Consider the following 57,671-nt stretch of genomic DNA (forward strand, 5'->3'; position numbering starts at 1 on the left):
AGCTACCGTTTCCGGTAGTTGTCCCAAGCTTGAGGGCAGGTTGCCTACGTGTTACTCACCCGTCCGCCGCTAACCATCAGAGAAGCAAGCTTCTCTTCAAGTCCGCTCGACTTGCATGTATTAGGCATGCCGCCAGCGTTCGTCCTGAGCCAGGATCAAACTCTCCAATAAAGATGAATTTCGCAGCGTCGTTAAACGCTTCGGAACTCATCGGTATATCGAAAAGAGCGATAAGCTCATTTTGAATCTGACGAGATTGTTAATCTCATTGTTGTTCCAGTTTTCATACAGCCAGATGGCTTGTATCAAAAACCTTCACGTTCATTCTGCAAGCAGAATGATTACTCACTCGTTGTTCAGTTTTCAAAGATCAAACTTCGTTTTGTCACCATCGCTTGTTCGCTTCAGCAACTTTTATATCATAACATTTCCGAACCAACTTTGCAAGCTCTTTTTTTCAAGCTTCTTTTGAAGCTTTCATATTAAGAGTTGCTTGCCGCACCGTGTAAACCGTGTTTTCTTGGCCGGAATTAGAATATACCATGTTGATATTTATAATGCAAGTCTTTTTTTCAAAAAATTATCACACGATGCGCATCCTAACAATAGGAGCTTACTGATCTAGACATACGGATATCATTGATACCATATACGACATTAGGCATATGCCTATATCACAATATAAATATATATTCACGAACATGTCATCCTGCTTTATCAGCCGCTGCCTTTTTCGGCCATAGGGTATAGGTAAAGCTAATTAGGAAATCAATCCCCAATATCATTGTCCAAACTCGGATTAAGCCTGAAAATACTTCTGTCCGGCCCGCATCACCAATCCACCATATCATTACAAACAAAATAGCACTGCCTATTCCCCATGCCACTAGATGTCTAACCCAGCCGATTCGCTCGTTTCTCGCATGCTGTACTCCGTACAATTTGTTCTTTCTTGGATTATCCCCGCTTCTAAACCAGTATTGAAAGTAACGATCCGCCCAAGCAATCATCTGATGACCAAAGGCAATGCTAACACCGATATAGATCGCAGCTATGCCATGAGCCATACTTGCCACAGCTCCGCGTTGTAGATCCATTACCGTCGCAACCAGCAACATTACATCTACAACCGGTGTAGCTGCCAATAAGGCGAGTCCTAATCTTGGTTTGCCCAGCATATAACGCACACTGAGACCAGCAGCGACGAATACCCAGAAGGCAATCTCACACGCTACGATGAAATACGCAATCATATAACTCCCCCCCTTTTTAAATAATACAACTGTATTGCAATTAATTTAACACATTTGTACCACAATAATCAACAGTGATATAATAGAGCTATGCCTAAAATTGTAGACCATGACAAACAGCGCGTACTCGTAGCTGAAGCTGCTTGGCGTGTCATCCGCAGAAATGGTATGGAGCAGGCTTCTGTTCGAAATATCGCTGAGGAAGCTGGCATCTCTGTCGGCTCGATGCGCCACTATTTTTCCACACAATCGGAGTTGCTCTTATATGCAATGAATCTTGTATCCGAACGGGTGACTTCCCGGATTCAGCGCATGACCTTCGACGGTCCTCCTATGGAAGATATGAAACGGCTATTGCTTGAATTAATGCCGAACACGGATGAGAAAATGGCTGAAATGGAGGTGTGGTACGCTTTTACTGCCAAATCCAAAACTGATCCCGCACTCAAAAAGCTGGCTGATACCGTTTATAACGATATCAGACGAGCTGTTGAAATCGTCATCACTTCGCTAACCAAGCTCGAGCTTTTCAGACCTGATCTGAATCAGGCACTGGAGATTGAAAGGCTATACGCGCTTGTTGACGGCTTGGCGATCCATGCTGTGCTTAGACCCGATCAGGTGACTAGCGAGCTTATGGACAAAGCTCTCACGTTACATCTAAACTCTCTGTGCGTGAGACAATAGAAGAAGAATTTCAAATAACAACTTGCTTAGATCACTACTCCGACATCTGCCAAACAAAAAACGCAGCCTATTCAATGACACCCCCTTTTAAATTCGGGACGTTCGCATTGAATGTCTGCGTTTTTGTTTTGCATTATTACCTTTTTCTATTTACCCAATAATGATTCGACCCTCTGGATGGCGATACAGCTTTTTCTCCTTGCGCGGACGAAGTGCGTATGCAATCGTTAATGGCCCGATTCGGCCCACAAACATGGTGAAGGTTATAATCATTTTTCCCCAGTTCGTCATCTCATGGGTTACACCAACAGACAAACCTACCGTACCAATTGCCGATGCCGCTTCAAACATCAGTGAGAGAAAGGGTGCATCCTCTGTCGTAAGCAGCAGCATGACCACAATCATGAATATACTGAGAGAAACCATAATGATAGTCAACGCTCGCATGAGCAGATCTTTCGGAACACGCTGACGGAAAAAGACGATATCCTTGTTCCCGCGAATCATCGCGTAGACTGCACCAATCATAATCAGGAACGTGGTTGTCTTGATACCCCCCCCCGTTGAGCCTGGAGAAGCCCCGATGAACATGAGCAAAATGAAGAAGAATTGAGTGGCCTGCCTCATCTCTGTAATATCAATTGTACTTGTTCCAGATGATCGTGTAGAGACTGATTGGAAGAACGATGCGTAAATTTTCTCACTCCAGGTAAGCGGGGCAAGAGTATGACCGTTCGTGAATTCAAACACAAACAATACAATTGCACCAATACCAATCAACGCACCTGATACAGATAGCACCAGCTTGGACTGTAACGACAAACGGCGGCGTTTGCGATATTCAAACAGATCATTCAGTACAACAAAGCCAAGCCCGCCCGATATGACAAGAATTGATGCGGTGATGTTAAAAATCCAGTCCCCTGTGTAGTGTTGAAAGCTATTGCCAAATAAATCAAAGCCACCGTTGTTAAACAAGGAAACTGAATGAAATATGCCATAGTACACAGCCTGCATGAACGGCATCTCCGTAGCCCACAGCAGTGCCAGAATAACCGCAGCAACTCCCTCAATGGTAAAAGAGAAAATCAACACCTTGCGGATAATTCGAACAATCCCCTCCATGCTATCCGCATTAATCGCTTCCTTCAACAATAGCCTGTCCTTGAGGGATATGCGTTTGCCCAGCACAAGCGCAAACAGCGTGGCCATCGTCATAAAGCCTAACCCGCCCAGCTGCATGAGGATCATAATCACAATCTGACCGAACAGGTTAAAGGTTGTTCCGATATCCACTACAACCAGCCCGGTTACACAAGCCGCAGATGTAGCTGTAAATAAAGCATCAATAAAATCCAGACGAGTGCCACTCTGATTGGAGATCGGTAGCATCAGCAGCAACGTACCTACGGATATGATCAACAGAAAGCCACCAACCAGAATCAACGGAGGGGATAAGAATCGGGCTATGTACAGCCTAAACTTCATGGAGGGCACCTCTTTTAACATACTTTGTAAACCCAAAGAGGAACTTGCCCTTCATTACACGAGCGGGCAGGTTCCTCTTCTATTATGAACGAAGACTACGTTCCTTATTTACTCTTGTGTGCGTGGACGCATATGCGGGAAAAGCAGCACATCACGGATGGACGGCGAATTGGTCAGCAACATGATCAGACGGTCAATACCGATGCCAAGACCACCTGTTGGCGGCATACCATATTCAAGTGCACGGATGAAATCATCATCCATCTCATGAGCCTCGTCATTACCGTGCTCTTTCTCAAGCATCTGTGCTTCAAAGCGCTGACGCTGATCAATTGGATCATTCAGCTCAGTGAAGGCATTCGCATGCTCACGTCCAACAATAAACAGCTCGAAGCGGTCCGTAAAGCGTGGGTCCGCATCACTTTTCTTCGCCAGTGGCGAAATTTCAAGTGGATGTCCCATAATGAAGGTTGGCTGAATCAATGTTTCTTCAACAAACTCTTCAAAGAATGCATTGAGGATATGACCAAATGTCATATGTGGTTCAACTTTTACATTATGCTTTTTGGCCAGATCATGAGCTTCCTCATCCGTCATATGTACGGAGAAGTCTACACCCACAACTTCCTTAACGGCATCCACCATGGTAACACGGCGCCATTGCGGCGTCAGATCCACTTCATGATCTCCATACTGAATGACCTGTGTGCCGAGCACTTCCTGTGCGATATGGGCTACCAGGTTTTCGGTCAAAGCCATGATATCCTTGTAATCCGCATAAGCCTCATACAGCTCGATCATTGTAAATTCCGGATTGTGTCGTGTAGACATCCCTTCATTCCGGTATACACGGCCAATCTCATACACTTTTTCCAAACCGCCGACAATCAGGCGTTTCAGATGAAGTTCAATCGCAATCCGCATGTACAGTTCCATATCCAGCGCATTGTGATGCGTAATGAACGGACGTGCCGCGGCACCACCGGCGATCGCATGCAGCGTTGGCGTCTCTACTTCCAGATAACCATGGGAGTCGAGGTAACGACGCATAGATTGAATGATTTTGGAACGCATAATGAAGGTTTGCTGCACATCCGGGTTCATAATCAGGTCTACATAACGCTGACGATAACGCAGCTCAACATCAGTCAGACCATGATATTTATCCGGGAGCGGGTAGAGTGATTTCGACAGCACTTCCAGGTCTTTTACTTTAACGGAGGTCTCGCCTGTTTTGGTTTTGAAAACAACGCCGGTTACCCCAACGATATCTCCAAGATCAAGCAGAGTGAACGCCGTAAATTTATCCTCTGGCACGCTATCCTGACGAACATAGATCTGGATTCGGCCGCTCAGGTCCTGAATATGTGCAAAGCTTGCTTTACCCATGCCCCGCTTCGCCATAATCCGTCCGGCAATACTGACTTCGATGTGCTTCTCTTCCAGCTCTTCCTTGGTCAGTTCTTCATACTTCTTCAGAATGGAGCCGGCCTCTTCGGTACGTACGTATTTTTGGCCAAATGGGTCGATTCCCAATTTGCGGAGCTCGTCCAATTTGTCGCGGCGAATCTGTAACAGCTCGCTAAGTTCGGTTTCCTGATTCAAGACTTCATCCGTCATGATCTGTATTCATCTCCTTATTTACATTGCAGCCTGTGCGTGGACGCTTGTCCATAATGCTGAAAAAAGCTTCCCTAAGGAAGCTTTTGTCTACTACACCTGACTGCTTCGTTACTACAGCTTTTTAATATCTACAATTTTATATTGAATTACGCCAGCAGGCACACTTACATCAACCACTGTACCTTTTTTCTTGCCCAAAATCGCTTTACCTACAGGACTTTCATTGGAAATCTTGTTCTGAAGCGGATTGGATTCCGCAGTACCTACAATCGTATATTCCGTGATGTCACCAAACTCCAAATCTTCAACAATCACGGTAGCACCCACGCTCACAGCATCGGTATCGATCTCGTCGCTGTTAATGATCCGTGCATTACGAAGCATTTTCTCCAGCGTAATGATACGTCCTTCAATGAAAGCTTGCTCGTTCTTCGCATCTTCATATTCGGAGTTCTCACTGATATCACCATAGCCGATAGCTACTTTGATCCGCTCAGCCACTTCACGGCGCTTCACTGATTTCAGTGTTTCCAGTTCTTCCTCCAGCTTCTTGAGTCCTTCTGGTGTAAGGATAACTTCCTTGTCGCTCATCTCAACCGATTCTCCTGTCATGGGAATAATTTGATTGTACGGCAACGGAATCAGTGCTGATGACAGAACTCCGCCCGCATACATCTTCAAAACTATATGAAGTTCTCCAGAGAAATAGAATATTCCTCCTGATGCACTAATACTTAGCAAACGCACATGGCGAATTTATACTGAGAAATTATAGGGGAACGGTCTCGAAAAGTCAATGTTACGTCCCCTATGGCTGTAAACGTTTTACATCGAGGCTGAGATAATCAAGAGGCGTTTTCGGCAATGACCGGTTCGGACTCCAGGTTACCTTCGATTTTCAGCTGAGCTACAAAGTTCTCCAGAATGCCCACCATCTCATCCCGCTTGGTGCCTTCCATAATAACGTCTTTGATGCGTGCTGATCCCTTTAATCCCTTCAGGTACCATGCCAGATGTTTACGCATCTCAAGAACTGCAACCGTTTCATTCTTAAGTGCGATCAATCGATCCATATGCAGAACAGCTACACGGATTTTCTCTTCGGCATTCGGGTCTGGAAGTAGCTGGCCGGAGCTCAGGTACTGGATTGTCCGATACAGCATCCACGGATTGCCCAGTGCTGCACGCCCGATCATCACCCCGTCACAGCCTGTCTCGTCCAACATGCGACGAGCATCCTCAGGGGAAGATACGTCGCCATTACCGATTACAGGAATTGAGACAGCTTCTTTAACATTTTTGATATGCGACCAATCCGCTGTGCCCGTATACAGTTGCTCCCTGGTCCGGCCGTGTACGCTGACAGCACTTCCACCAGCACGCTCCACCGCAAGAGCATTTTCCACCACATAGATATGCTCGTTATCCCAGCCGATCCGCATTTTCACCGTAACCGGCTTCTCGACAGCTTCCACAACGGCAGATACCATCTCGTAGATTTTGTTCGGGTCCAGCAGCCAGCGCGCACCTGCATCACATTTGGTTACCTTGGGTACAGGGCATCCCATATTTATGTCAATAATATCCGCATTCGTTTCCTTATCCACGATTCTGGCTGCCTCGACAAGTGATTCGCGGTCGCCTCCCCAAATCTGCAGACTAAGCGGTTTCTCGCGTTCATCAACAAACAGCATCTCGCGTGTCCGCTGGTTCCCATGCACAATCGCCTTACCGCTAACCATCTCTGCGCAGACAAGACCTGTGCCGAACTCTTTGGCGATCAGACGAAAAGCCGGGTTACACACCCCCGCCATCGGTGCCAGAACGACCTGATTCTTCATTTCAATATTGCCAATCTTCAGCATGCTCGCTGTTTCACCCCTTTATCCATTCTTGAAGCCGAAACTGTACCATAGCAGATAAAGCTCCAGAGTTAACCTGATTTATTTCACGTTGTTCGTTACCGTTTCGTATAGCTTTGGCACACCAGACTCTTCGTTCTCATTACACCATATCCTTGTTATCGGGATTGACCCTGTAACTCCTCCACACTGATCGCCAGCACATCAGCAATCTTGCTGAGCTCCTGCTGCGTCACCCTGCGATTTCCACGTTCAATCGTTCCTAGAATGGCCAGGGATATGCCCGTCTCTGCTGCAAGCTCATGCTGCGTTAACCCTTTCAGCTTCCGGAATGCCCGTATTCGATTGGCCAATTGCATGTTTTCCAACGCTGTATTCCATCCTTTCCATCCAGTACAGACAACGATGCGTGTACAAAGGTATACAAGCCTGATGCCTCATCCTGCGGCACAATGTCCGACAGCGGCACCAGCACAAATGCCCGCTCTCCCATCCGGGGATGCGGCAGCTGAAGCAATTCGGTTTCTCGCGTCTCACCGTACATCCAGAGCAAGTCCAGATCCACGGTACGCGGACCCCAGCGAATATCCCGAACACGTCCAAGACGATTCTCCACATCCAGCAGCTCCGTGAGCAAAAGCTCGGGCGCCAGACTTGTACGAACTGCAATAGCCATATTCAAAAACGCAGGCTGATCTACATACCCTACCGGCTCCGTCTCATACAGCGCAGAGCAACGCAGTACAGATATGCTGGGACGGGCATCGAGAAGCGTAAGCGCCTCTAGCAGCGTCTGCTCCCGATCACCCAAATTAGCCCCCAAAGCAATATAAGCCTCTGAGGATTCAGAGGTCGAATGTGCAATCATGATTGGTTCTCACTTTCTTGAGCGGCGAAGCTCTACCGTTACGCCACCAAAATGAATATCAAACGGCGGATGCGGCTTCGTCACCTTGACTGTCAATGCATTGATAATAGTATAAGTGTCTAGTAAAGAAGATGCAATATGTTCGCCCAAAGCTTCAATTAACTGGAATGATGTATTTTCAACCATCTGTTTCACCAGCTCGTGAATCTCTGCATAATTAATCGTTTTGGTCAGATCATCATTGCGCCCAGCCTCACCAAGGTCCATATCAATCTCCAAATCAATGTAGTAGCGCTGCCCCAGCTTCCGCTCTTCCGCAAATACGCCATGATACCCGTAATACTCCATACGATGCAGCACCATTCTGTCCATCCGTTTCGCCCGCCCTCTATCTGAATTATTAACATGTAATGTAAAAAACGCTTCGCTCCCCATGGAAGGGCAACATCCGCCCTCCATCAGGATCTTCTCCGCAAGCCCGGAGAGCGATATAACATCGCATCACACATGTCCGCCGTTCTTCGAATCGGCTTCACATCATGGACACGTACCAGTTGGCAGCCTTGGGCAATGCCAAACGCGACTGTCGCCGCTGTACCTTCCAGCGCATCGTCCGCACCGACATCCAGGGTATGCTGGATAAACCGTTTGCGGGAAGTGGCGAGCAGCACAGGATATCCCAGCTCATTAAGCAGACCAAGAGAAGACATCAGCTGCAAGTTCTCGGAAATATCCTTCACAAAGCCGATGCCCGGGTCCAGTATAATCTGATGCTCCTGAACACCCGCCGCAAGTGCAAGCCGAATGCTGGCCTGCACATCACGCACAACGTCGTGCAGATAGTCGGTATAATGATGTTCCTGCCGATTATGCATCAGAATAATGGGACATCCCAGCTCAGCTGCTGTCCGGGCCATCGCCGGGTCTGCCTTGGCTCCCCATACATCGTTAATGATATGAGCGCCCGCCTGAATGGCCTGACGCGCAACATCCGCTTTGTATGTGTCCACCGAGATCGGTATGTGCGGCGCTTGGGCGTGCAAGGCTTCAATCACTGGAATAATCCGGCCAAGCTCCTCGTCTGCGCTGACCACCTTCGACCCAGGGCGGGTGGACTCCCCGCCGATATCAATCAGATCGGCTCCGTCTGCCACCATCTGCTTCGCATGAGCGACAGCTCGTTCCACACTATTGTAACGTCCACCATCCGAGAATGAATCAGGTGTCACGTTTAAAATGCCCATAATCTGTGTTCGGGCCCCCAGCGTAAGTGAAGCTGGCCCCCATTCATATTTTCGTTCATAGATGACTGGTGTAAGTGTCATGAAGTATACCCCGCTTTCTTCCGGTACATACGCAGCAGCACAGCAGTAACCGGGCCAATCTGTCCATTGCTGATCGTTGTCTCTTGTCCGTTCAAATCCCGCAGCGTTGTCACTGGAACAAGCTCGGCCACCGATCCGGTCACAAATATTTCATCCGCCTGCCGCAGTTCCTCCCACGGCGACTCTGTTTCCTTGCAAGCAATGCCCTGCTCGGCGGCGATTTCCATGACCACCGCTCTGGTGATGCCCGGCAGAATGCCGGTGGATAGCGAAGGGGTATAGAGCACCTGCTCACGCACCCAAAACACATTGCTAACCATGCCCTCTGCAACATTCCCCTCACGGGTAAGCTGTAGCCCCTCTGCGCCCTGCACTCGCTGATCCTGCTGGGCAAGCCGGTTTAGTTCACGCTTGGCTAATATGCTGTTCATGTAGTGCAGCGACTTGAACCTGACCTCGCCTTCCGGCGTATTGCGCGGTGTAGAGAGACGTTGAAGCATTTTACCATTCTCATACAGGATGGGAGAGGGTTCGGGCAGTGCTTTTGCCAATACGATGTGGGTCGGAGCGGTGTAATCTCCTGAAGGTAAACCGAGCGGCGCTTCGCCAGCAGATACGGTATAACGCACGTAAGCATCCTCAAGCTGGTTAACCTCCATCAGCCGAGATATCCAATCAGCTACTTCATCCTCAGTCACCTCAAAAGGGATACCCAATTCCGCACAGCCTGAAGCCATTCGCTCCAGATGTCGTTCCAGAAGGTAGGGCTCACCCCGGTATGTCCGAAATGTCTCAAACAGCCCGAGCCCGTACAAAAAGCCGTGATCCATTACAGGAACCACGGCGGATGCCAGTTGAACCAGCTTTCCGTTCAGCGCGGCATATTGCATGTTATACAGTTGCCTTCTGCTGTGACAGGAAGTTGCGAAGCATCTGATGACCATGGTCTGTAATAATGGATTCCGGGTGGAACTGCACCCCTTCGATAGCATACTCTTTGTGACGCAGACCCATAATTTCACCTTCTGCCGTCTCCGCCGTAATCTCCAGGCAATCCGGCAAACTGCTGCGCTCCACAATCAAGGAATGGTAACGTGTTGCTGTAAAGGGGGAAGGAAGCCCGGTAAATACCGACGTTCCCTGATGATGCATCTCGGACGTTTTGCCATGCATCATACGATCTGCACGAATGACATTGCCGCCGAACGCCTGTCCAATCGCCTGATGTCCAAGGCATACGCCAAAGATTGGAATGCTGCCTTTAAAATGATCAATAACCGCCAGACTGATCCCCGCCTCATTCGGCGTGCACGGCCCTGGAGAGATCAGAATATGATCCGGTGCCAGCGCTTCAATACCTGCCAGATCAATTTCGTCATTGCGGCGAACTTCCACCGTCTCCCCCAGTTCACCCAGATATTGAACCAGATTGTACGTAAAGGAATCATAATTGTCGATAACCAGAATCATATGCTCGCTCCTCCTCATCTTCCAGCCGCAGCATGCGGCTGGAACCTGATTTATTTTAGTTTGACCGCTTCATTCCGTTCAGATTGCTTCTCCGCTTCAGCTCGTTCACTGTAACTCACAGCTCTCATCATCGCTCTGGCCTTATTCCGACACTCTCTGTATTCACGGTAGGGATCAGAATCAATGACAATGCCTGCACCAGCCTGCACATACCCTGTCCCATCCTTGATCGCAAGGGTGCGAATGATAATATTCAGCTCCATATTGCCACTGTAATCAATCCACCCGATGGAACCTGTATAGGGACCTCTACGCACCGGTTCAAGCTCCTCGATAATTTCCATCGTACGCACTTTGGGAGCCCCCGTTATCGTGCCGCCCGGAAACGTTGCGGCAATGACATCATATACCGACAATCCCTCCGCCAGTCTGCCTTCTACCTGTGATACAAGGTGCATAACATGCGAATATTTCTCGATTGTCATTAACTCGGGCACATGGACCGAGCCATATGCGGCAATTCGTCCGATATCATTACGCTCCAGATCAACCAGCATAATATGCTCGGCTCGCTCCTTCTCACTACCCAGCAGCTCCTCCGCCATAGCCTGATCTTCTGCCGCATCACGCCCTCTTCTTCGCGTTCCGGCAATGGGACGTGCACTGACCTTGCCATTCTCAACTTTAACCAATAATTCAGGGGAGCCACTGACCAGCTGGAAGTCTGAACTGCGAAGCATCCCCATATACGGAGAAGGGTTCACGATTCGTAGCCATTCATAGATGTGCTCACCACTGGATTGAAGCAGCTTCTCATGCCTGAGCGACAAATTAACCTGAAACACATCACCTTGACGGATATACTCCTGTACCTTGTGCACCGCCTGTTCAAAGTCCTCCTGCGGGAAGGTCGTATGCCAGCCTTCTGTTTCCTGCTCCGATTCTTCCCGCCGCAATGCAAGATGCACCTGTCTATGACGCAGCTCCAGAGACTGCTGCTGCTCTTCTGCCTGAGCAAAGCCCAAAATATGAAGCCAGCGCTGCTGCATGGCTAATGCACGCCCCTTCGCTTCCACAAAGCGGCTGTGCAGATCCTGCTGCCCTGGATTCCATTCCATATGCACCATACAGAAGAGCACCTGCTGCTCATGGTCGTAAGCCCATATTTCCTCAAAACGCATCCACCAGTAATCCGGCAAAGCAGGATTGTCCTCGGCCAGCGTTGGCAGCTTCTCCAGTGACCTTGCCACATCGTAGCTCAGGTAACCGGCACAACCGCCTGCGAAATCCGGTGCTCCGTCTACCTTTGGTGCGCGGTAAGGCGCCATCCATCTTTTCAATACATCGAGCGGCTTGCCCTGTTCTGTCCGTGTAACCCCTTGAGATACGTCGTGAATGGTGGCCTCCTGCCCTTTGCCAGAAACGATGGATACGGGATTTAAGCCAAGAAAAGTGTACCTTCCTCCCTTACCATTCTCCAGCACAATAGCATCAGGGGATGCATAATGCCATGCCGCTTCCCATGTCAGCGGTAAACCGCCATGATACGGTCCCTCATCCGACCTCGTAATATAAGGCAGCATCGTCCAGCCTTGTGCAGCCCACGCTTCCCAGTCGGCGTAAGTAGTCATCTGGTGTGTCATTGCGGCCCGCCGCCCTTTCCTCTGTAGCCATATAACGTTGACTAGTACTTTACGCAGGCTCTTGTGACGGCATAAGCTAAGCTTCCATTGCAGCTTTCTTTGAGAAAGCATTTAGGCAAACAGCTTGCTTTTCACATTTTCTGTCTTCTCCGCATTGTGTACGTCTGTTCAACTTATATAGTTCTTATTGTTTGATAGTATACTAAAGCGTCGTTGCTTTTAAAAGCATTACGCAAAAAATCCTCCCCACCCGTCAGGGCAGGAAGGATTAATTTATTTTACGAAGGATACGGCAACAACAGCTTAACAGAATATAAAGTGTATGCCGGATCGTTGTACTTAGGCTTACCCCTCAAAATTGTACAGCGGCGTGCTCAGGTAACGTTCACCATTACTTGGTACGATCACAACTACACGTTTACCTGCTCCAAGCTGTTTCGCCACCTGGAGACCTGCGCGAATCGCTGCACCGGAAGAAATGCCGGACAGAATGCCCTCTTCTTTTGCAACCGTGCGAGCTGTTTCAAATGCATCATCATTCTCGATGTGGATAATTTCGTCGTAAATTTCCTGATCCAGAATCTCAGGGATAAAGTTTGCACCAATACCCTGGATTTTGTGAGGGCCTGGTTTGCCTCCAGCAAGGATTGGCGATGCTGCCGGCTCTACCGCTACAATTTTGATGCCAGGAAATGCTTCTTTAAGCACTTCACCCGTGCCCGTAATCGTTCCGCCAGTACCAATACCTGCAACGAATGCATCCACTGTTCCACCTACGGACTGAATTGCTTCAACAATTTCAGGACCTGTCGTTTCACGGTGAATTTTCACATTTGCTTTGTTCTTGAACTGCTCAGCCATGAAATATGTTGGATTCTCTTTGAGCAGTTCCTCGGCTTTCTTAACTGCGCCGTTCATTCCTTCTGCCCCAGGGGTAAGTACCAGCTCGGCACCATAAGCACGAAGCAGGTTACGACGCTCCAAGCTCATCGTTTCGGGCATTACAATAACAGCCTTGTAGCCTTTAGCCGCAGCGACCATCGCGAGACCGATTCCTGTGTTACCGCTTGTTGCTTCAATGATGGTACCGCCTGGTTTCAGCTTGCCTTCTTTTTCCGCTTCTTCAACAATGCTTACCGCGATACGATCTTTAACACTTGATCCCGGGTTCTGATACTCCAGCTTCACCAATACTTCAGCGCTGCCTTCAGGTACGATACGGTTCAGACGGACAAGCGGTGTACCTCCGATGAGTTCAGTTACGTTATTGACTACTTTAGCCATATGAATGCCCTCCTTAGTGGGATAAATATATTATTAATTCATGTATGTCATGTCTCGATGTATTTATATCCGAGTAAACGAGTAGGTATTTGATTATTTTCATCTTATCAACGTTACACGACATTGTCAATATGAGTACTCAAAAAAATACTTTGCCTTAGGCCCGGGGGCCGTAGACAAAGTATTTTTATCCAGATGCAATATCTATAAGACAGGACAATAGTCACTCATGATTATGATCTCAGGATGCCGGAATCTCAGAGATAATCACGGCTTTGTATTTATCTCGCAACATCTGCTCCACCTGTGGCAACGGATCAGCCTGACTTAGCGCAAGCTGCAAGCGAATCTCTTCATGTACTTCCTCAGGTGATTGCTCCTGTCGCTCGGCTTTATCATTCAGCTTGATAACAGCATAGCCGTCTTCCACTTCAACCGGACCACCAAGTTCACCGACTTGCAGCTGAGCAGCAAGCTTTAGAATCGACTTAGGCTGAAACGGATCATTCTGTTCAATCCAGCCCAGCTTGCCGCCAGAGTCACGGGAATAGCTGTCCACCGATTGTGTGAGGGCCGCCTCTTCAAAATCCTCCCCGTTCCTCAATGCAGTCAGCAAAGCCTCCGCTTCAGATTTCTCTTTGACAACAATCATGGACAGGTCATACTTCTCGGGTGTGATGTAGTCTTCACGATGCTCTGCCCAATACTGTTTAATATCATCATCCTTGATCTGTATGCCCGAGGTAGCGATCTTCTCCAGAAGTAAACGATAACCCGCCTCCAGCTCCAGATCCTGCTTTGAAAGACCAAGCTGCGATTTCATCGCATCATAATAAGACTTCTCGGAGTCATACCCATCCATGGCCTCAGCCATTTCTTTGGCAATCTCTTTTGGAGTCACAACCAGATTTCGCTGAACAGCCTCGGCATATACCGCTTTCCGATTCAGCATCTGAAGCAGGATTTCACTTCCGTAACGCCGTTTTAATTCATTAATCCAGGCTTGATCTGTAATGACTTCCCCATTAATGGTTGCAACAGTGCTGCCCTCTTCCTGATTCGTATCCTGAGGTTTCTCCGCTTCGTCTTTGCCTTGGTTGAGCACCTGCATAGCCATTACTGTACCCATAACCACTACACCCAGTGTCAAAATAACAACTGCTGTCCACAGTCCTTTTTCTTGTCTGTTCATACCTCATCCCGTCCCTGCATTGATCAGCTCTTCGCTTGTTCTAGGATGGTTTCTAGCTGCTCTTTATTAAAATCATAGGATTCGTTACAGAATTGGCAAACCACTTCAGCCTGCCCTTCCTCCTCAATTAACTGCTCCAGTTCGACCTGGCCCAGACTAATTAACGTTGTCTCCAACCGCTCACGTGAACAACTACAATTAAAACGAATATCCAGCTCCCCCATGACCTGCACATCTGGCAGAAGACGGCGCAGCAGCTCTTCCAGCTCAAGCCCCTCGTTCAGCAGGGTTGTTACGGGCGGCAGAGCGCCAATAGCATTCTCAATCTCCGTGATCTCCGGGTCTGTTAACCCTGGCAGCAGCTGAATAATAAAGCCACCCGCGACGATAACCGAGTTATCTGTATCTACCAAGACACCCACCCCGACTGCGGAAGGCGTCTGTTCTGATTGTGCAAAATAATACGTAAAGTCTTCACCCAGCTCACCCGAAATAATAGGGATGCTGCCACGGTACGGCTCCTTTAATCCCAGATCCTTGGTGATGTTGATGAAGCCTTCTGTACCTACAGCTCCGGCTACGTCCAGCTTACCAAAACGGTTGCTTGGCAGGTGTACATGCGGATGAGTAACGTAACCCCGTACTTCACCCTTGGCATTGGCGTCAGCTACAATCTGACCAATCGGGCCATCTCCATTCACTTGGATGGTGAGTTTCTCATTCCCCTTCAGCATCGCTCCCATAATAGCCGCTGTTGTTACTGTACGCCCCATGGCTGCTGTAGCCGTGGGAAACGTATCATGTCTTCTTCGCAATTCTTCCACCAGCTCCGTTGTCTGAACGGCAAAAGCCCTTACCTTTCCGTTCATTGCTGTACCACGGATCAACCGGTCAAGCTTGTTGTTGTTTTCCAAGTCATTCAGCCTCCTTTGGCGTAAAATTTTGTATCCATTCCTTTAACAGAAAAAAACGGCTCAACATTAGAGCTGATCCTCCAGCCTGCTGTATGCCGCCCTTTGTATGTCTACCTTTCCGTGTTCCGCTCATAGATGACTCGCAGCCCCTCAAGCGTAAGCAGTGGGTCAACCTTCTGGATACTTCGGGTCTCTTCAGCAATCAATGAAGCAAGGCCACCCGTTGCAACCACCATAGGGTCAGCATTCATCTCTTGACGAATCCGCTCCACGATGCCGTCCACCTGTCCGGCATATCCATAGATGATACCAGACTGCATTGCATGCACCGTATTACGTCCAATCACTTTCTTGGGCTTCTCCAGCTCTATACGCGGCAGCTTGGCTGCCCGCTCATAAAGCGCCTCGGTAGCGATGTGAATGCCGGGCACGATGGCTCCTCCTAAATAATGACCCTTTTCATCAATGCAGTCAAACGTTGTGGCTGTTCCAAAATCAACGACCACAAGCGGGCCGCCATACTTCTCTACGGCCGCCACAGCGTTTACGATCCGGTCCGCTCCAACCTCGCGCGGATTCTCGTATCGCAGGTTCAGGCCGGTTTTGATGCCCGGCCCCACAAGCAGTGGTTTTCTGCCCACGTATTTCTCACACATCGTCTCAATTACATTCACCAGCGGTGGAACCACCGATGAAATAATGACACCCTCAATGTCGCGAGCCGAGATACGGGACATATGAAATAAATTATAAATCAATACGCCGTATTCATCTACTGTCGACTGACGAGATGTGCTGAGACGAAAATGGTGCAGCAGTTCACGGCCCTGATATACCCCGAGCACAATGTTACTGTTGCCCACATCGACAACTAGAATCAAAGAGGTTCACCCCTCTTTCTTTTCGTTTAAATCCAGGCTGATGTCCAGGCTCTCAAAAGAATAGGTTAACCTGCCAACCGAAATTACATCCACACCCGTCTCGGCAATTCCACGAATCGTCTGCAGAGAAACGTTCCCCGATGCCTCCACCTTCACATGCGATGCCTGTTCACGAATCAGTGCAACTGCCTCGCGCATCCGATCAGGCTGCATGTTATCCAGCATAATGATATCCGCTCCGGCATGCAAGGCTTCCTGTACCTGCGCCAGATTTTCCGTTTCTACCTCAATCGTCATCGTATGCGGAATGACAGTACGTGCACGATGCACCGCTTCGGTGATTCCGCCTGCACCCTTGATATGATTATCCTTGATCATAACAGCATCATATAACCCGAATCGGTGATTAGCGCCGCCGCCAACACGCACAGCATATTTTTCCAGCAGGCGATGACCTGGTGTTGTTTTGCGTGTATCCACCAGTCTCGTCTTCAGGCCTTCAAGTGCATCCACGTAGGAACGTGTGCGCGTAGCAATGCCCGACATCCGCTGCAGCAGGTTGAGCGCGAGCCGTTCACCGGTCAGGAGCGAATGTGTGCTGCCTTCGACAACAGCCAGTATCGTGCCTGGATTAACAGCATCACCATCACTCACTTTTGCAGTAAACCGAAGTGCTGGGTCAACGACTTGAAATACAAGCTCAGCAATGGGCATGCCTGCGATGATTCCCTGATCCTTGGCATGAATCACGGCTTTGGATTCACTGCCTGTGGGGATGGTCACACTGGTTGTGACATCTCCCGCACCTACATCCTCGCGCAGCCAGCCTTTAATCGTCTCGATCAATTCTTGATTGTATCCATTCAGTATCATGACATCCATTCCTCCACAATCGCTTGTTCTCGCTGCTGCAGACTATGCTTCTGCCACATGGCATCGTCTCGGGCCGGGAAATCCTCACGATAATGAGCCCCGCGACTCTCCTCACGATGAAGTGCTCCGCTCGTCACCAGCCATGCGCAGGTAAGAAGGTTTGCATATTCCAGTTCTTCTCTGTAATTGAGGCTTTGATCCAAAAACGCAAGCTCCTGCTGCAACGTATCCAGGGCCTGCTGCAGATTTTTACCGTTTCTTCGCAAACCCACTTTACGAACCATCATCTTCTGCAGACTTAGCCGTTTTTCTGATGTCGGCTTGGATTGCTGCTGCATAGCACCCCCGTTATTCATGCTCCGAAATTTCACATCTCTGCCAAGCGAGGGTGCGAGAGAAGGCAGCAATTCAATGCGTTCCACGATTCTGCGACCAAATACAATCGCTTCAGACAAGGAGTTGCTTGCCAGGCGGTTTGCTCCATGTACGCCGGTAGACGACACTTCGCCGCAGGCAAATAACCGTGGAATGCTGCTTTCGCCGCTCAGATCGGTTTTGACACCGCCCATCATGTAATGCGCTGCAGGTGCAACCGGTATCCAATCTGTTGTCATATCAAGACCATATCGCATACAGGTTTCATAGATCGTAGGAAATCTATACTTCACCATCTCTGGCGGCTCATGTGTGATATCGAGGTAAACAAACGTGCTGTTCGTCAGCTCCATCTCGCTGACAATCGCTCTGGCTACAATATCCCGTGGTGCAAGCTCCAGCTGGGGATGGTATTTCTCCATAAATCGCTCACCCTTTACGTTACGCAGATATGCTCCTTCCCCGCGTACCGCCTCGGATACCAGGAAGCGCGGAGCACCGGGGTAACATAAAGAGGTAGGGTGGAACTGAATAAATTCCATATCACGCACAACAGCACCTGCACGATATGCCATAGCGACTCCATCCGCCGTGGCTACATCGGGATTGGTTGTATATCTATAGAGCTGTCCAGCCCCCCCAGAGCACAGTACCGTAGCTTTGGCTCTGACAAACACTTTGGAACCATCTTCTTTCAGAACCAATGCGCCGATACATTCGCCCTGATCCGTAATCAAGTCGATGACAAAATGCTCATCCCAGACGTCTATTACCGGATGCTCATGTACCTCAACGGCAAGCGCACGAACAATCTCATATCCTGTAGCGTCTCCATTGGCATGCAAAATACGGCGGTGGCTATGCGCACCTTCCTGCGTCAACGCCAGCTCGCCGTTCTCCAGGTCAAACAATGTGCCCAGACGGATCAGTTCCCTGACACCTTCCGGGCCTTCATTCACCAATACTTCAACTGCCTCGGAGCGGCATAAACCCGCTCCGGCAACAAGGGTATCCTGCTGATGGTATGCAGGCGAATCATCCTCAGCAATAACAGCCGCAATGCCTCCCTGCGCATATCGGGTGTTACTTTCGAGTAAAGACTTTTTCGTAATCATCAGCACGCGATGCTGCTCACTGGCCTTGATCGCCGTAAACAGCCCGGCGATGCCTGAACCGATCACGAGCACATCGGTCTCCACCATGGGCAGCGCAGAGAGATCAAAATCATGTATATATTGCGGTATCTGCGGTTTCATCTCATTCACCTGTCTCGGAGCAAGAGTAACGCATATTACTTCACCAGTAACATGCGCTCTAGTGATTCTCTGGCTTTATCAGCAACAGCCGGTGGAACATAAATCTGTGGTTTCATCGTTTCCAGACATTTAACCAGCTTCTTCAGATTGTTGACCTTCATATTCGGACATACCAGGAACTTTGTCGCGAAGTGGAACTGCTTATCCGGGCTGTCGAGACGAAGCTGATATCCCGTTCCATCCTCAGTACCTACGATGAATTCCTTCGCCGTTGATTTTTTGCAATATTCCAGAATAGCTGTTGTGCTGCCTACAAAATCACCCATCGCCACAACTTCAGGACGACACTCCGGGTGAACTACGAATTCAGCATTAGGGTATTTAGCCTTCATCTCCACCACATCTTTGACCGTCAGCATATCATGTGTGTTGCAGTAACCTTCCCAGATAATCATCTTTTTGTCTGTGTGCTGCTGCACATAATGTCCCAGATTTTTATCCGGTACCCATATAATTTCGTCGGAATCTACGGACTGGATGACACGAACAGCATTCGCTGATGTACAGCAAATATCCGTTTCTGCTTTGATCTCAGCCGAGGAGTTAATATATGTGACAACTTTCGCGTTCGGATGCTGTGCCTTCAGCTTGCGCAATCCATCTACGTTCACCATGTCAGCCATCGGACAACCGGCACGTTCATCTGGAATCAGCACCGTTTTGTTTGGAGCCAGAATTTTAGCGCTTTCACCCATAAAATGAACACCGCAGAAAACAATCACATCCGCATCCGTCTGTGCAGCCTTCTGGGCTAGCAGGAATGAGTCTCCACGGAAGTCTGCGACTTCCTGTACCTCGTCACGTTGATAGTAATGAGCCAGAATAATAGCATTACGTTCCTTCTTGAGTTCCATCAGCCGCTCACGCAGCTCACGATTCATCTCAGCCTTGCGCTCTAAAGCCAGAGCTTCCACCTGTGATCCTCTCCTTATCGGGACAGCGCCAAGCGCTGTTTCATAGGGCTAACCTAAGTCGTTATGTTCGCTTGAGAAACGAATCACAAGCGGTTTAACAACTAATGTACACAACGTTCACGACTCTGTCAATAAATGAAAAAGGGCAGGATATCCCCTCATATCCCCCTCATCCTATCCGGTTCGCCATCTAGCTCTCGATTATCCGTTTCTTCTTTCAATGAATAATTGTTACAAAAAAAGAGAGCCACAAAGGCTCTCTTTCTTATTCCGGCAAATAGCCGGTTATATTACATGTTAAGATGTTGGCTTGGTGCCGCCATCATTCGGATCACTGCTGCCCTTGTCTGCGTCCGGAGCTTCATTAGGAATATCTCCAGCCGGCGGCTCAGATGTTTCATCTTTGCCTTGAATACGGACACGAACATCACCGATGTTATCTACGATGGGCTCGCCGCCTTCACTTGGCGTGCCTTCTCCTGAGTTGTCGCCTTCCGGTTTCGGTGTCAAGGAACCCGTTTCGATCAATTGCTTGATCTGATCCATTTCCAGTGTCTCCACCTCAAGCAACGTTTCAGCGATCAGATGCATCTCTTTTGTATGTTTGATCAACAAGGCTTTACACTTTTCATAACATTCGTTAATAAAGCGTTGCATCTCCTGATCAATCTCATAAGCGATGGAATCCGAGTAATTCTGTTCATGACCGATATCCCGTCCAAGGAATACCTGACCTTGTGAACTTCCGAATTGCATTGGACCCAGCTTTTCGCTCATACCGTATTCCATAACCATGCTGCGCACGATACCTGTCGCTTGCTGGAAGTCACTGTATGCACCGGTACCAATCTCACCGATAAACAATTCCTCCGCAACGCGGCCCCCAAGGAGTCCTGTTACTTTATCCAGCAACTCTTGTTTGGTAACGAGCATACGATCTTCTTTTGGCAACATGATTACATATCCACCCGCACGTCCGCGCGGAATGATGGTCACTTTATGTACCATATCAGCATGTTCCAGGAAGTATCCTACAATGGTATGGCCTGCTTCGTGATAAGCGACAATGCGTTTCTCGCGGTCACTGATGACACGGCTTTTCTTCTCCGTACCTACAATGACACGGTCAATCGCTTCATCCACTTCACGCATGGAAATATCTCTTCTGTTGCGACGCGCTGCAAGGAGTGCCGCTTCATTCAGCAAGTTCTCCAGATCTGCACCGGAAAAACCTGTTGTACGCTTCGCAATAATGTCCAATCTCACGTCTTTAGTGAGAGGTTTGTTGCGGGAATGTACTTTCAGAACAGCTTCACGGCCTCTAACATCAGGACGATCAACTGTAATCTGACGGTCAAAACGACCTGGACGTAACAACGCAGGGTCCAGAATATCTGCACGGTTCGTAGCAGCGACGATGATAATACCTTCGTTCGCTCCAAATCCGTCCATCTCAACGAGCAACTGGTTGAGCGTTTGTTCACGTTCATCGTGACCGCCGCCAAGACCAGCACCACGCTGACGTCCTACCGCATCAATCTCATCAATAAAGATAATACATGGCGCGTTTTTCTTCGCATTTTCGAACAAGTCACGTACACGTGATGCACCGACACCGACAAACATTTCAACGAAGTCGGAACCGGAAATGCTGAAGAATGGTACGCCCGCTTCACCGGCTACGGCACGCGCGAGCAATGTTTTACCTGTACCCGGAGGTCCGACAAGCAATACGCCTTTTGGAATCCGTGCACCAACTGCTGCGAATTTACGAGGGTCCTTGAGGAAGTCTACGACTTCAACAAGCTCCTGCTTCTCTTCATCAGCACCGGCCACATCTTCAAATGTAACCCGCTTCTTCTCTTCGTTGTAGAGTCGAGCACGGCTTTTGCCAAAGTTCATTACTTTACCGCCGCCGCCTTGTGCCTGATTAAACAGGAAGAAGAACAGCAGGAACATAATGATCAAAGGAATAAAGGAGGTCAGCAGTGTTAACCAGATGCTGTCACCTTTCATTGGTTCCTGGTGATATTCAAATTTGTTTGTTTCACTTGCAGCTACAAGCTCGTTGATTGCCTCATCCGTAGGAGGAATATACGTTGAGAAATTTTCTGATTTGGCTCCATCTGGTATCTTTTTGTACTGACCAGTTACGAGATACGTCTGACCGTTGAACTGAACCGTCACTGCGGAGATATTATTAGCTTTAACCTCAGCACGAAATTGATCATATCTAGGGTTTTCTATAACATCGTTTCCATCTGTGATAAATCTAACTATCCCCACCACAACCAAAAAAAGAATCAAATAAAAAGCAGAATTCCGGATGAACCGATTCATCCCCTACCTCCTCTCGAGACACTTTAATTATTTTAACATAGCCCGACATAGCTTCTCAATAGAAGCCATAAACAGCTTCGGGCTTGGGCCCTAGCACAATATCAGCTAGTATAAACTTCTGGTTTCAGAATCCCGATATAAGGCAGGTTCCGATACTGCTCAGCATAATCTAAACCATATCCAACGATGAATGCATCCGGGATGTCAAACCCTGTGTAATGGGCTTCCAATTCCACTTTGCGACCTGATGGCTTATCAAACAGTGTAACCACACGTACCGTTTCGGCACCGCGGTTCTCCAGCAATTCAATCAAGTAGCTGAGTGTAAGTCCACTGTCGATAATATCTTCGACAATCAGAACTTCACGTCCTTCAACAGATACGTCCAGATCCTTGATAATTTTAACAACACCGGAGGACTTGGTAGATGCACCATAGCTGGATACAGCCATAAAATCCATCTCAACCGGTACCGTTATGTTTTTAACCAAATCAGCCATAAATATAAACGCACCTTTGAGCACGCAAATGACCAAAGGGTTCCGATTAGCATAATCGGCACTTAGTGTTGCACCTAATTCCTTAACCTTACTCTGAATTTCTTCTTCACTGATCAATACTTCCTGAATGTCGTTCTGCAACTGTGCGAACCTCCTAAGTTATACTATGAAAGCCTTACCTGAACCATAACCACTACCCCTGAATCGCTGAATCGCCTACAGTCATGTACAGGATTGCGGAAGTACTCTCCCTGACAGGGGCCACATCGGACCGGCGAACTCCCGGTAACCAGATGATGTTGCCTGCTCCGTCACATACCACAGGAATACGCGGTCTGACAGATGGGGGAATTTTATCATCGATGAAAATATTTTTCACCTTTTTGCTTCCGTTTAATCCCAGCACTTTCATCGTATCTCCAGGTAACCGTGAACGTACAACCAGCGGCATCAGAAGATGATCCGCATCAAAAGCGGCTTGATCCGCCGATTCCGGTACATGATAGTTCTCGGGACTCATCGGCATCAACCGAATATACCGATTAATCTCCATGAGTGAAAGCTCATAAGTTCCGCTCCATTGTGCAAGACGATACTCGTAAGATCGATCCTGTACGTCCGTCCTTATGCCAAAAGAAATCAGATCATACTCCCGCGTACAAGCGAGTGTCTGTCCTATATCCAGGCTCCAGGTCGTCACATCAGTATCCATGACCTTGCGCCGAATAGTTTCAATACGGGTAAAGTCGACAAAATCACTGTCCAAAGGCAGATAATTCAATATTAGTTTAATCAACCTTCGTTGTAAAGCGACATGTAACTTCAAGAAGGAAGGCGCCTCAAAGGTCTGCCTTCCACCGTTCACCTGCACTAGACACCTGTATGTGTCATGAGCACTCTGCTCCATGAAATCGTCTTCTTCACTCACAATTTCGGCAAGTCGATTCAGTGACGGTGTGAGTTGTCCATTATATTGCCCCAAAAATGGCAGCACATCCAAGCGAATCGCATTACGCCGATATTTTCGTTGATCATTGCTCTCATCATGAAAGTAAGTAAAACCCTGTGTATTACAAGCTTCTACAAGGACTGTCTTGTTTATACGAAGGCACGGACGAATAAGTTCCACATTTTTTTCGCGTCGCTTGAATTTCATTCCTGCCAGCCCTGAAAGGCCACTTCCCCGCAACAAATGGAGCATGACGGTCTCGGCCTGATCATCGGCATGATGTGCCAAAGCAATGCTGGCTGCACCATATTTATCAGCTACCTCATGTAAAAAAGCATAACGCCGATTACGTGCTGCCTCCTGTGGCCCTTGCCCCGTTTGCCTCATATAAGAAGGAATATCTGCCTTGATCCATTCAAAGGCAATTCCAAGCTGACGCGCCAGCTCCATCATTCGATGTGCTTCTTCATCTGATTCTTTCCGAAACCCATGATGTACATGGGCACAGATCAGTTCAAGCGGTACATGATGCTTGCTGATCTCATGCATGATATGCAAAAAAGCTACCGAGTCCGGCCCGCCCGATACAGCGACGACAATCCGATCCCCGGGAACCCATAACTGATGCTCTTCCGCTGCATCCAGTACGTTATTCACCAGTGTGTCCCAGCGTAAAGCCTCCATACCTTTTCCTCATTCCTTGCGTTATGTATATGCACCCTTACCGATTAGAAGCGCAGTGCATAGATGAGCACCCCAATAAGTAAAATCACAGATAAAGCAAATGCATTTATGAGCCAACGCGGTGTACCGCTTCTCGAACGACTCCGCATAGGTACAGGACGTTCCATTAATTCCTTCCAGGCCTTCGCAGCAACACCTGCATCCTGAAACTGACCCCGAAGTGCTCGAATAATCCAGTGCCGGAAAGGGGCTAGCCGCTCACTTCGTTCAACCAGCCGCACAAGCTGATTCACATTGCGCAATTGCGGCAATCCGTCTGCAGCCAAGGCCTTCAGCGCATCCGCCTCCATAATATGAATCAGTAGAAGTGCAAAAGCAAACACATCATATGAGGCATCCGCAGTTCGACTGCCCGCATTCCAATATCCCCGATCATACCATTCCGTGAACTGTTTGACACTTCGGCCGATGGATGTAACGCCGCCATAATCAATCAGCTCAACATGTCCATAATCAGAGACAAGTACATTCTGAGGTTTAAGATCACCAAACACCCAGCCAGCTTGATGTAACTGACCCAGCTTCTGCAACAGCCTTAATCCAACCAGAAGTGTCCAATCTGCCCCCTGACGCCGAATAAAATGATGCAGCGCCTCCCCCTGAACGTAACGCATCACATAAAAAGGAATCTCCCGGCCTCGAACGGCATAATCGTCCACATCTTTAAGATAGGAAGGTATGCCGCTCTGCCGAAGGGCTTCATGATTACGCTGTAGCTGAAATGACTTGAGCACATTGATCTCAGACTGCAAATCGACCGGATCAAATCCCATTTTGAGCGCATAGTGCTTGCCGTTCTCTCCCCGCTGCACTAGAAACACAACCCCGTTAGCACCTCTGCCCAGCAGCTTCCGAATGGTATATCGGCTTCGATTCCATTTTCCCGTAATAACGGTTCCTGGCGGGAAAGAGGCCTCAGACAACGTTGTCACCGAGCATCCCTTCTCTTTCAATGCGATAGTTCCCTTCTATTTCCTGCTGTTCCTCCAGTGTACCATATCGGTAAAAATCAATCACCTTCTGAATTGCAGGACCTGTCGGTGTCGCCCCCTTTGTCTGGAGCCGCCCAAACAAGGAACGTACACGTCCCGGATCATCGGTCCAGTCGATGTCCATAACCGCATGCTCTCCGCTGTGGCGACCCGGAAAATGAAAAACAGAAAGCCGGCTTTTACCTACTCGTGCCTGCAAGCTTAACATTAGATCCCGTATGCCTTCCTCTACGGATGCCAGCTTCGGCTTCATACTTGCACTGACGTCAATGAGCAGAGAAACCTGCAAGGTTGCTGTCTCTGCCATATTGTCCATGACCTCTACGACCTGGGAACGCTGTGCAGGCTCCAGATCTGTGACTGTTTTGGCGGAGCCCTTATCTCCCAAAATTTGAGTTAACTCTCTATTAACCGCCTGCTGAATCGTTTGAACCACCGTTTTTCGGGTCATCATCTGCATTGTATGAGCAAGCTGTCTAGTACCTACAATCTGGCTAATGCCTCCTCCAGCTCTAGCGATATCCTCAATCTCTCTACTGCCCAGCTCGCCGATCGTGCCATAATCAATCACACCTACGACATTAACCGTAATCCCCTCTTCCCGCGCCTCAGCTGCGGCAAGTACCGGACTTACTCCCACATTGGAACAACCGTCCGTAATCAACAAAATTTGTTTCATCCGATATCCCTCCGTTATTCGTACTCTTCAACTCTATGACTAGCATTGCCAGGTCGAAGAGAGTTCAAACGGACCAATGTGGATTGAGATAGCTGCCGCCCTAACTTACAGTACGCGGGCGCTCCATTCGGCTAATACCCGGCATCCGCAAGGTAGCCCATTCCGGGCGGTAATGTTCAACTTTGCCTACCACAACCGTCATATCATCCAATATCTCCTGCTGCTGATATCGAATCACACTTTCGAGCAGACAATCTGCAAGTTCTTGAGGCTCATCTGTATCAATCTCCTGAATGAGACGTTTCATCCACAGCTCTTTGTTCACTGCGTATCCTGGAGCATCATAGATTCCGTCTGTCATCATGATCAAAATATCTCCTGGCTGTAGCTGTAGCGTGACCAGATCCACCTCTATATCTTTAATAATGCCTATCGGCAGATTGCTTGCCGAAACCTGAATAACCTCCTGTCCACGTTTAATAAAGCTCGGTGTAGAGCCGATTTTCATAAATGTTGTCTCTGCTGTGTACTCATCAATCAGTGCCATATCCACTGTGGCATACATCTCTTCCGGAGAACGCAGCATCAGTACCGAATTGACGGACTTGATTGCCAGCTTCTCATCCATGCCTGATTGAAGCAGCTGCTCCAGAATGTTCAGTGCGGCACTGCTCTCCATGCGGGCCCGCTCCCCGTTCCCCATTCCGTCACTCAGCGCAACAGCAAACGTGCCATTGCCCAGCTCAACCGTACTGAAGCTGTCTCCCGACATCACATCGCCTCCCTTGGCCGCAGCCGCCACACCCGTTGTGACCTCAAACGTCTTTGCCGAGCCAAAAGTCACCGTTGCCAGCCCCTGACGTGGGTCTGTCATCGTTTCGTGCAGTACGGCAATATGCTCGTCCAGCACGTTAGAGATTAGCGGAGCGATCATTTTGCGGCACTCATCAAACCCCCTTGTATACGCGTGTACAATCTCAATCTCTACATTACCTGCTTCCAGATTAATAATCTCAATAGAATGAATGGATAATCCAAGAGACTCCAGCGCATCTCGAATCTGCTCCTCCTGCTGCACCATCTCCTCGCTTTCGCGTTGAATTTCTTTGGCCAGATCCTCCATCACCTGGGATACACCGGATAGCTGTTCGGCAACTAATTGACGACTATCAATAATCTGCCGCTTCCATTGCATATTGTGCTGATGCAGGCCATATTGGGCACGCATCACTTCCAGCACCTCCTCAGGCTTGGCACATACCCTGTTCCATTCCACCGGAATTTGTTTGCCGGTCATCTCGGGGTTGGCCTCAATGGAACTCATCACATCGGTCATATAGCTGTACGTTTGAATAAACTTGGCGTCCCAGCATTGCGAGCGCTTGAAGCAGCTCGCACAGGTGCCTTCAGCAACCGCATTCATGAAGTGTTCCATGCCACCTTCTTTGTGTACCGGTTCCCCCGCGCCGGACATCTGATCGAAGCTGCGGGACAATTGACGGAACACTTGAGAAAAGCGATTCACCCGTTCCGCAGTAATGTCCCGAATGCGTTTCGCATACTCATGCTGGGACTTGGTGTGATCCTGCGTACCCGGCACATATTTGGATATGGCAGAAAGCATACTCTTTGGCGTGAGCATAAACAGCACGATCGCCGCACACGTTTCCCATAATGAATTCATCACATCACCCGGACCACTCAAATATATGGATAAAATAGATGAACCCAGCAGCATCCCCAGTGCAACCCCAGCACGTTTCCCTTCTCTAAGCATGCCCGCCAGCATACCGGCAAAGGCCAGCAGACTCATCTGATACACTGCGGACATATCGGCCAGACTCAGAATCAGTCCTGTTATTACGCCAACCGATGCACCCAAGGGGGCACCGCCGACCAGCGCGAAGATGAGAATGAGATATCGGGAGAGCATGTGCTCCACCGAAAGCGACTGAATGGACCAGCCCACCGCTCCGGTCATGACCGAGGCCAGCAGAATGATCAGACACAGGATCTCCTCGTTCTTTAGGCTGAATTTCTTTTTGCGATACGTAAAAATCGGAATGGCCTGAATGAACACCAGGGTTAATACGAAGCTTAGCACCGAATCCATCGTCAGCATCAGCATCGCATACCAGCTGAACGAAGGTCCTATCACAACAGCGAACAGCTTTACCATAAAAGTTGTCGTAAACACCATCGTTGGTGCATAAGATAACTCAGCGCGGTCATAAGACTCCAATCCCCGGAACAGCAGATAGAAGATAGCCATCTCGGACGCCACAATAAGCGAAACTGGAAACGGAGCAAACAGACTTCCTGCCAGCAAGGCTGCACCCACTGGAATGATGTAATCCCTGCGCATAAAAGCAATCACGGCAAAGTATGCAATCGCAAAAGGAGACAACTCATTCAGAATCATTGCTTTGCCCAGCAGAAATCCCATAAAGGTAAGCAGCAGTACCCATTTGCGCGAAGCTACCGCCTGGACAGCCTTGCGGGAACCCAACCAGTGCTTCAGACGTACGGACAGCTCCTCCCGAGCCGCAGCACCGCCTTTGCCTGCTTTCATTCCCGGAATTTGAATGACATTCCACTTCTCCATCATGCTCAAGGCACCCCATTCGATTAATTTGATTTCGTGTTTCGTTCTCGATGGTTCTGATTATAGATAGAATAGAAGACATAGTTTGTCAGAATAGCTGGACGAGCTGTAAAAAGTTTACGACAAAAGAAACATCCACGGCGCGATGGTGTTAAACCCTCGGCCTTATTGTGGTTTTCCGGATTCCAGAGCAGACCAGTCTCGAGCCGTATGTCTGATTTTGAACGTGAAGCTGGAAGGTGTCGCCACGATCTGAGCAGGATAACTGGGGAATGCCACGGAAACCTGTCGGTAAAAAATGGAAGACGACAAATGTTCTTATCATTCCTTCTAACCGTAGGTTGGAGCGCGGAAATGATGTCATGACTCAGCATAAAACGAATTCCTCTCCGAGGTTTCGCCGATATCAGAATCGGAATACAGCAGCTTCGGCATGTTCACTACACATGGGCTGGAGCTGGGAAGCACAAAAAAACCGTTAGCCCACGGGCTAACGGTCTGCTTATATATTCAAATCAGGTTGGACAGATTACACACGCTTCGCGCCACGGCCGCCGCGTTTGCCTTCTGTATTCTTCTTAAGCGAAGAAATGCGTTCTTCACTATCTTTCAGGAAGCGTGACATTTTATCCTCAAATGAAGGTTTGCCTGCTGCGGGCTTGAAAGAACGGCCTCCGCGGTCACGGTTAAACCCACCGCCACCACCACGACCTTGGCCACCACTTGGGCCTCCGCCGCCAAATCGTTCGCGATCTCCTCCACTGCGTTCCGGTCTAGGAGCTCTTGGGGGTCTGGATTGTGTTTGCTGCTCTACCGGTTTGTCAACAGCCTGTTTAATGGAAAGTCCGATCTTGCCGTCCTTGTCAACGTTGATAACCTTTACTGTGACTTGGTCATTCAGCTTCAGGTGGTCGTTGACATCTTTGACATAATTGTCGGCGATTTCCGAGATGTGAACGAGACCCGTGACACCTCCTGACAGATCCACAAATGCTCCAAAATGCGTGATTCCTGTCACCTTGCCCTCTAACTTGGTGCCCACTTCAATTGCCATAGAATAAAATGATCCTCCCTTAAAAATATACAACCCGATTTTTTGAATGCCAAAATCATGCTGCGCTACTTGTAATTATACCTTATGCCATAAACCAAGGTCAACTGAGCACAAGCCCAATGGAGAGCCTATTTTTTCCGATTTAACCGCATAAGACGTACTGAAATGAGACCTTGCTCAGCAAAGAGCCTGATTCCATTAGTTCCCTGCCCCTTCAACCTGAATTGGCGTTTCTTCAGGCAGGTAGTATCCTTTTTTTCGTGCCAGCTGTCCTATGTATTCAGGGTCCTTCAACCGGCTGACTTCATACTTCAGCTGCTCCAGCTGCTGCTTCGTTTCCTGCTTTGACGTTTGCTGTGCAGCCAAATGAGAACTCTTGTCCGAAATTTGCCCATTCTGCATCAGAAACGTATATCCCGCCCAGATTGTAAAACAGGTGACAAATGTCAACCAAATCATGAGACGTCTTCGCGCACCGGCAGATTTCCCTTGATTGGCTGCACTCTTCTTTGTACCCCTAGGTGTTCTACTCATTCCCCGGACCTCCTTGAAACCAGCGTTTCCATATCGCTGCAATTCTTGTACCCGCTTGGACCATCCATCGAGGCGTTATCCAATATCTCAGGAGTGGCCTGAACATCCAGCGGAACAATTTGCCGAAAGGGATTAAACATTGCAACACCAGTTTGCCCAGGAATATTAGTATCGCAAGCATGAAGCCGAATAATACACGTACTAAGCGATATATTCCTTTCGCTGGCATCACAATCAGGATGTTAAGGATATGTCCACACCACTGGATCAGTGTTCTTGCGAGTTTAATTAACATTACCACAAAACGCTGGGTTGTAACACTTAAAAGCCAAAAATAGAAGCAAACCCCGATAATCAGCCCCAAAAAGACATAAAACCGCAGCTGTCCGTGATTCCCGGCATATAGCATCCGAAATACGAACAGCCCGGAGGCAACCCAGTACAACAGGTCGAGCGTGTGGATGCTCCACTTCGGAAATCGCAGCTGATCAGACAGTACCCGGTAACTGTCGTAAGCCACGCCCATCACGACTCCCGATAACAGCATCCAGGTCAGTGTGATCCACTGCGCATCGAGAATCATCGGAACATCTTGCCGAACAGGCCTTTGCTGTTTTTGGATTGGGAACCGGGGTCCAGATATTGAAGCGAGCTGACCGTACCCTCAATAGATAACAGGCCTTCCTCCAGGCTCAGGTTTTTGATATGTAGATTATGCCCCCGGATGGTCAGATGCCCAAGCTCGGTCTGTAACAGAAATTCCTCACTATCAAAGCTCTCCACATTGGAGACTCCTGTCAAGTCCAGCAGTTTCCGATTTTGCATGCTCAAATGATGCTGTTTGGCCTTCCCTCCGTGCTCAACCATGGCATGTACCCCTCCTTCTTTAGTACATAGCTTATGGACGAGAGCCACAGAATAGAACCACTGCCCACAGATCAATTCCTCTCTCTTGCATGCAAGCATAAAAAACGCCCTTCCGATAACGGAAGGACGCTTTAAGCAATCTAAAATAATACATATTACGAGATTAGAACTACCAGTCCATCCCGTTATCCTTGGCAATCGGCTCTTCCTTAACCAAGGTATAGAGGCTGCTCGCCTCATCCTTCTTGGTGCTCTCGGCAAGACGCTCCACCTTCACAGTGACCAGCTTCTGTCCAAACTGAACCGTCAGCTCATCGCCTACCTTGACAGCAGCGCTGGGCTTAGCTTCCCGTCCGTTCACCAGAACACGTCCTTGTTCAGACACGTCCTTGGCTACCGTACGGCGTTTGATCAGCCGAGATACCTTCAGGAATTTATCAAGACGCATTATTTTACAGCTTCTTTAAGCTTGTTGCCTGCTTTGAATGCAGGAACAGTGGACTCAGGAATCACGATCTCATTCCCTGTTTGCGGGTTACGTCCGGTACGACCGGAGCGTTTGCGGGTTTCAAAAGTGCCAAAGCCGATCAGTTGTACTTTGTCGCCGCTAGCAAGTGCATCTGTAATTTCGCCCAAAAAGCCATTCAATACGGACTCGACATCTTTCTTAGTCAAGCCGCTTTTGTTAGAAATGTTGTTGATCAGGTCTGTTTTGTTCATGTTTAAAAGCCTCCCAAATTGAAAAAAAAGTATCTGCGAGCCTAGCAGCCCTTATATGGACCAAGCCAATTCTCGCACGGTTACTACACATGTATTCTGGCTTGCATGCTAAATTCCTGCCTTGGCCTGCGACTTTTTTTAGCTTTTGTCGCACGATTGCAAAGATTCATCTAAGTCCAGTACCCGAAATGCTCTCATGTTAAACACCGTCAGTTACCAGGTTTCGCACATGGTTATGAACACATGTTCGTATCATCATAACATATAGGCTGGCTTAATTGGAATAAGCAGTTTGGATATTCTGGAAAAACAAATCGACTACAGTCCTGCCTTCTTGGCTTGTTGCCAGAACTGCTCCATCTCTTCTACCGAGCTGTCTGCAGGTGTTTTGCCCTGCTCATGCAGCCGATCCTCGATGAATTGGAATCTGGCAACAAACTTGCGGTTGGTCGCTGCAAGTGCTTCCTCCGGGTCTGTATCAATAAAACGCGCTACGTTAGCTGTAGCGAACAATACATCCCCAAGCTCCAGCTTGCGAGCCTCGGCATCATGTCCTTGCTGCACCGCTTCTTTCAGCTCGGCAAGCTCTTCCTCGATTTTGGCAAATACACCCTCCACATTATCCCAGTCAAAGCCAACTTTGGCTGCCTTCTTCTGGAGTTTATAGCCTTTCATAAGAGCTGGCAGATCACGCGGTATGCCGTCCAGTACAGAGGTTTTCTGTATATCCTGGCCTTTGCGTTTCTTCTCCTCTGCCTTCATCTGTTCCCAGTTTTGCAACGCTTCATTCGCATCTTCGGCCTGATTATCACCGAATACATGAGGATGACGGAAGATCAGCTTGTCGTTCAACCCCTCGATCACATCATACACATTAAATGTGCCGATCTCTTCTTCCATCTGGGCATGCAACATAACCTGCAAAAGCAAATCCCCCAGCTCTTCTTTCATATGATCCGGGTCATCCTCATCAATGGTTTCAATGACCTCATATGTCTCTTCAATCAGATTTTTACGGATGGACTGATGTGTCTGCTCCTGATCCCACGGGCAACCACCCGGGCTGCGAAGAATGTTGACGATCTCATGTAGACGCGCAAAAGATCGACGGCGCAGCATATCATCTGTATTTTTGGGAACATAGATTAACGACAGATTGCCATAGCCGGGGGTACGATCCAGTTCATGCAACGGCACCTTGTGAATGATCTCCTGCCCCTGCACACCAAGCGCATGGCCTACAAACACCGGATAATCATCCGGGTAAACCTCCATCAGGCACAGCTTCACATCCGAAGCGGTGAACACATCATATACTTGTCCTATCAGCGTGTGCAGTTGCGGCTGAACCAGTTCAGGATTCAGACTGCTGGCATCCAGCAATTGAAAGCCTTCAATGGGATCAAAGCCCAGCCGGATAAACGCTTCGTCCAGAAAGCTCTCCCCGCCCATGACCCGCAGCGAAATGCCCTGCTGTGGGCAGCGCTCCTTCAGCAGTCTTACACTGGCTTCAGCCACCATTGGATGGCCCGGTACTGCATAGACAATCTCGGTGCCAGCAGCTCCTGTACGTGCAGCCTCGATTAGTCGGCTTGCAATCTCCTCATACACCTCCGGGAAAGAGGATTTGGACTCATAGATGGCGTCAAATGACGTCATCTCCAGCCCCTCCTGCTGCAGATCATTCAATACCGGATGATCCAATGTGCGTACATATAATGTAGCCGCATGTTTCATTTTTTTCATAATACCTAATGTTAATTGGTCCGCATCCCCGGAACCCAGACCTACCACTGTCAACGCTGCACTCATTGTGATAAAACCTCCATCCGAACCATCCTGCTCGCTACACTTGTACAGTGCTTATTCTTATGGCGCATATACGCCCGATAAACATGTCTATTCCGTGCGAACAGGATGGCGCTCGATAATTACACGTATTATACCAGAATCTGTAGATATCCTATAATCACATCTGCACTATAGTCGTTTGGCAGACCCTTTCCTGAGGGGCGAGCCGCATAAGCGGATACCGTAGCGGTACAGCTTAGCGGCGATGCGTGCGCAGTGCGTGGGTTAGCGCAGTACACGCAGTCTGCGCAGCAGCCCCGCCAGACGTGGCCCCAGCTTCGGCAACGCCGCCAGCTCTGCGGCGGTCAGCAGCCCTGTCCGGGCCACGGCCAGCACAAACACGGCTGCGCCTGCGGCAATGCCCAGCAGGCTCACGCCCATCGCAGCCAGCCGATGCGTGGCTGCGATGCCCACGCCGCCGAGCACTGCTTCGGCGGCCCAGGCCATGCCTAGCGCCGCCAGGCTCATGGCGGCGATCACCAGCGCCGGCTTTGCCAGGACGGCGCCAGGGGCAGGGCGCATGGCGGTAAGTCGCGCCAGCAGCGCCACATTCAGGCCAGCCGCCAGCATATAGGCGGCTGCGCCCGCAATCGCCGCGCCGCTGATGCCCAGCGCCGGCACAAGCATGACGTTCAGCAGCACCTTGACGCCTGCGGCGGCCAGCATGCTGAACGCAGGAGCGCGCACGGCGCCGAGGCCCTGGAGCAGCGCCGCCGCGATAATGCTGACGGTGCTGCCCGCTGCCGTCAGCGCCATATACCGCAATGCCTCGGTGCCTGCGGCATCCCCGTACAGCATGCGGTTAATCGGATCAGCCAGCACCGCAAGACCTGCGGATGCCGCCAGACCGATGAGCCAGAACCAGCGAAGCGCTGTGCCTGCTTGCTGCCTTACGGCTTCCGGCCCGCCCTTCAGACGCGCTTCGGCCATCGCCGGAATAAACAGCACCGAGAGTGACGTAGCAAGCATCGTCACCAGTTGCACCAGCGGCAAGCCGCGGTTGTAAATGCCGAACGATACCATCGTCTGCACCTCATCCAGCCCTTCGCCCTGCAACAGACGTGGAACCGTGAACGTATCCACCAGATTCATCAACGGCACTGCGAGTGAGCCAAGACAGACCGGAATGGCATAGATCAGCAGTGTACGGACCCATTCGGCGTTGGAGCGCCCAGACTTCCGATCTCCTGCAGCATACATGAGCTGTCCCGTATCACTATGGTGAGTGTGCTTCAGCCGCTCCGAGCTTGCATATAACGTCTCTCCATCTGCCAGACGCTCTGTATGCTCTCTCCGCTCTTTCCGCCGATGCCAGTATACGAATGCCAGCATCACGGCAAGTCCAGCACATCCGCCCGCCACTGAGCCCAGCATGGCTCCTGCGGCAACCGTTTCAAGCGAAGCCTCGTGACGGATCAGCCATAACAGCACAACGATCATAACAGTTACCCGCACCATCTGTTCGACCACCTGAGATATCGCTGTAGGCAGCATCTGCTGCATGCCTTGAAAATACCCGCGCAAGCCTGTCATCAGCGGCACACATAACAGTGCCAGAGACGCGGCACGAATCGACGGAATAACATGCTGATTGCCGATCAGTGATGCGATCCATGGTGCACTCGCATACATCCCAATCGCCGTTATGGACCCGAATCCTGCAAGCAGCAACGAGGATATTCGGATAATTCTGCGGCTCTCCCCCCATTGGCCCAGCGCTTGCTGCTCTGCTACAAACTTGGATACCGCCAGCGGCAGACCTGCCGCGGCAAGAGTGATGATAAGCATATATAACGGATAGACCGTGTTGTAGATGCCAAAAACACCGTCTCCCCCCAGGTTTTGCAATGGAATCTTCTGAAAAGCACCGATGATTTTGGAGATGATGGCGGCAAGCCCAAGGATAAATGCTCCCTGTAGCAATCTTGTGCCTGAAGACGGCTGCTTCATAACTTTTGGTTCCTCCTGTATGTACCCCGACATTCAAATGGAGCATAAAGCTCCCTTAGCTATTATACCTGCCAGAAGGCACACAGACGAACATCATTTGATTCCAACAACTTGTAATCAGATAACAGCCTTTTCCCCTCTACCCCACCCTATGTACGTTGGAATATTTTCTACACTTTAACGGAGAGGACAGAAAAAACCTGAAAAAGCTTGTATCAGAAGCATAAGCTTCGCCTTTATCACCGGATGACTTGTGTAAACACCTGTAGTTCAACTTATATGTAAAAAGCAAAAACTCCCGTATGCCCGGTACAGGCTCACAGGAGTTCAGCTGCTGTCTATTGTTCCATTTGCTTGCCGAGGAAACCCGCAGCAGTCTCAGCCATTTTGGTTTCCATCTGAGACATCTTCACAGATTCATCCTTGTTGTACAGGATGACCGTTCCAATCGGATCGCCTCCAGAGATAATCGGCGCAATAACAAACGAGGATAACGTCTCGTCATGATCTTTGCTAATCTCATAGGTGCCGCTTGTTACTTCCATCATCGTTTTGCGGTTCTCCATGCAGCTCTCTACAAGGCTGCCAACCTGCTTGTCCAAATATTCTTTCTTGGAGCCTCCTGCCACCGTGATAATTGTATCCCGGTCAGAAATCATCGTAACGTGACCTGTGCTCTCATATAACGATTCTGCATATTCTTTGGCGAAATCGCCAAGCTCGCCGATCGGTGAATATTTTTTTAATATAACTTCACCATCCCGATCCACGAAAATTTCAAGCGGATCTCCTTCACGAATACGTAACGTACGACGAATCTCTTTTGGAATGACCACACGACCCAGGTCATCTATACGGCGGACAATACCAGTAGCTTTCATTTTACATGTTGCCCCACTTTCTCGAGAAGATTTTTCAACTACTGTTCCTTAATGGGTAGAGGAAAGTCCCAGAACGTTTTAGTGTGATTTCTTGACCATAGTATTCATCTGTTCCCATATCCTTATACATGCTTTACAGAATATCGTTAATTATCTTTTGCAAAAACAAAACGAAGCACAGAAAGAACCGTAGTTCTCTTTGTGCTTCGTCAAAAGCTTGTCCTGCATCTCGCTATACATAACCCGCCCTGTCAGGCCTTCCCTGAAGTGCGCTGTAGCGTTACAGTTACTTGCTGCTTGTACCCTCTTCGGTTTTTGCATCCGATGTGCCTTGATCTGTCTTAGCATCAGTACCTTTGGAATCGGTTTTGGACTCGTTCGTTTTAGTACCTTCTGTGCCCGTTTTTCCTTCCGTTGTACCTTTATTCTCTTCCTCTTTTTTATCCGTTTTAGGAAGTTTTACCTCTTTGATGATTTTTTCCAGATCTTTTTGCATGAAGGTATCAATTTCAGCTGCAGCCAGCTGGCTTTTCAGTGTTTCTTTTTGCTCAGCCGTCAATTTAGAGAAATCTGCTTCCGTACGAGCTTCCACCTTCATGATGTGGTAACCGTACTCTGTTTCAATCGGATCACTGATTTTGTTCAGTGGCAATGTTTTGGCAGCTTCCTTGAATGCTTCTACCCAAGTGGAAACTGGTGTATTCTCATACAATCCGCCTTTATCTGCTGATCCCGGATCTTCAGAATATTTTTTAGCAATTTCAGCAAAGTCAGCTCCGCCATCCAATTTTGCTTTTACTTCTTTCGCAATTTTCAAAGCGTCTTCTTTCTTACGCTCTTTTTGCGTTTTAGGATCAGTAAAGTTAATCAACACATGACGTACGGATGCCGTTGTGAACTGATCTTTGTTTTTCTCAAACTCCGCCTTCATGGCATCTTCAGTGATTCCTGTTTCTTTATCTTTAATTACCGTCATAATACGAGTCATGTAGTCTTTAATGTTCTGGTCTGTCAGATTTTGAGCTTTCAACATTTCAGCCCATTGGTCTTCTTTCACCTGTGCCTTCATTTTGTCGAATTGCTCGGATGCTGTTTTGGCACCGGCCGTTTTGGCTTCTTCACTTGCTTTGCCACTCAAATATTCGTAAGCCACTTCCTGTTTAACCAGGTACTCCTTGAAATCATCCATATCCATCATTTGTGCATATTCAGGATAGAGGAACTTCATGACACGCTGTTCCAAGTCAAATTCATTCGCCGTAATCGTGCCACCATCATAGGTTGCTACAACAGCACTTGTATCCTTGGATTCTGTTGCCTTGCCGCCTTCTTCCTTCTTGCCGCATGCAGCAAGCAAGGACAGGGACAGTACCGCCACCAAACCTACGGACAGCACTTTTCCCACTTTTTTATACTTTGCTAACATCTTTTAGTTCCCCCTTTGATTTAAAAGCAGTCTTCATGGACTCCAGAAATTTCTCTACCAGCTCCATCAGTTGCTTATCCCCAAGCCCCTTGCCTTTAACATGAATCAGCATATGGGGTCCTTGTTCAAATTGTACACGTCTTTCGAACTGATTTCCAATGTGTGAGATTTTTGAGAGCTCAAAGGCATTTTCACGCCCCTCATAGAACTTCACCGTAAGGTCATCCCCGCGCTGTGTAATCGACTCAATTCCATAGATTTTGCCGTACACTTTGAGGCGGGCCACTGCCATCAGGTTAATGACGGCCTCTGGCAGATCACCGAAGCGGTCAACCAGTTCGTCTTCCAGCTCCATGGCGTCGTCGAAGGAAGCGATAACAGCCACCTTTTTATAAATCTCAATCTTCTGAATACTGTCATAAATATAGTCAGATGGCAAGTAGGCATCAATACTGAGATCCAGCGTAGTATTCCACTGATCCGAAGGCACCGGCTCTTCACCCAGCATCGTAACTTTACGTTTGTTGATCTCCTCAGCGAGCATCTGTGAATACAGATCGAACCCGACGGAAGCAATGAATCCATGCTGCTCCGCTCCGAGCAGGTTACCTGCGCCACGAATGGACAAGTCACGCATCGCAATTTTGAAGCCTGAACCCAGCTCGGTGAATTCCTTGATGGATTGCAGACGCTTCTCTGCTACTTCGGTCAGCACTTTATCCCGCTGGTACGTGAAATACGCATAGGCAATCCGGTTGGATCGACCTACCCGTCCGCGCAGCTGGTAGAGCTGCGAGAGCCCCATTTTATCCGCATCATGCACGATCAGTGTATTTACATTTGGAATGTCTACACCGGTCTCAATGATGCTGGTACTCACCAATACGTCATACTCTCCGTCCAGAAAATCGAGAATTGTCTTCTCCAGCTCGGTTTCGGACATCTGACCATGCCCTACGCCCACCTTGGCTTCCGGCACCAGCTCCGAAATTTCCGCAGCCATCTCTTGAATGCCCTGCACGCGGTTGTAGAGATAGTACACCTGACCCCCGCGGGCCAGTTCACGCTCAATCGCTTCACGAACCAACGCCTGGCTGTGCTCCACTACATACGTTTGTACAGGGAAACGGTTCTCTGGCGGTGTTTCGATGACAGACAAGTCACGCACACCCAGCATCGACATGTGCAACGTACGCGGGATCGGCGTCGCTGTAAGCGTAAGCACATCCACGTTGGTTTTGAGCTTCTTCAGCTTCTCCTTATGGGTTACACCGAAGCGCTGCTCTTCATCGACAATGAGTAGACCGAGATCCTTAAATACCAGATCCTGTGACAGCAAGCGGTGTGTGCCGATAACAATATCAACTGTACCCGATTTAATTCCCTTTGCTGTCTCATTTTGTTCCTTACGGGAACGGAATCGGCTAAGAACATGGATGTTGAACGGGTAACCCGAGAAGCGCTCACGGAACGTTTCATAGTGCTGCTGGGCCAATATCGTGGTCGGCACAAGCACCGCCACCTGTTTGCCCTCAATCGCTGCCTTGAACGCAGCACGAATGGCTACTTCCGTCTTGCCGTAACCAACGTCTCCACACAATAAACGATCCATTGGACGGTTTTGTTCCATATCTTTTTTGATTTCCTCAATCGCACGCATCTGATCACGTGTCTCATCGTAAGGGAACATGTCTTCGAACTCCTGCTGCTCCGCGGAGTCCTTGTCGAACCCATATCCTTTGGATGTTTGACGTTCAGCATACAGCTTGATCAGATCATCAGCGATATCCTGAACGGAGGAACGAACTTTATTTTTAACCCGCGTCCATTCGTTACCGCCCAGCTTGTATATTTTCGGCTCCTTCTCTTCGGAACCCACATACTTCTGAATCAGATCAATCTGCTCAATAGGCACAGACAATTTGTCGCCGCCTGCATACAGGATGTGCATGTAGTCCTTGTGAATGCCAGCGACCTCAAGCGTGCCTATCCCCAGATATTTACCAATCCCGTGATTCTGGTGAACGACATAATCGCCTACTTTTAGCTCACTGTAGGATTTAATGCGCTCGGCATTATCAATGTTTCGAATCGGCTTCCGGGTTTTACGCTGCTTCTGCGAGAACATCTCGCCTTCCGTAATAACCGCCAAATGAATGGAGGGCATCTCGAAGCCAGTTTGCAAGTTGCCGTTCAGCATCTCCGGCTCGGGAATGTCATAATCCTGTAGCACGCGGCGCATCCGATCCATGCGCTCCTCGCCATTGGCGAGCATTAACACCTGAACGCCAGCCTTCTGCCAACGCTCCATCTCCGCCTTCAGCACGTTCATCTGACCGTGAAAATCCTGCATGCCACGGCTAATAAAGTTCAGAATGTTCTGAGGCTGTGTATGCGGAACCTGACGCAGGAAGATCGACATAAATATGGTCTGGAACGAACGCTCATAGAGCAGCTCATCCCCATCGGCCGATAGCGGCAGATCAGGCAATGTTTTACCATTTTGCATCAGATGCAGGTTCCACTCCGATTCGTCTCTGTCCAGTTGTTTTGAGGTTTCCGACAGTCTTGCCGGCTCATCCATGACCAGAATTGTATCTTCTGGCATATAGTCATAAATCGTTTTATTTTCTGGATAAAGCGGGGAGATGTATTTGTACATTTCCGAAAAATAGACATGCTGACGCAACAGCTCAATCTCCCGGTGCATCTCTTCCCGCAGCCGTAGCTTGGCCTGACGATCCGTCATTTTCTCCAGCTGCTGCTCCAGTAGAATTGCCGTCGTGTCGGCTGCTTTCTCCATCCGCTCCCGATCTGCAATCAATTCCTTGCATGGCAGCACTGTGATCTCTTCGATCCGTTCAATAGAACGCTGATCTGCCGGATCAAACGTACGGATTGAATCAATCTCGTCGTCAAATAACTCCACCCGATAAGCAATGGATGAAGTCACTGGATAAAAGTCGATAATTCCTCCACGAACGCTCATCTCACCGCGGGATTCAACGCGCTCCACACGCTCATATCCCAGCGTCACCATTTCCAGCAGGAATGAGTCCAGTTGAAGCGTACTGCCCTGTTTAATCTGAATATGCGCGTTTGCCATTACTTCCGGCAGGGGAACATATCGTCTTACCCCGGAAAAAGGAATGACAACAATACCCCTGAACCCTTGGGCACAGCGGACCAATACCTCTATACGCTGAGCGAGCGTCTCTGGACTGGATACGGCTGCCTCGGCGGCAACAAGTTCATTGGCCGGATAGATCAGCACCCGCTCAGGTGAAAGCGCTTCCTGTAAATCTTCTGCAATCTTTTGTGCGGAAAACATATTATGTGTTACGACGAGCAGCGGACGGTCCATCTCCTGGTGTAGCGCTGCCAGCATAATCTGACGAGCCGAGCCGGATAGGCCAGAAACCAGCTGCTCCTTCATGCCGGACTTGACCCCGGCCGTAATGGACGTAAAGTCCGGGTCTTTGGAAAAAGCCTGTATGAGTGCTTGTAACAAAAGGGGCACCTCTCTTATAACTTTCTTGAATATTGCACGTATCTGTGCAGCATTTTGATGGTCATTGGCATGTTTATAATTGGATAGTTATTCCTTTTTGTCCTGTTTCATCATAAAGGATTACTCGACACATTACCATATCTGTTCATATAGCTTGCTCTGAATTGAAGCTGCGGGCAGGCTTGAGATCAGCCCATCCCTGATTTCGTTCCAACTGAAAAGAAGCCTCAGCAGGCTGCCAAGGCTATAAAAGGTTGGTCGCACATATGCTGCGGCCTTCCCATCTGTCATTTTTTCAATGTTCATTCATTCATAATGTGCTTCAACCCTCGCCACATGCGTTGTCTATTGAAGCGGACTAGCCAGCAGACTCAGCTCGGGGTTATGCTCCAGCGCTTCCTTACAATAATCACATGTAATGCGAACGGTCACATCACCACCGGAATTATACGCTATTATATCCCTCCGCTCGTCGGGGGTCAAGAAATGAAAACCAAGCTGCGCTTCTGTAATTTTAGACGAATCAATACGACCAATAAAAGTACGGCAATGCCGACATACATAATTCACTGACATAGTTATGCCTCCTGAACATGGTTTATACATCCAGTATGTCCAGATTGTCCGAATTGAAATCGGCGTTTTGATCTTTTTTTCCAGTCGCACTAGACGATATTAACCGTTGAACTTGGCCATCGTATGCTCAAACGTATTCGTCAGGCTGTACTCCAGCGCATCACATGTCTGCTCAATCGTCTGCTCCAGCGCTTCTTTTTCCTTCTTCATAAATGTAGACAGCACATAATCCACGATGGCATGTCCCGGGTCAGGTCTTGATATTCCCATACGAACCCGGTTAAACTGTTGTGTACCTGTATGCTGAATAATGGACTTGATTCCATTATGTCCGCCTGCACTACCCTGATAACGCAAACGCACCTTACCAATCTCGGTATCCATATCATCATACACAACGATCAGATCTTCCAGACTCACTTTATAAAAATCCATATAAGCCCTTACGGATTCACCAGAAAGATTCATGAACGTCATCGGTTTGATCAGCACCGTTTTGACGCCACCGATGTTGCCCTCTCCGATCAGAGCCTTGCATTTGTTTTGCGTCACAGCAATGTTATGGCGTTCTGCGAAACGATCAAGTGCCATAAAACCGATATTATGCCGCGTTTTGGCATAGTTCGAGCCTGGATTTCCAAGTCCGACAATCCACTTCATCATATTCCCTCCTTCGGTTTAGCCTGAGGTGAGGCATAGACTTCGAATGTTATATTTCATATAATATCAGGAAAGCACGTATCGAACATTTATCCACCCAGGAAGGTGAGCGGGTTTTGCGCGAAGATAACGGACAACTGACTCAACATAGTGACTTTATTTATCATCTGGAGCATCATGTGCCTGTACAGGTGTATGACCGTGACACACATATCGAGATCGGTTTGATTACCCGTTTCGATAGTCAATTTGTCGAAATTGCCGATACACTTTTTCACAGACGCCGCTTCCGCTTTATTTCCCGCCCGGGATATTAATGCACGCAGGCACCCTTTGATCATCCTAATCAAAAACGGCACGCCGACAGGGGTTACATTTTCCGTTCAACCGGAAGACGTAACCCCTCTACTACTTTATGCAGACATCTTATTCAATTTCGAACAGCTTGCTGATGGACAATTCCTCATGAACACGGATAATCGCTTCCCCAAGCAATGGCGCTACAGACAACACTTTGAGCTTGCTTGTCGGATTGGCGTGTGTAATTGGAATCGTATCTGTGACGATGACTTCCTTCAGCGGTGCATTCTCCAGACGCTCCATTGCAGGCCCAGACAATACCGGGTGAGTACAGCAAGCGTATACTTCCTTCACGCCGCCCTCCATCAAAGCATTGGCTCCCAGTACAATCGTTCCGGCAGTATCAATGATGTCATCAATCAGAATCGCTGTTTTTCCTTCGATGTTACCGATAATGTTCATCACTTCACTGACATTCGGCTCTGGACGACGCTTGTCAATAATCGCGAGTGGCGCATTCAGGAAATCAGCCAGCTTCCGCGCACGTACGACACCACCGTGGTCAGGTGACACAACAACCGGGTTTTCAATCTGTTTCGAGCGGAAATATTGTGCCAGGATCGGCACTCCAAGCAAATGGTCAACCGGAATATCGAAAAATCCTTGAATCTGCATCGCATGCAGGTCCATCGCAATCACACGAGTTGCCCCGGCTTTTTCAATCAGATTAGCAACCAGCTTCGCCGTAATCGGGTCACGCGAACGTGCTTTACGGTCTTGACGTGCATAGCCATAATACGGAATTACAACGTTAATTGTTTTGGCAGATGCACGTTTCAGTGCATCAATCATGACGAGCATTTCCATCAGGTTGTCATTAACCGGCAAGCAAGTGGACTGTACGATGTATACGTGACAGCCGCGAACACTCTCGGAGAGCTTCACTTGAATCTCGCCATCGCTAAAGCTGGTTGTATGAGATTCACCCATAGGAATCCCGATATAGTCAGCAATTTGATGGGCAAGCTTGGGGTTAGAATTGCAAGTAAATATTTTTAGTTTCGAGTCAAAATAAGTCATAAAATAAAAACCCTCCGTGCTGGTTCATTGGAATCTATAAGCGTCTGCGACATGTCGGCACCTCCCGTATACCGGGAGGTGGTGGTTATCAAAACCCTTTATTCGGGTTTAGCGTTTTGTTTCTTGGCTTTGGCACGCCCGCGGATTTTTTCCGCGTAACCGGCCTTGTTCTCCTGACGTGCACGAGCAATCGCCAGATCATTCTCAGGAACGGAATGTGTAACCGTGGAGCCCGCAACAACATATGCACCTTTACCAACTGTAATCGGCGCAATCAGATTGACATTACTGCCTACAAAGGCATTATCTTCAATCGTTGTCACAGCTTTATTATAACCATCATAATTGACCGTTATTGCTCCGCAACCTACATTTACGTTCTTGCCTACCTGTGCATCCCCAATATAACTAAGATGGGACACTTTGGAGCCTTCATCAATTGTAGCATTTTTCACTTCGACAAAGTCACCAATTTTTACGTTTCGGCCTAATTTTGTACCTGGACGCAAATTAGCAAATGGGCCTACCGTTGCATCGGGACCAATCTCTGACTTGGACACCACGGAATGTTTGATCGCTGCACCATCTTGTATGATGCTGTCCTCGATATCCGCATGGGGGCCAATATGGCAGGCTGCGCCGATAGATGTAGTACCTTTAAGAACGGTTCCCGGATACAATACTGTATCTGCTCCAATCGTAACATCTGCTCCGATATATGTCGATGACGGATCAATGATTGTTACACCATTCAGCATATGACGCACGGCCAGACGTTCACGCATATATGCTTCTGCTTGTGAAAGTGCAAGTCTGTCATTAACTCCGATGGACTCTGCAATATCATCAGACATATACGCCTCAACCACTTCACCTTCATTTTTGAAGATGCCGATCACGTCTGTCAGATAATACTCGCCTTGAGCGTTCTGGTTCGTTACCTTCTCCAGTGCTGCAAACAGCTTGGCATTATCGAAGCAGTACGTGCCTGTATTAATCTCCTTAACAGCATCCTCCTGTGGTGTGCAATCCTTCTGCTCTACGATCCGCTGAACGGAACCGTCTTCGCCGCGGATAACACGTCCATATCCTTTAGGTTGTTCAAGCTCAGCGGTAAGTACTGTTGCAGCTGCTCCGTTTTCCTCATGCAGCTTCATCAAACCTTCCAGCGTTTCACTTGTAACGAGCGGAGTATCACCACAAACCACAATGGTTGATCCACTTTCATTGCCAAGCAGCGATTTCACCTGCTTCACGGCATGTCCCGTACCAAGCTGTTCCGCCTGTAGCGCGTACTCTGCTCTGGAACCTAAAAATGACTGCACCGCTTCGGCTCCATGTCCGACAACAACCACACTGCGTTCCACGCCTGCGCGAAGTGCTGCATCCAGCACATGTCCGACCATAGGTTTACCACATACGGGATGCAGCACTTTGTACAATTTCGATTTCATTCGTTTGCCCTGACCTGCGGCCAGAACAATTGCCATGCGTTTCAAAATTAACGACCTCCTGTTCTGAAAATCCCCTTGGATTCTGTATCCTATTGTCTCCAAGTGAGTATCGTTCAGCCGGCTTCAAGCCGGTTTTGTTCATCGCCTGCTGACGCTGTAATCACGCATAACAACGCAGTCACAAGCAACTCGTGACTTCAATGTAACGCCGTGTGCCTTGCGGGCTAAACTGAATCCCAACGATTCCTGAGATGCCGCTCTGCAACCAAACGCAATATGCGCTCTGGTCCTCTTTTGAATAAACTCAATACTGAATATATCTTATTCCGGTCAAAAAGAAAAGAGAGCCATAAGACATGGCTCTCTTTTCCTTCGAACCCCAATAATGTTCTCAGGCACCTTCTTCAATGACTTCTTCCTCAGTCGCTGCACGATCATACTCAGTTAGTACTGCTGCCTGAATCTTTTCACGCGTACCGGAAGAGATCGGGTGGGCGATATCACGGAACTCTCCGTCAGGAGTCCGCTTGCTCGGCATTGCAACAAACATTCCGTTGTTACCATCGATGACACGAATGTCATGTACGACAAATTCATTATCGATGGTAATGGATGCGATAGCCTTCATTCTCCCTTCCGAGTTAACGCGGCGGAGTCTGACATCCGTAATTTGCATGTGTGTGTTCACCACCTTTTTCCATCAGAACTTGGTGTATAATTCCACACAGCCTATACGAACTCCTTCTTTTATGACCATAAAAATATCCTAATATCAGGAATTTTTTTATTTAATACACAATTCGACAACGTTAGTGCCAGGTCGATGGAAAAGAACCTTTCCCGACATGTTATTCGCCATGATTCTACAGGTCAAAATAGTTACCTGGCGAGACAGAAATGTGTCTGCTTTTCGCATCAACTGCTGTCAGCTTCGCGAGAGATACATAATCCGTCAGCAGACGCTCCTCGGAGTCCACTGAACCCGACTCCACCAGCACGCCTACACCGGCTACCGTTGCATTAAACTCCGCAAGCAGATCAATCATACCTTGAACCGTCCCCCCGGCCTTCATGAAATCATCCACAATCAGCACACGGGAATGCTCTTTCATTGCACGGCGGGATAGGGACATGGTATGCAGACTTTTGTGGGACCCCGACACATAATTAATACTTACGGCCGATCCCTCCGTAGCCTGATGGTCCCTGCGAACGAGCACAACAGGAAGGTTAAGCTGGGCTCCAGTCGCATATGCGAGCGGAATTCCCTTGGTTTCCACCGTCATGACTACATCAATGTTCATATCGCCAAAAGCCGTTGCAAAAATCTTGCCCGCTTCATTCATCAGAGCCGGCTGGCCCAGAAGGTCTGACATATACAGATAACCTCCCGGCAAAATCCGGTCCGGCTGTGCAAGCTGTGTAGACAGACGCTCAGCAAAAGCAAGAGCATGCTCCACAGGCACCTTCGGAATCCACTTCACTCCACCGGCAGCTCCTGCCAGTGTATGCAGTTCTCCTGACCCACCTTCTTCGAACACTTCCTTAATAATGGCCAGATCCTCACTGATTGACGACTTGGCAGCACCATAACGTTCGGCAAATGTGGTGAGCGGAATCACCGTATGTGGTCTCGACAATAAGTATTGCGTCATTTCAACCAGCCTTGCGCTTCGTTTTAACTTCTTCACAGAGATCCATCCTCACGATCACGGAAACATCCAAATCCGAATAATTATTTAAAAATATACCACCTTTATACGTGTTTGTACATTATAAAAGTAAATTTCACGTCAACATCCGTACAGCGTAAACTTCTTTACAGAAGCCACGAAGGCCGTTATAAATCCGGGCCACTTTGGATTCCTTCGACACAAGTCCAAATACGGTTGGGCCACTACCGGACATCAGCACCCCGTCTGCACCAAGACGAATCATCGCATTTTTGAGATGCTGCACCTCCGGGTACAGCTTCAAGGTCACATCCTCCAGCACGTTGCCCATCTGACTGCAGACCTCTGTGAAGGATTGATTGCGAATCGCCTGCTCCATTTTGGCGGCACTAGGATGCCGAACAATCTTGTCGCTGCGAAAACGTCCATATACATCTGCGGTCGACACATTGATTGGAGGTTTGGCTAAAATAACCCAGCACTGCGGCGGATTAGGTATAGGGGTCAGCTTCTCGCCCCGTCCTGTTGCAAGCGCCGTACCACCTGTAATACAGAACGGCACATCTGACCCCAGCTCGGCACCCAGTTCCTGCAATTCCTGATCTGGAATGTTCAGCCGCCACAGACGGTTCAAGCCGCGAAGTGCTGCTGCTGCATCACTGCTTCCACCGGCAAGACCGGCAGCCACCGGAATTTTTTTGTCGAGATGAATATGAACCCCTGTACGTACGTTGTAACGCTCCTTGATTAGTCTGGCTGCCTGAAAAGCCAGATTCTTCTCGTCCAGCGGGATATATCCTGCCTGACTGGAGATCACAATGGTATCACGCGGTAGTTCCGACATCTCAAGCCGATCAGCCAGATCCACCATCGTCATGATCATTTCAACTTCATGAAATCCATCACTTCTTTTATGTAGGACATCCAACATCAAATTAATTTTAGCTGGCGCTTTTTCGTAAATTTTCAAGGCGTTCACCCGTCCTCACCTTTTCCCTAAGACAACTTAACATATTATATCAAAATGGGACTGTCAAGTCATTTCTATTCCGCATCTACGGGGAAAAAGCGGGGTATCCCAGATGAAATATTCCCCGCTCTCCAATCTGATGAACACTGACTACGATTTACGCGCTGCCTGCTCGGCCATCTGAATAGCCCGCTTCACCATGTTACCGGCATCCTTGGCCTTGATACCGCCCCAGCCCTCCCGCTGGACAGTATCATAGAAGCCGAGATCCTTCGCCAGCTCATACTTCAGTTCCTCCGACATGACACTCCTTCTTCTGCCACGACTCATGAATGATCCTCCTCCATCGGTTAAGTGATATGTTATCGAGGTGATAAGGCCGTTCTAAATCCCGAAAAGCAGTAATCCCCAGGTCCTGATCTGCCTGATATAAGATTGAGGTATCTCTCCATGACCTGTTCCGTTAGTATGCCGTTCCTGAACGATCATCATTCTTTGATTATCGCCGCATATAAAAAGCGGCCCACCCTCTAGGGGTGAGCCGCCTGTAAACCGATGCTTACGTCTCCATAAAGGAGTTCGTCTCGCTGCCAGGATCAAAAACCATGACCTCTACAGACTCCGTAAGTATATCCGCATAACTGTATGATACTCGCTTGAAGGTTTCTTGCTCTTCATCAAGCTTTACAATAAAAACAGAAGGGTACGTTTCTTCCAATACACCTGTACGCTCAATTGTCTTACGGCGGCCACCATTAGCCCGCAGCGTAATTTTCTGACCAATATGTGCATCGAGATTGCGTTTGATATCCAACAGCGTATTTTTAGCCATTGTAGACGTCCACCTCTTTTCTTGTCCATTATACCGTATTTTACAGTCATTGTCAAATCAAAGCTAAATATTATATCAGCAGTAAAAAGTTGTTGTCAATGAATTTTTTCGCAAATAAAAAAGCCCTTTTCAGGGCCCTCTCTAAATCGACTTTATACTGCGGAAGGATTTACTTTTAATGTGGATAAATCGTTGAGACCCGGCAAACCTACCCGGTAGCTGCCCTTGGTTTCTACACCACCTACACCTTGAATACCGCTGATTGTATTGTGCAGCACATCATTCATGTTCACAGTATCCCGAACAGACGTAAACGAAGCTTTGGCGGCCACGTAGACCGGATCGAGCGCATGGATGAGAATTCTGCCAGGAGAGCTGGCGAAATTCGCACCCGCACGCAGCAATGCCTCAAAATGAGACTGACATGCTCCAGCAATAATAGTTAGGGCATCCAGATGTCGCTCATATTGCCTTGCCACTTGAATAGCCGAGACAAAATTTTGCGAGTTTTTGTAGCTTCCAAGACTGTAGAGATCATAGGGCTGCCTTGTCTTTAATACACCGTCATGACCTGTGATCACCACGATATCAGGACGAACTTTGGGTAGCAGTCGATATAGCGTATCTGCCATGGCAGATTCATGCACATATTGCCCTTCTGCAGGAACGCGAAGCTGCTCATACAGGTTCATGCTCTTTTTCAGATAGTTCGGATCTCCATCCAGATGCAGCACCTTACCCGGCATTTCAAAATAAGCCGGTTCCTGCTGGGTAGCCCACTCCTGCATCAAACCTTCCCGATTACGTTCCGCCTGCTCCATCCGGTTCTGCTGCAGTCGTGAGAGCGTCTGGTGCGCTTTAATATGTGCCTGCCTTGTCTTCGCATTCTGTGGTTCGTATGGAACCTGTATTAAATCGTCCACCGGGGAGTCTGCCATCAACCGGAACTCAGTCCCTTTAATGACCGCAGCATCCGTCTGAAGTCCCTCTACCCGAAAAGTCACATCGCCACCGTATGACTTCCGAACGACCAAGTCTCCGATATTCATCAACATAATCACCTCTACCCCATCGTATGGGCAAAGACCCGGATTGGTTCATTCGAATTTACAGACCGCCGCGAACCCCGGCTTCCCACATGACGGTGCTAAGGGTCGCATACTCCTGCAAGCTTAATGTTTCTCCGCGCCGAGCAGGCTGAATCCCTGCCTGTTCCAGCAGCTGATCTGCCTGCTCTCTGTTCTCCTTCGTGAAGAAGCGTGCTTTCAGATTGTTGGAGATTGTTTTCCTGCGCTGGGCAAAAGAAGCCTGTACGACCTCGAAATAATGCTTCTCGTTTGGAATCTGCACGGGCGGCTGCTCACGTACCTTCAGCTTAATTACCGCCGACTCTACGTTTGGCTGCGGGATAAATACAGTAGGCGGCACCACACAGACCAGTTCCGGCATACTGTAATACTGCACGGCAATGCTCAGACTGCCGTAATCCTTCGAGCCTGGTGCAGCTGCCATTCGTTCAGCCACTTCCTTCTGAATCATGACCACGATGCTGTCCACCGGCAGCTTTTCCTCCAGAAGCTTCATCATAATCGGGGTCGTTACATAATAAGGCAGGTTTGCAACAACGCTGACTTTATCGACTGAAGCAAAGTCTGTCGCAAACAGCTCAGCCAGGTCCAGCTTAAGCACATCTCCGTGATGCACCCGTACATTCGGATAAGGCTCCATCACTTCTCCCAGAATCGGAAGCAGGCGCTGGTCAATCTCTACCGCCGTAACCGGACCTGCAGCACGAGCCAGACGCTCTGTGAGCGCCCCAATGCCCGGCCCGATCTCCAGCGCACCCTTGGATTCATCCAGATCGGCTGCACCGACAATTTTATTCAGTATATTTTGGTCAATCAGAAAGTTCTGACCCAGACTTTTTTTGAAGGAGAATCCATGCTTCTGGATAATCTCCTTGGTACGTTTCGGTGTTGCTATTTCAATGGTTTGATCCATGTCCTTCATAAGTTCACATTCCTTCACGTTCAATTTGCGCCAGTGCAGCGGAGAACTCTTCTCTTGTGATCTGAAATACGCTCAGTCGTTTGTGGAACTGCTTGCCGTTACAGTATCCGATTCCGAGCAGATTGCCCATCTCCATCCGTCGTGCAGCCGCCTGTGGGTGAATAATCAGCCCCGCATCAATCAGATCCTCCCAATCAATAAGAGCAGGTGCACCCTCATAGGAAGTGTGTACGCGTGCCAGTGCATGACGAATGGCTTCTGGAGATGCATTCTCAACCCCAATATCGCCTTTACGCGTTGCATCTGCCTCTGGAATAAATGCATGCTTGCAGCCTGGAATCTTATTTGCAATAATTTTGCGGATTCGCTCTCCCGCATGATCGGGATCTGTCAGGATGATTACACCTCGTCTCTCCTGAGCAAGTGCGATTCGCTTCAGCACACGCTGATTAATTGCCGATCCCCCTGTTTCAATCGTGTCTGCTTCAACCGCCCGGCGGATCGCTACTGTATCGTCACGACCTTCCACCACAATAACCTCTTTAATCATGTTTCGTTTCTTCCTTTCTAACGCAAAAAGAAGAGGAGTATCCTCTTCTCTGCCAAACGGCGGAGGAGACTGAATTCAGACCCCTCCGCCGCATATTCCGCATGAATCATTCATGCAACTATTTTATAGCATTCCCATTTCAAAGTAAAACGATTTTAGTTCGCTTCCGGCTTCACCGGGCCAATCACGTAGACCGTTTTGCCTTTTTTACGTCCGAAATTCAGGGCGTGCTTCACACTGTCATAGTAAACGTCTATTTTATTCCCTTTGATCGCTCCGCCTGTATCTTCCGCACGTCGGAAGCCAAGACCTTCGATGTACACCCACCAGCCAATAGGAATGACTTTAGGATCAACCGCAATGGTGCGTCCTTCTGTTACACGAGTACCAGAAGCTGTTTTCGTACCGATACCCGGCTCTTCGGAAGAGTAGGCAGTCATGGATACATTTTTCAACACTTTGGAATATTTAAAAGAAGTCCCGGAGACCGTAATCACCTTGCTGCCCGAGGCAGATGTTTTCGTCGAGTTCGTTGTTGTTGCTTTGCTGCTTGAGGTTTTGGCCGATACCAATTGAACCTCAGGCTCTTTCACAACCGGTTTGGCTTTCGTACCTATCGCGATGACCTTATCTACACGATTATTCGCGATCGTTTTGCCCACCATTTTTTTGGAGACGAGTTCTCCATCTTGAAATACCTTTTCAATATGCTGCACAAGTGTGCCCTCTTTACCATTTACAACTACACGGTTATCCCCTCTAAACAAACTGGGATCTGCCGTTTTAACAACCTTGTACGCAATCGGCTGCTTCACATCCACTGTATGCTTTGTTACACGCACTACACGAATCTTCATATCCGCTTTAATTGCGGTTCCGAGCGCTGGGTACACTTTATCATGATTTGCAACTTCAATACCTGATTGCTTAATTACATCTTGTACCGATGAATCGGTTGTATACAGAGTCTTGGTGTCTCCGTCTGCCGTAATTTTTACTGGAACGGCCCGCTCGATAACGATTCGGTCTCCATCTGTAATCGCCCCGTTTATGGGCATGGATACCTTGTCGTGAGGGCTGACTGTGATTGACTGCTCCTCCAACATTTCCTGAAGCATTCCTGTACGAGTCTCTACCACTTGAGCTTTGCCGTCAATAACCAGTGAAATTTGCTTCCCGGCCTGACCGTAAACGACTAACAAGATCATGATTGCAAGCGCAATTGAGAATATCGCGATCAATGCCATTTGACGCAAGTTCTCATGCTTCCACCGCAACGCGAAAGACTTACTGGATGATCGTGACTCATGGGTCTCTTCTGGTTGGAATGTGCCCACTTCTCCGTCCTCCTTCATAGCCTCGCCGTCTAAAGTAATGCATGATGTATGTGACGTGACTATACCAAATTTTCCTACAGAACACAGATCAGAGGTAATGACCGGTTCTGCACCATGAACCCCTCTTCGCAACATGATGTCATCTCCTGAATGCTTGCCGTAGAATGACGTTATTTCTTTTATTCAAAACAAAAAAAGCCAAAGAAAGAGTACTAAGAGACTCTTTCGTGGCTTCCGAATGATTTTGAATATCGGAAATTCATGCACGAGGTTGCCTCTCTTTTTCCGCTTGCGAGGTTAGCTGTCGGGTTCGGGCGAAAGAGAGCCGCCCTATCTTAGGTCACCCGCTCATGGCGGACGCCCTTGAATTCACCCCGAGACCCAAAGAAGAAATCAAATACGGCTTCGCAGATCCATTCGCTGCTTTTGGGTCAGCGAACGATGCGCATCGGCTTCAATCACCGATGTTTAAGCCCTATTGGTTCCCCCGCTCTCCGATAACGGAGACTCAGCGAGATTGATTCATGAAAGTATTGTTGTCTTATCGGAAAGTGTCCCTTTGTTCATCCCCCGAACATCTGTCCAATTTTCCGCACAACAATTCACTGAAAAGATGATATCCTGTTTTGATGCATGTTGTAAAGCATGGATCAAGTACGTTTTTCTAAATATTTGGTTAAAATATTGTAATATTCTTTAATTATACGAAGCGGATAGCAGATTAACTCTCATTAACTCTCTTTTTCACCGCATTTGCTCGATTTCTTATCCAATCCCAAATCGTTCCATTGCATTTCTGGTAGTAATTGCAGCAATTTCCTCCACCGAAATGCCTTTAATTTCCGCAGCTGCCTCGGCAACCAGACGTACATGCGCTGTTTCATTTCGTTTTCCACGATAAGGATGGGGTGTAAGATAAGGGGAGTCCGTTTCCAGGAAAAAACGATCCATTGGAACCTTCGCAAGCACCTCTTTGGGCTGTTTCGCATTTTTGAAAGTGACTGGCCCGCCGAAGGATAGATGGAACCCTAAATCCAGACACATTTTCGCTGTTTCCCAGCTGCCTGAGAATGAATGCATAACTCCGCCAACTTCACCAGCCTTTTCTTCACGCAAAATACGGACAATATCCTCATGAGCATCCCGATTATGAATAACAATAGGCATTTTCAACTCACGGGCTAATGCAATTTGTTGTCGTAATACGCGGTGCTGCACTTCCTTGGGTGAAGTGTCCCAGTGATAATCTAAACCAATCTCACCGATAGCTACTACCTTTTCATGCTTACACAATGATGCAATCCATTCCAGATCGCCCTCCTGCATTGTGATCGCATCCACCGGATGCCATCCAACCGCTGCATAGATAAAATCGTACGTTTCCGCCAGCTTCATCGTTGTCGGAATTGTCTCCCGATTGAAGCCAACATTGATCATACGCGTGACGCCTGCATCTACAGCGCGCTGGATCATATCCTCCCGGTCTTCGTCGAATTGTGGTGCATCCAGATGTGTATGTGTGTCGAATAACATGCTGTTTAGTTCTCCCTTCATGTCGAAATACTTATTACAATTTTTTTCTGTATCAGACGTTAAAAAATCTTTTTTTATGATACAAATTGATTGGGACAAGTCATCATTTCTATATTTTCATTTTCAACACTCAAGCAACTATATATAGAAGGAAATTGAAAAGTCAAATCAACATCTTGCATCTAATCCGTGTGTGAAAGCGTACATTTCCTCACTACAATTACAAAATTATGTCGATCTACATTTACTCCCCATTAAAGCAGATTAATGTATCATGTAAAATAGCTCTCTTAGAAAGTCTTTCGATATCAAAATGTTTACCCTGCTGCATCACTCAGAATTACAGAAAATAGGGGCGTATATGGGACGGCAATTCATGCAGAATGGCATCCACCTTGTTTTGCGGGTAGTACAGATGATGTTTCCCCAGATGAAGTCCGCTGATTGAACGCACAATATCGGATACCTCTGACAACTCAATTAGTTTGTCCTGCCGATCCAACAGAAGAATCTGTTTATCTGTAGATTGATCTGGACGAAACACATCATATGGATTATCCGTTGGAAAATCAATCTCAAGATCATATTCGGGATTCAGTCCTACGTGAACAAATGCCTCCCGAATCTCTTCAATGTTGTCCAGGTCGATCTGTTCAAGCTCCACATATTTATACAACTTGCGATCCATAAAACGCTCGCACAGCTCGCTGAGAACAGCATCGTCCTCTTTACGCCACTGCATAAAGGCTGTTTGTATCAATGCTTCATCAAGCTGCAGATACTCGGCAACCGAGATTTCTCCATCAAACAGCTGAGGCAGTGGCTCCACCATGAAACGGAATGAGAACTGTTGCTTCACAAGTTCCTTTGCTCTTTTGAAAATTTGACGCAAAATAATTTCGGAACTGCGCGTTACAGGATGAAAGTATATCTGCCAGTACATCTGATATCTGGACATGAGATAATCCTCGACAGCATGCATGCCCGACTCTTTCACGACAATCCGTCCATGATACGGACGAAGCATGCGAAGAATTCGGTCCAAGTCGATGGTACCATAATTCACCCCGGTGAAATATGCATCTCGGAGCAGGTAGTCCATTCGATCAGCATCAAGCGGACTGGTCACCAGATTTACAACAATCGGTTTATCATAGGTTTTCTGGATGACAGAAGCTACTTTCGTTGGAAAATCAGGAGCGTACCGTCTTAGAATCGCCCCTACTTCGGTATCCCCCTGGATAATGCGGCAAGTCCAATCTTCATGATGCATATCAAAAGCCTCTTCAATGGAATGAGAGAAAGGCCCGTGTCCAAGATCATGAAGCAGTGCAGCACAAAGTGTCAAAAGCTTCTCTTCCTTCGGCCAATCCGAATAATGACTTCGTTCAAACTGAGAGATAATTTTGCGTGTAATTTCGTATACACCTAAGGAATGGGAAAAGCGGCTGTGCTCTGCCCCGTGAAAAGTAAGATAGGACGTCCCTAATTGACGTATGCGGCGTAGCCGCTGGAATTCGGGTGTGTTGATCAGTTGCCAAATAATCGGTTCTTGCACATGAATGTAATTATGTACCGGATCTTTGAATACTTTTTCTTCCGTCAGACGATGTTCCATATCCATTCACTCCTTTTAAAATTTCTCTTGTTATAGATATTACCGCGTTTAGCTTCGTTTTTCATCAAGGATTCGACACACTTTGACGAATATTGTCGAATAAAGGTGTTTTAACGTTTTCCAAATCGACAAATCTTACATGCATGTTTAAATGCGAAATATTACGCGCAATCCCTTACTACCAGCAAACTCAACTAAAATCCCCTTTATTTTAAGCTAATTTTAAGGTTGACTGTTTTGGGAATCGTTGGTATGATGAGTATCATAAAACATAAAATAATGTCGAATAATGACAATGATAGTTAGCTGAGAGGAGCACTGATTATAATGATGAAATCAACAGGTATTGTAAGAAAAGTGGATGAACTGGGACGGGTAGTTATTCCAATCGAATTGCGTCGTACGCTCGGTATTGGTGAAAAAGATGCTTTGGAAATCTACGTAGACGGCGAGCGCATCATGTTGAAAAAATACGAGCCGGCTTGTATCTTCTGTGGTAACGCAGAGAACGTAACATACTTCAAAGGTAAAATCGTTTGTAACGAATGTATCTCTGAAATTCCTGCACCAGTAGCAAAATAAAAAAACAGGTATATTGGATTTATCTATATCGTTAATTCTAACCTTTTTATATTCCTTGATGTCCCTCCCGGTGTGTACCCCACCGCTGGAGGGATTTTTTCTACCTCAATATGAAAAGCAGTCACATATTTTTCACAATTTATTGTGTTTTTATTTTCCATTTTAAGGTTTTTTTAAGGTTGAATTTAAGCTTATCTTCAGGTCATTTACCCCATATTTAGTAAAATTATTTATTCCTGTCTTTTATTCAATCAGCGCGTTGTATACGTCTCGTTTAGTCAGGCCGCGATCACCTGCTGTTTTTTTCATTGCATCCTTCCGGCTGTTTCCTTCATTCTCATAGTGCGCTACATGCTCTTCCAGTGAAAGCACCTGCCACCATGCTTCCCGTTCAGCCTTACGCTCCTCTTCCCGAATCCCTTCCACCAACAAGCAATATTCGCCCAAAGGCGGGTGCTGCTCCAGCCATTCGATGCACTCCTGCAAATTGCCTCTTACAAATTCCTCATGCCGTTTAGTCAACTCGCGCGCTAGTACAATTGAACGATCACCCAGAATCTCCTCCAGATGCATTAATGTTTTACGAATACGATGCGGGGATTCATAGAACAAAAGCGTTCCGTTGGACTCGTTAAAGGATTCCAGCACCTTCCGAATGTCCTTTTTCTCCCGTGGCAAAAAACCACCAAACGTAAATCGCTCGGTTGGTAGCCCGGATACGATCAAGGCGGATAATGCAGCATTCGGACCGGGAATCGGAATCACGGTAATTCCCGCTTCAATTGCAAGCCTCACCAGATCGGAACCCGGGTCTGAAATGGCCGGCAATCCCGCATCACTAACCAGTGCCAAATTTTTTCCTTCTATTATATAGCGTATCAATTCAGGACCACTTGCACTCTTATTGTGCTCATGATAACTGAAC

The 57,671-nt window shown here is 48.2% G+C and carries 56 protein-coding genes, 1 rRNA gene and 1 riboswitch (1 of these 58 running past the window's edge); of the genes, 3 read left to right on the top strand and 54 right to left on the bottom strand.

Translation table 11 applies throughout. The features are described 5' to 3' along the window. Together DFQ00_RS25020 and DFQ00_RS25025 are read right to left on the bottom strand one after the other, a co-directional pair. Positions 1-171 (bottom strand): 16S ribosomal RNA (locus tag DFQ00_RS25020); the annotation flags it as partial. 533 nt (positions 172-704) lie between these two features. After that, positions 705-1,253, bottom strand: coding sequence for a hypothetical protein (locus DFQ00_RS25025; RefSeq protein ID WP_110899193.1), 549 nt, complete (start codon positions 1,251-1,253; stop codon positions 705-707). Positions 1,254-1,343: 90 nt separating this feature from the next. Here DFQ00_RS25025 and DFQ00_RS25030 point away from each other — a divergent pair, with 90 nt between their 5' ends. After that, positions 1,344-1,940, top strand: coding sequence for a TetR/AcrR family transcriptional regulator (locus DFQ00_RS25030; protein WP_110899194.1), 597 nt, complete (start codon positions 1,344-1,346; stop codon positions 1,938-1,940). A 150-nt stretch (positions 1,941-2,090) separates the two neighbouring features. Here the strand turns inward: DFQ00_RS25030 and DFQ00_RS25035 are convergent, their stop codons facing one another. The 38 genes from DFQ00_RS25035 to pth form a co-directional block, all read right to left on the bottom strand. Then, positions 2,091-3,428, bottom strand: a complete 1,338-nt coding sequence (locus DFQ00_RS25035) for a TrkH family potassium uptake protein (protein ID WP_110899195.1) — start codon at positions 3,426-3,428, stop codon at positions 2,091-2,093. Positions 3,429-3,536: 108 nt separating this feature from the next. Further along, positions 3,537-5,048: a lysine--tRNA ligase gene (gene lysS / locus DFQ00_RS25040; protein WP_110899196.1), complete on the bottom strand. Its 1,512-nt coding sequence runs from the start codon at positions 5,046-5,048 to the stop codon at positions 3,537-3,539. Positions 5,049-5,162: 114 nt separating this feature from the next. Next, positions 5,163-5,642 carry a transcription elongation factor GreA gene (greA, locus tag DFQ00_RS25045; protein WP_110899248.1) on the bottom strand — a complete coding sequence of 160 codons (480 nt, stop codon included), beginning with the start codon at positions 5,640-5,642 and terminating at the stop codon, positions 5,163-5,165. Positions 5,643-5,896: 254 nt separating this feature from the next. Beyond that, on the bottom strand, positions 5,897-6,916 hold the full coding sequence (gene dusB, locus DFQ00_RS25050) for a tRNA dihydrouridine synthase DusB (protein WP_110899197.1): 1,020 nt from the start codon (positions 6,914-6,916) through the stop codon (positions 5,897-5,899). Positions 6,917-7,071: 155 nt separating this feature from the next. Continuing rightward, the gene (locus DFQ00_RS25055) at positions 7,072-7,272 is read right to left on the bottom strand and encodes a helix-turn-helix domain-containing protein (RefSeq protein ID WP_110899198.1); all 201 of its coding nucleotides are present in this window, start codon (positions 7,270-7,272) and stop codon (positions 7,072-7,074) included. Then, positions 7,233-7,781: a 2-amino-4-hydroxy-6-hydroxymethyldihydropteridine diphosphokinase gene (gene folK, locus DFQ00_RS25060; protein ID WP_110899199.1), complete on the bottom strand. Its 549-nt coding sequence runs from the start codon at positions 7,779-7,781 to the stop codon at positions 7,233-7,235. Before folK ends, DFQ00_RS25055 begins: the two co-directional genes overlap by 40 nt. A 9-nt stretch (positions 7,782-7,790) precedes the next feature. Then, the gene (gene folB / locus DFQ00_RS25065) at positions 7,791-8,153 is read right to left on the bottom strand and encodes a dihydroneopterin aldolase (RefSeq protein ID WP_110899249.1); all 363 of its coding nucleotides are present in this window, start codon (positions 8,151-8,153) and stop codon (positions 7,791-7,793) included. An 86-nt stretch (positions 8,154-8,239) separates the two neighbouring features. Continuing rightward, the gene (gene folP, locus DFQ00_RS25070) at positions 8,240-9,106 is read right to left on the bottom strand and encodes a dihydropteroate synthase (protein ID WP_110899200.1); all 867 of its coding nucleotides are present in this window, start codon (positions 9,104-9,106) and stop codon (positions 8,240-8,242) included. After that, positions 9,103-9,996 (bottom strand): aminotransferase class IV, encoded by an 894-nt coding sequence (locus tag DFQ00_RS25075; protein WP_110899201.1) that lies wholly within the window; start codon positions 9,994-9,996, stop codon positions 9,103-9,105. The genes folP and DFQ00_RS25075 overlap by 4 nt, the downstream gene beginning before the upstream one ends. Before the next feature lies 1 nt (position 9,997). Continuing rightward, positions 9,998-10,576 carry an aminodeoxychorismate/anthranilate synthase component II gene (gene pabA, locus DFQ00_RS25080; protein WP_110899202.1) on the bottom strand — a complete coding sequence of 193 codons (579 nt, stop codon included), beginning with the start codon at positions 10,574-10,576 and terminating at the stop codon, positions 9,998-10,000. A gap of 50 nt (positions 10,577-10,626) precedes the next feature. Continuing rightward, positions 10,627-12,219 (bottom strand): anthranilate synthase component I family protein, encoded by a 1,593-nt coding sequence (locus DFQ00_RS25085; RefSeq protein WP_110899203.1) that lies wholly within the window; start codon positions 12,217-12,219, stop codon positions 10,627-10,629. A 345-nt stretch (positions 12,220-12,564) separates the two neighbouring features. After that, positions 12,565-13,503, bottom strand: coding sequence for a cysteine synthase A (gene cysK / locus DFQ00_RS25090; protein ID WP_110899204.1), 939 nt, complete (start codon positions 13,501-13,503; stop codon positions 12,565-12,567). Between the two features lie 241 nt (positions 13,504-13,744). Then, positions 13,745-14,695, bottom strand: a complete 951-nt coding sequence (locus DFQ00_RS25095) for a peptidyl-prolyl cis-trans isomerase (RefSeq protein WP_110899205.1) — start codon at positions 14,693-14,695, stop codon at positions 13,745-13,747. Positions 14,696-14,718: 23 nt separating this feature from the next. Then, entirely contained in the window at positions 14,719-15,609 is an 891-nt protein-coding gene (gene hslO, locus DFQ00_RS25100) for an Hsp33 family molecular chaperone HslO (RefSeq protein ID WP_110899206.1), read from the bottom strand. 110 nt (positions 15,610-15,719) lie between these two features. Further along, positions 15,720-16,490, bottom strand: a complete 771-nt coding sequence (locus DFQ00_RS25105; RefSeq protein ID WP_110899207.1) for a type III pantothenate kinase — start codon at positions 16,488-16,490, stop codon at positions 15,720-15,722. A gap of 6 nt (positions 16,491-16,496) precedes the next feature. Continuing rightward, positions 16,497-17,363 carry a carboxylating nicotinate-nucleotide diphosphorylase gene (nadC, locus tag DFQ00_RS25110; RefSeq protein WP_110899208.1) on the bottom strand — a complete coding sequence of 289 codons (867 nt, stop codon included), beginning with the start codon at positions 17,361-17,363 and terminating at the stop codon, positions 16,497-16,499. After that, positions 17,360-18,994 (bottom strand): L-aspartate oxidase, encoded by a 1,635-nt coding sequence (gene nadB, locus DFQ00_RS25115; protein ID WP_110899209.1) that lies wholly within the window; start codon positions 18,992-18,994, stop codon positions 17,360-17,362. The genes nadC and nadB overlap by 4 nt, the downstream gene beginning before the upstream one ends. 35 nt (positions 18,995-19,029) lie before the next feature. After that, entirely contained in the window at positions 19,030-19,968 is a 939-nt protein-coding gene (nadA, locus tag DFQ00_RS25120; protein ID WP_110899210.1) for a quinolinate synthase NadA, read from the bottom strand. A gap of 297 nt (positions 19,969-20,265) precedes the next feature. After that, positions 20,266-22,308, bottom strand: a complete 2,043-nt coding sequence (gene ftsH, locus DFQ00_RS25125) for an ATP-dependent zinc metalloprotease FtsH (RefSeq protein WP_110899211.1) — start codon at positions 22,306-22,308, stop codon at positions 20,266-20,268. Positions 22,309-22,409: 101 nt separating this feature from the next. Next, positions 22,410-22,949 (bottom strand): hypoxanthine phosphoribosyltransferase, encoded by a 540-nt coding sequence (hpt, locus tag DFQ00_RS25130; RefSeq protein ID WP_110899212.1) that lies wholly within the window; start codon positions 22,947-22,949, stop codon positions 22,410-22,412. Between the two features lie 52 nt (positions 22,950-23,001). After that, positions 23,002-24,441: a tRNA lysidine(34) synthetase TilS gene (tilS, locus tag DFQ00_RS25135; RefSeq protein ID WP_110899213.1), complete on the bottom strand. Its 1,440-nt coding sequence runs from the start codon at positions 24,439-24,441 to the stop codon at positions 23,002-23,004. Between the two features lie 44 nt (positions 24,442-24,485). Then, positions 24,486-25,433, bottom strand: a complete 948-nt coding sequence (locus DFQ00_RS25140) for a serine/threonine protein kinase (protein WP_110899214.1) — start codon at positions 25,431-25,433, stop codon at positions 24,486-24,488. Further along, positions 25,417-26,172 (bottom strand): vWA domain-containing protein, encoded by a 756-nt coding sequence (locus DFQ00_RS25145; protein ID WP_110899215.1) that lies wholly within the window; start codon positions 26,170-26,172, stop codon positions 25,417-25,419. The genes DFQ00_RS25140 and DFQ00_RS25145 overlap by 17 nt, the downstream gene beginning before the upstream one ends. Positions 26,173-26,272: 100 nt before the next feature. Next, a complete protein-coding gene (gene spoIIE, locus DFQ00_RS25150; protein ID WP_174812200.1) occupies positions 26,273-28,780 on the bottom strand; it encodes a stage II sporulation protein E in 2,508 nt (835 codons plus the stop codon). A 526-nt stretch (positions 28,781-29,306) separates the two neighbouring features. Then, positions 29,307-29,831, bottom strand: coding sequence for a S1 domain-containing RNA-binding protein (locus tag DFQ00_RS25155; protein ID WP_110899216.1), 525 nt, complete (start codon positions 29,829-29,831; stop codon positions 29,307-29,309). Positions 29,832-30,029: 198 nt separating this feature from the next. After that, a complete protein-coding gene (locus DFQ00_RS25160) occupies positions 30,030-30,365 on the bottom strand; it encodes an FtsB family cell division protein (RefSeq protein WP_110899217.1) in 336 nt (111 codons plus the stop codon). Continuing rightward, the gene (yabQ, locus tag DFQ00_RS25165; protein WP_110899218.1) at positions 30,358-30,948 is read right to left on the bottom strand and encodes a spore cortex biosynthesis protein YabQ; all 591 of its coding nucleotides are present in this window, start codon (positions 30,946-30,948) and stop codon (positions 30,358-30,360) included. Before yabQ ends, DFQ00_RS25160 begins: the two co-directional genes overlap by 8 nt. Further along, on the bottom strand, positions 30,945-31,232 hold the full coding sequence (yabP, locus tag DFQ00_RS25170) for a sporulation protein YabP (RefSeq protein ID WP_110899219.1): 288 nt from the start codon (positions 31,230-31,232) through the stop codon (positions 30,945-30,947). Before yabP ends, yabQ begins: the two co-directional genes overlap by 4 nt. Before the next feature lie 169 nt (positions 31,233-31,401). Then, on the bottom strand, positions 31,402-31,680 hold the full coding sequence (locus DFQ00_RS25175) for an RNA-binding S4 domain-containing protein (protein ID WP_090924618.1): 279 nt from the start codon (positions 31,678-31,680) through the stop codon (positions 31,402-31,404). Continuing rightward, positions 31,680-31,952, bottom strand: a complete 273-nt coding sequence (locus DFQ00_RS25180) for an HU family DNA-binding protein (protein ID WP_090924617.1) — start codon at positions 31,950-31,952, stop codon at positions 31,680-31,682. The genes DFQ00_RS25175 and DFQ00_RS25180 overlap by 1 nt, the downstream gene beginning before the upstream one ends. A 318-nt stretch (positions 31,953-32,270) precedes the next feature. Further along, the gene (yabN, locus tag DFQ00_RS25185; RefSeq protein WP_110899220.1) at positions 32,271-33,764 is read right to left on the bottom strand and encodes a bifunctional methyltransferase/pyrophosphohydrolase YabN; all 1,494 of its coding nucleotides are present in this window, start codon (positions 33,762-33,764) and stop codon (positions 32,271-32,273) included. A 264-nt stretch (positions 33,765-34,028) separates the two neighbouring features. Continuing rightward, positions 34,029-35,753 (bottom strand): putative polysaccharide biosynthesis protein, encoded by a 1,725-nt coding sequence (locus DFQ00_RS25190; RefSeq protein ID WP_110899221.1) that lies wholly within the window; start codon positions 35,751-35,753, stop codon positions 34,029-34,031. Positions 35,754-36,091: 338 nt separating this feature from the next. Then, on the bottom strand, positions 36,092-36,634 hold the full coding sequence (spoVT, locus tag DFQ00_RS25195; protein WP_110899222.1) for a stage V sporulation protein T: 543 nt from the start codon (positions 36,632-36,634) through the stop codon (positions 36,092-36,094). Positions 36,635-36,920: 286 nt separating this feature from the next. After that, the gene (locus DFQ00_RS25200) at positions 36,921-38,060 is read right to left on the bottom strand and encodes a peptidylprolyl isomerase (protein ID WP_110899223.1); all 1,140 of its coding nucleotides are present in this window, start codon (positions 38,058-38,060) and stop codon (positions 36,921-36,923) included. Beyond that, positions 38,044-41,571 carry a transcription-repair coupling factor gene (gene mfd, locus DFQ00_RS25205; RefSeq protein WP_110899224.1) on the bottom strand — a complete coding sequence of 1,176 codons (3,528 nt, stop codon included), beginning with the start codon at positions 41,569-41,571 and terminating at the stop codon, positions 38,044-38,046. Before mfd ends, DFQ00_RS25200 begins: the two co-directional genes overlap by 17 nt. Positions 41,572-41,703: 132 nt before the next feature. Beyond that, the gene (locus DFQ00_RS29680; RefSeq protein WP_208643825.1) at positions 41,704-41,877 is read right to left on the bottom strand and encodes a hypothetical protein; all 174 of its coding nucleotides are present in this window, start codon (positions 41,875-41,877) and stop codon (positions 41,704-41,706) included. A 39-nt stretch (positions 41,878-41,916) separates the two neighbouring features. Continuing rightward, positions 41,917-42,147, bottom strand: coding sequence for an anti-sigma-F factor Fin (gene fin / locus DFQ00_RS25210; RefSeq protein WP_110899225.1), 231 nt, complete (start codon positions 42,145-42,147; stop codon positions 41,917-41,919). Positions 42,148-42,246: 99 nt separating this feature from the next. Then, positions 42,247-42,807: an aminoacyl-tRNA hydrolase gene (gene pth / locus DFQ00_RS25215; RefSeq protein WP_110899226.1), complete on the bottom strand. Its 561-nt coding sequence runs from the start codon at positions 42,805-42,807 to the stop codon at positions 42,247-42,249. 116 nt (positions 42,808-42,923) lie between these two features. On the opposite strand from pth, the gene DFQ00_RS25220 reads away from it, so the two are divergent. Continuing rightward, positions 42,924-43,124 (top strand): hypothetical protein, encoded by a 201-nt coding sequence (locus DFQ00_RS25220; RefSeq protein ID WP_110899227.1) that lies wholly within the window; start codon positions 42,924-42,926, stop codon positions 43,122-43,124. Positions 43,125-43,233: 109 nt separating this feature from the next. Here the strand turns inward: DFQ00_RS25220 and DFQ00_RS25225 are convergent, their stop codons facing one another. From DFQ00_RS25225 to DFQ00_RS25285, 13 genes are all read right to left on the bottom strand, one after another. Then, positions 43,234-44,187: a ribose-phosphate diphosphokinase gene (locus DFQ00_RS25225; protein WP_017691370.1), complete on the bottom strand. Its 954-nt coding sequence runs from the start codon at positions 44,185-44,187 to the stop codon at positions 43,234-43,236. 98 nt (positions 44,188-44,285) lie between these two features. Next, positions 44,286-45,677, bottom strand: coding sequence for a bifunctional UDP-N-acetylglucosamine diphosphorylase/glucosamine-1-phosphate N-acetyltransferase GlmU (gene glmU / locus DFQ00_RS25230; protein WP_425271059.1), 1,392 nt, complete (start codon positions 45,675-45,677; stop codon positions 44,286-44,288). A 355-nt stretch (positions 45,678-46,032) separates the two neighbouring features. Then, entirely contained in the window at positions 46,033-46,317 is a 285-nt protein-coding gene (gene spoVG / locus DFQ00_RS25235; protein ID WP_017691372.1) for a septation regulator SpoVG, read from the bottom strand. Positions 46,318-46,504: 187 nt separating this feature from the next. Next, the gene (gene purR / locus DFQ00_RS25240; RefSeq protein ID WP_110899229.1) at positions 46,505-47,332 is read right to left on the bottom strand and encodes a pur operon repressor; all 828 of its coding nucleotides are present in this window, start codon (positions 47,330-47,332) and stop codon (positions 46,505-46,507) included. A 97-nt stretch (positions 47,333-47,429) separates the two neighbouring features. Continuing rightward, positions 47,430-48,284, bottom strand: coding sequence for a 4-(cytidine 5'-diphospho)-2-C-methyl-D-erythritol kinase (gene ispE, locus DFQ00_RS25245; RefSeq protein WP_110899251.1), 855 nt, complete (start codon positions 48,282-48,284; stop codon positions 47,430-47,432). A gap of 150 nt (positions 48,285-48,434) precedes the next feature. Further along, positions 48,435-48,614 (bottom strand): small, acid-soluble spore protein, alpha/beta type, encoded by a 180-nt coding sequence (locus DFQ00_RS25250; protein ID WP_110899230.1) that lies wholly within the window; start codon positions 48,612-48,614, stop codon positions 48,435-48,437. Positions 48,615-48,843: 229 nt separating this feature from the next. Beyond that, positions 48,844-49,116, bottom strand: a complete 273-nt coding sequence (gene veg / locus DFQ00_RS25255) for a biofilm formation stimulator Veg (protein WP_110899231.1) — start codon at positions 49,114-49,116, stop codon at positions 48,844-48,846. Positions 49,117-49,268: 152 nt separating this feature from the next. After that, positions 49,269-50,165 (bottom strand): sporulation peptidase YabG, encoded by an 897-nt coding sequence (yabG, locus tag DFQ00_RS25260; RefSeq protein WP_110899232.1) that lies wholly within the window; start codon positions 50,163-50,165, stop codon positions 49,269-49,271. Positions 50,166-50,223: 58 nt separating this feature from the next. After that, positions 50,224-51,126 (bottom strand): 16S rRNA (adenine(1518)-N(6)/adenine(1519)-N(6))-dimethyltransferase RsmA, encoded by a 903-nt coding sequence (gene rsmA, locus DFQ00_RS25265; protein ID WP_425271058.1) that lies wholly within the window; start codon positions 51,124-51,126, stop codon positions 50,224-50,226. A 4-nt stretch (positions 51,127-51,130) separates the two neighbouring features. Continuing rightward, entirely contained in the window at positions 51,131-51,676 is a 546-nt protein-coding gene (rnmV, locus tag DFQ00_RS25270) for a ribonuclease M5 (protein ID WP_110899233.1), read from the bottom strand. 155 nt (positions 51,677-51,831) lie between these two features. After that, positions 51,832-53,013, bottom strand: coding sequence for a 3D domain-containing protein (locus DFQ00_RS25275; protein ID WP_110899253.1), 1,182 nt, complete (start codon positions 53,011-53,013; stop codon positions 51,832-51,834). A 270-nt stretch (positions 53,014-53,283) separates the two neighbouring features. Continuing rightward, positions 53,284-53,537: riboswitch (cyclic di-AMP (ydaO/yuaA leader) on the bottom strand. Positions 53,538-53,778: 241 nt separating this feature from the next. Continuing rightward, positions 53,779-54,546, bottom strand: a complete 768-nt coding sequence (locus DFQ00_RS25280) for a TatD family hydrolase (RefSeq protein WP_110899234.1) — start codon at positions 54,544-54,546, stop codon at positions 53,779-53,781. A 340-nt stretch (positions 54,547-54,886) separates the two neighbouring features. Beyond that, complete coding sequence (locus tag DFQ00_RS25285; RefSeq protein WP_110899235.1) at positions 54,887-56,164, bottom strand: HD domain-containing protein; 1,278 nt, start codon at positions 56,162-56,164, stop codon at positions 54,887-54,889. Between the two features lie 327 nt (positions 56,165-56,491). Here DFQ00_RS25285 and DFQ00_RS25290 point away from each other — a divergent pair, with 327 nt between their 5' ends. Next, complete coding sequence (locus DFQ00_RS25290; RefSeq protein ID WP_017691383.1) at positions 56,492-56,746, top strand: AbrB/MazE/SpoVT family DNA-binding domain-containing protein; 255 nt, start codon at positions 56,492-56,494, stop codon at positions 56,744-56,746. Positions 56,747-56,989: 243 nt separating this feature from the next. On the opposite strand, the gene rsmI is transcribed toward DFQ00_RS25290, so the two are convergent. Next, positions 56,990-57,671: the 3' portion of a 16S rRNA (cytidine(1402)-2'-O)-methyltransferase gene (rsmI, locus tag DFQ00_RS25295; protein WP_110899236.1), read on the bottom strand. The gene runs 203 nt beyond the window's last position; the window shows 682 of its 885 coding nt (coding positions 204-885); the start codon falls outside the window, past its right edge; it ends in the stop codon at positions 56,990-56,992.

Origin of the sequence: Paenibacillus barcinonensis (genome assembly GCF_003217495.1) — a bacterium.
Lineage (GTDB): Bacteria > Bacillota > Bacilli > Paenibacillales > Paenibacillaceae > Paenibacillus > Paenibacillus barcinonensis.

Coding starts and splice junctions, on each gene's coding strand:
- DFQ00_RS25025 (WP_110899193.1), bottom strand. CDS start 1,253: ATGATTGCGTATTTCATCGTAGCGTGTGAGATTGCCTTCTGGGTATTC.
- DFQ00_RS25030 (WP_110899194.1), top strand. CDS start 1,344: ATGCCTAAAATTGTAGACCATGACAAACAGCGCGTACTCGTAGCTGAA.
- DFQ00_RS25035 (WP_110899195.1), bottom strand. CDS start 3,428: ATGAAGTTTAGGCTGTACATAGCCCGATTCTTATCCCCTCCGTTGATT.
- lysS (WP_110899196.1), bottom strand. CDS start 5,048: ATGACGGATGAAGTCTTGAATCAGGAAACCGAACTTAGCGAGCTGTTA.
- greA (WP_110899248.1), bottom strand. CDS start 5,642: ATGAGCGACAAGGAAGTTATCCTTACACCAGAAGGACTCAAGAAGCTG.
- dusB (WP_110899197.1), bottom strand. CDS start 6,916: ATGCTGAAGATTGGCAATATTGAAATGAAGAATCAGGTCGTTCTGGCA.
- DFQ00_RS25055 (WP_110899198.1), bottom strand. CDS start 7,272: ATGCAATTGGCCAATCGAATACGGGCATTCCGGAAGCTGAAAGGGTTA.
- folK (WP_110899199.1), bottom strand. CDS start 7,781: ATGATTGCACATTCGACCTCTGAATCCTCAGAGGCTTATATTGCTTTG.
- folB (WP_110899249.1), bottom strand. CDS start 8,153: ATGGACAGAATGGTGCTGCATCGTATGGAGTATTACGGGTATCATGGC.
- folP (WP_110899200.1), bottom strand. CDS start 9,106: ATGACACTTACACCAGTCATCTATGAACGAAAATATGAATGGGGGCCA.
- DFQ00_RS25075 (WP_110899201.1), bottom strand. CDS start 9,996: ATGCAATATGCCGCGCTGAACGGAAAGCTGGTTCAACTGGCATCCGCC.
- pabA (WP_110899202.1), bottom strand. CDS start 10,576: ATGATTCTGGTTATCGACAATTATGATTCCTTTACGTACAATCTGGTT.
- DFQ00_RS25085 (WP_110899203.1), bottom strand. CDS start 12,219: ATGACACACCAGATGACTACTTACGCCGACTGGGAAGCGTGGGCTGCA.
- cysK (WP_110899204.1), bottom strand. CDS start 13,503: ATGGCTAAAGTAGTCAATAACGTAACTGAACTCATCGGAGGTACACCG.
- DFQ00_RS25095 (WP_110899205.1), bottom strand. CDS start 14,695: ATGAACAGACAAGAAAAAGGACTGTGGACAGCAGTTGTTATTTTGACA.
- nadC (WP_110899208.1), bottom strand. CDS start 17,363: ATGATACTGAATGGATACAATCAAGAATTGATCGAGACGATTAAAGGC.
- nadB (WP_110899209.1), bottom strand. CDS start 18,994: ATGAAACCGCAGATACCGCAATATATACATGATTTTGATCTCTCTGCG.
- ftsH (WP_110899211.1), bottom strand. CDS start 22,308: ATGAATCGGTTCATCCGGAATTCTGCTTTTTATTTGATTCTTTTTTTG.
- tilS (WP_110899213.1), bottom strand. CDS start 24,441: ATGGAGGCTTTACGCTGGGACACACTGGTGAATAACGTACTGGATGCA.
- DFQ00_RS25145 (WP_110899215.1), bottom strand. CDS start 26,172: ATGAAACAAATTTTGTTGATTACGGACGGTTGTTCCAATGTGGGAGTA.
- spoIIE (WP_174812200.1), bottom strand. CDS start 28,780: ATGATGGAGAAGTGGAATGTCATTCAAATTCCGGGAATGAAAGCAGGC.
- DFQ00_RS25155 (WP_110899216.1), bottom strand. CDS start 29,831: ATGGCAATTGAAGTGGGCACCAAGTTAGAGGGCAAGGTGACAGGAATC.
- DFQ00_RS25160 (WP_110899217.1), bottom strand. CDS start 30,365: ATGAGTAGAACACCTAGGGGTACAAAGAAGAGTGCAGCCAATCAAGGG.
- yabQ (WP_110899218.1), bottom strand. CDS start 30,948: ATGATTCTCGATGCGCAGTGGATCACACTGACCTGGATGCTGTTATCG.
- yabP (WP_110899219.1), bottom strand. CDS start 31,232: ATGGTTGAGCACGGAGGGAAGGCCAAACAGCATCATTTGAGCATGCAA.
- DFQ00_RS25175 (WP_090924618.1), bottom strand. CDS start 31,680: ATGCGTCTTGATAAATTCCTGAAGGTATCTCGGCTGATCAAACGCCGT.
- DFQ00_RS25180 (WP_090924617.1), bottom strand. CDS start 31,952: ATGAACAAAACAGACCTGATCAACAACATTTCTAACAAAAGCGGCTTG.
- yabN (WP_110899220.1), bottom strand. CDS start 33,764: ATGAGTGCAGCGTTGACAGTGGTAGGTCTGGGTTCCGGGGATGCGGAC.
- DFQ00_RS25190 (WP_110899221.1), bottom strand. CDS start 35,753: ATGAAGCAGCCGTCTTCAGGCACAAGATTGCTACAGGGAGCATTTATC.
- spoVT (WP_110899222.1), bottom strand. CDS start 36,634: ATGAAAGCTACTGGTATTGTCCGCCGTATAGATGACCTGGGTCGTGTG.
- DFQ00_RS25200 (WP_110899223.1), bottom strand. CDS start 38,060: ATGTTAGCAAAGTATAAAAAAGTGGGAAAAGTGCTGTCCGTAGGTTTG.
- DFQ00_RS29680 (WP_208643825.1), bottom strand. CDS start 41,877: ATGAACATTGAAAAAATGACAGATGGGAAGGCCGCAGCATATGTGCGA.
- fin (WP_110899225.1), bottom strand. CDS start 42,147: ATGTCAGTGAATTATGTATGTCGGCATTGCCGTACTTTTATTGGTCGT.
- pth (WP_110899226.1), bottom strand. CDS start 42,807: ATGAAGTGGATTGTCGGACTTGGAAATCCAGGCTCGAACTATGCCAAA.
- DFQ00_RS25225 (WP_017691370.1), bottom strand. CDS start 44,187: ATGACTTATTTTGACTCGAAACTAAAAATATTTACTTGCAATTCTAAC.
- glmU (WP_425271059.1), bottom strand. CDS start 45,677: ATGGCAATTGTTCTGGCCGCAGGTCAGGGCAAACGAATGAAATCGAAA.
- spoVG (WP_017691372.1), bottom strand. CDS start 46,317: ATGCAAATTACGGATGTCAGACTCCGCCGCGTTAACTCGGAAGGGAGA.
- DFQ00_RS25250 (WP_110899230.1), bottom strand. CDS start 48,614: ATGAGTCGTGGCAGAAGAAGGAGTGTCATGTCGGAGGAACTGAAGTAT.
- veg (WP_110899231.1), bottom strand. CDS start 49,116: ATGGCTAAAAATACGCTGTTGGATATCAAACGCAATCTCGATGCACAT.
- yabG (WP_110899232.1), bottom strand. CDS start 50,165: ATGAATATCGGAGACTTGGTCGTTCGGAAGTCATACGGTGGCGATGTG.
- rsmA (WP_425271058.1), bottom strand. CDS start 51,126: ATGAAGGACATGGATCAAACCATTGAAATAGCAACACCGAAACGTACC.
- rnmV (WP_110899233.1), bottom strand. CDS start 51,676: ATGATTAAAGAGGTTATTGTGGTGGAAGGTCGTGACGATACAGTAGCG.
- DFQ00_RS25280 (WP_110899234.1), bottom strand. CDS start 54,546: ATGTTATTCGACACACATACACATCTGGATGCACCACAATTCGACGAA.
- DFQ00_RS25285 (WP_110899235.1), bottom strand. CDS start 56,164: ATGGAACATCGTCTGACGGAAGAAAAAGTATTCAAAGATCCGGTACAT.
- DFQ00_RS25290 (WP_017691383.1), top strand. CDS start 56,492: ATGATGAAATCAACAGGTATTGTAAGAAAAGTGGATGAACTGGGACGG.